This window comes from Streptomyces sp. MP131-18 (genome assembly GCF_001984575.1).
Classification (GTDB): Bacteria; Actinomycetota; Actinomycetes; order Streptomycetales; family Streptomycetaceae; genus Streptomyces; species Streptomyces johnsoniae.
Genome location: NZ_LZNS01000001.1, coordinates 5494632 through 5552302 on the forward strand (window position 1 = coordinate 5494632; position 57671 = coordinate 5552302).

Consider the following 57671-nt stretch of genomic DNA (forward strand, 5'->3'; position numbering starts at 1 on the left):
TCCTGGGACAGCACGCACGAGAACCAGACGATCTTTCCGTGCCGACGGTGCGTCACCTCGCACCCCAGCCGGTCGGCCATCTCCCGCAGCAGCCACAGTCCACGGCCGTCTTCGCCCTCCCGGTCCGGCTCGGTGATCACCGGCAGAGTCCGCGAACGGTCGTGGACCTGAACGACCGCTTCCGGGCCGATCCGGAGAAGGCGGAGGTAACACCGCCCGGTCCCGGCGTGCTTGGCCACATTCGTGAGCAGCTCGGAGACGCCGAGCCGGGCCACCTCGACGCAGTGGGGCGGAGCGTCCCAGCGCTCGAAGACCGTCACCACGGCCCGACGCCAGAACTCGATCTCACTTTCGCGGACCGTTAACGCCCACCCATACGCGGGCCTGCTGACGGGTCGTACCGGAACGGACATGGCACCTCCAAGGACGCACCTGAGCGCACCCGGGCACGAGGAGTCACCGCTGAGATGCGCAGGGTTATGGGCTTCATGATGGCCAGCCCGCCGACATGACGTCAATACTCTGCTTGGCAATCTGCCAAAACTCTGCGTCAGGCCACCCGCTAGAGTGATCCGGGGTCTGTGACAGGCGGCGCTGCGCTCGTCGGTCGCCGCAACCCCCGGAGGGAGATCAGCCGTGGCCGTGGTATCCAACGTCAGCCCGCTCACTGCCCGCAGGAAGCTGGGTGCGGAGCTGCGGAAGCTCCGCGATAGGACTGGGCTGACCACGGAAGACGTCGGCGCTCACCTCAACTGCCACAACTCGAAGGTCAGCAGGATCGAGTTGGGGAAGCGGGCTTGCACGCCGAAGGACTTCGAAGGCTTCATGGAGCTGTACGAAGTCAGCGATGCCCGGCGGAAGGACCTGACCACGCTGATGAAGCGGGGGAGGCAGCGGGTCCCACCGTGGTGGCATGCGTACAACGACGTGATCAGCGCGAACTACAGCGAGTTTCTGGCCTACGAGGCCGAGGCCGGCCGTGGCTGCGAATACCAGACGCTTCTGATTCCCGGGCTGCTGCAAACCGAGGAGTACGCGCACGCCGTTACCGCTGGTGGCTACGCGGCGCTCGGCCCCGACCAGGTCGAAAGCTTGGTCGAGGTACGCATGCGACGGCAGGAGCGGTTGCGGGAGAACGAGCCTTTGATCTTCGACGCGGTCGTCACCGAGGCCGCGCTTCGCTTGCAGGTCGGCGGCGCGCAGGTGATGCGTGCCCAGTTGCGCAAGCTGGGCGAGGCCGCGAGGCTTCCGCACGTGACCTTCAAAGTCATCCCGTTCGAGGCCGGGGAGAAGGGCGCAAGTACCGGAGCTTTCAGCTTGTTTGCCACGGAAAGGGACGGTGACCCCGACGTGGCGTTCACGGAGTCGGCCGAGGCGACGACGAGCCTGCGGGACGAGCCTCTGGCCATGAGGCGGCTCAGTCGTCTGTTCCGGAATCTGTCGGCCGCAGCTCTCGATGAGCACGCTACGCTTGAGCTGGTGCAACGTCTTGAGAGTGAGCTGGTCTGAGATGACGAAGTCGGCCGATTCCCACCCGGTCGCCCTTCACGATGCCGAGTGGCGCACGAGCAGCTACACGGCCAGTAACGGCAACTGCGTCGAGGTTGCCGCGAGCAGTGCGGCCCCCGTGGTCGCCGTGCGTGACACCAAGGACCGGTCCATCCCTGCTGCTCACGTTTCCGCGAAGGCCTGGTCGGCGTTCATCGGTGCCGCCAAGACGGGGATGCTGGATCAGTCCCTCGGCGGCTGATCGCGCGAACCACGAGCGGAAAAGGCCCGAGGCCTCCCCCCGGCGGCCCGTGTGGGCCGCCGGGGGACCGGCGGGTGGGGGCTCAGGCAGAGGCCGCGTCGGCGGCTTGGGCGGTCAGGGCTCGTTCGACGCCTGCGCGGGATTCGGTGACCAGGCGGCGCAGTGCGGCCGAGGGTTCGGCCGTCACCAGCCAGGCGTCCGTGACCTCCAGGGTCTCCCGCGCGACCTGGACGGACGGGTAGAGCCCGACCGCGATCTGCTGCGCCATCTCGTGGCTGCGGCTGTCCCACACGTCCTTCAGCGCCGCGAAGTACTTCTCCGTGTACGGCGCGAGCAGTTCGCGCTGGTCGATCTGCACGAAGCCGCCGATGACCGCCTCCTGGAGCGCGTTCGGCAGCTTGTCGCCCTCCACGACCGACGCCCACGCCTCGGCCTTCGCCTCGGGGGTGGGGCGCGCCGCGCGGGCCGCCGCGGCGTGCCGTTCACCGGCCGAGGTGGCGTCGCGGGCCAGCTCGGCGGCGATGGCGGCCTCGTCCGCGCGCCCGGTGGCCGCAAGCCGCTGCACCAGGGCCCAGCGCAGGTCGGTGTCGACGGCCAGGCCCTCGAACGATTCGGTGCCGTCCAGCAGCCCGGCGAGCACGCCGAGTTGCGCGTCGGTGCGCGCGGTGGCGGCGAAGGCCCGTGCCCAGGCGAGCTGGTGGTCGCTGCCGGGTGCGGCGCCGCGCAGCCGTTCCAGGGTCGCCTCGGACCAGGTGGCCAGGCCGGTCTCGCGCCAGTCGGGCGCCGCGTACAGGTCGAGGGCCAGCTTGACCTGCCGGTGCAGGGTCTGCACCATGCCGATGTCGGTCTCCTTGCCGATCCCGGCCAGCACCAGCGCCAGGTAGTCGCGGGCGGCCATCTCGCCGTCGCGCGTCATGTCCCAGGCGGACGCCCAGCACAGGGCGCGCGGCAGCGATTCGGTGAAGTCGCCCAGGTGCGCGGTGACCGTCGCCATCGAGTCGGGGTCGAGCCGCACCTTCGCGTACGACAGGTCGTCGTCGTTGAGCAGGAGAACGTCGGGGCGCGGGCGGCCCGTCAGTTCCGGTACCCGCGTCAGCTCGCCGTCGACGTCCAGCTCGATCCGGTCGGTCCGCACCAGGGCGCCGTCGCGCAGCTCGTACAGGCCGATGGCGATGCGGTGCGGGCGCAGCACGGCCTCGCCGGTGGCGCCCGCCGGCAGCGGCGGCGCCTCCTGGCGGACGGCGAACGCGGTGATGGTGCCCGCCGCGTCGACGGTGAGGTCGGGGCGCAGCACATTGATGCCCGCGGTCTCGAGCCAGGCTTGTGACCACGTCTTCAGGTCGCGTCCGCTGGTCTCCTCCAGCGCCGTCAGCAGGTCGGTCAGCCGGGTGTTGCCCCAGGCGTGGCGCTTGAAGTAGGTCTGGACGCCGCGGAAGAACGCGTCCTGGCCGACGTACGCGACGAGCTGCTTGAGGACGGAAGCGCCCTTGGCGTAGGTGATGCCGTCGAAGTTGACCAGGACGTCGTCAAGGTCGCGGATCTCGGCCATGATCGGGTGGGTGGAGGGAAGCTGGTCCTGCCGGTAGGCCCAGGTCTTCATCTGGTTGGCGAACGAGGTCCAGGCGTGCGGCCACCGGCTGCCGGGCGCGTGGGCCTGGCAGGCGATCGAGGTGTAGGTGGCGAACGACTCGTTCAGCCACAGGTCGTTCCACCACTCCATGGTGACCAGGTCGCCGAACCACATGTGGGCCAGCTCGTGCAGGATGGTCTCGGCCCGCATCTCGTAGGCCGCGTCCGTCACCTTGGAGCGGAAGACGTACTGATCGCGGATGGTGACCGCGCCGGCGTTCTCCATGGCGCCCGCGTTGAACTCGGGGACGAACAACTGGTCGTACTTGGCGAACGGGTACGGGTGGTCGAACTTCTCCTCGAACCAGTCGAAGCCCTGCCGCGTGACCTCGAACAGCGCCTCCGCGTCGAGGTGCTCGGCCAGCGAGGGCCGGCAGTAGATGCCCAGCGGAACGGTCCGCCCCTCGCCTTCCCAGCTGCTGTGCACCGAGTGGTAGGGGCCGGCGATCAGGGCCGTGATGTAGGTGGAGACGCGCGGGGTCGGCTCGAAGCGCCAGACGCCGTTCTCCGGCCTGGGGGTGGGCGAGTTGGAGATGACCGTCCAGCCCTCGGGGGCGGTGACGGTGAAGCGGAACGTGCCCTTGAGGTCCGGTTGTTCGAAGCAGGCGAAGACGCGGCGGGCGTCCGGCACCTCGAACTGGGTGTAGAGGTACACCTGCTGGTCGACCGGGTCGACGGAGCGGTGCAGTCCCTCGCCGGTGTTGGTGTAGGCGCAGTCGGCGACCACCCGCAGCTCGTTGTGCCCCGCCACGACGGCGGGCAGCGCGATGCGGGAGTCGGCGAACACCTCGGCCGGGTCGAGGACGGTGCCGTTGAGCACCACCTCGTGGACCGCGGGGGCGATCAGGTCGGCGAAGGTGGCTCCCGCGGACCGCGCCGTGAAGTGCACGGTCGTCTCGGAGCGGAAGGTACCCCCCTCCGGGGCGCCGGAGAGATCGAGGGTGATCTCGTAGCCGTCCACGCCGAGCAGCCGCGCCCGCTCCTGCGCCTCTTGCCGGGTCAGATTCGTGCCAGGCACCTGGTGGTCTCCTTCGTCGTGCGTCGTGCTTCGCATCCTTCCACGCCACGCCACGGCGCGCCGGGGGCAGGCGAACGCGGAGCGCGCACGCGGAGCGCGCACGCGGCGGGGGCGGGCGAACGGCGCACCCGCCGTCCGCCCGCCCCCGCGGGTGTGGAGCCGCCGTCGTTACGGCGTCACGTGGTGGATGGCGAGGTGGCCCGTCCCGGTGAGGGTGCCGGCCGCGTTGAGCAACCTGACCTCGCCGAAGATCTCACGGCCAGGACCCGCGTCGGCCGCCGCCGCGGTGGCGGTGATCTCGGCGGGAACGGACGTGGTCGCGCCGGTGTCGAGCTCGATCACGCGTTCCTCGTCCACCGTGACCGTGCCGAGCGCCGGGCTGAGGTAGGCGTCCCGGTGGGTGTAGGTGGTGGTGCCCTGCGGCACCGAGTAGCCGTGCACCTCGACGGTGTAGGTGCCGGCCGCCGGCTCGGGGAGGCTGATGGTCTCCTCGGAGCCGGAGCTGGTGGAACTGCCGACCAGCTCGCCGTCGCGGTACACGAACAGGTCGAGGTCGGCGCCCGGGTCGGCGGGCGCGCCGATCGTCGCGGTGAACGAGGAGACGTCCTCGCCGAGGTCGACGGTGGTCGTCACGTACTCGCCGTGTGCGATGGTCGGGGTGGCGTTCAGTGCCGAGCCCAGCTCGCCGGACTCCGCGGTGCCGGTCAGGGGCGCGAAGTCGTTGGTGACGCCCCAGGCCACCGAGGCGGGGACGCCCGCGTCGACGTGGCCGAGTTCGAGGGTCTCGGGGTTGAACGTGGTGCCCAGCGCCGTCGCGGTCAGCTCGTACGGGTTGTTCAGCAGCGGCGAGGTGCGCCGCGACTCGACCTCGATCTCCCACACGCCCGGCGTGGGGTTGGCGTAGGAGCGCAGGTCGGGGCGGCAGGTGTTGGCCGGGTTGTCGTAATTGGGGTAGCAGAAGGTGCTGGTGGAGTCGTCGGCGAGGGTGCCCCACGGGGTGATGGCGATCCACCGGGTCTGGCTGCCCTCGGCCAGGCCGTTCAGGGCGACCTCCAGGGTCCGCGTGCCCTCGGGCACGGTGACGAAGTAGGAGGTGGCGTCGTTGCGCTGGGCGGTGCCCGACTCGCTGAGCGAGAAGTCGGGCCCGGACAGTTCCTGCGGCACGATGACGGTGGCCAGGATCTGGTGGTCCGTGCCCTGCGTGCGCTGGTCGTCCACTTCGAGGATCGCGCTGTGCGCGCCGAGGGCACGCGGCCTGGCCTGCACGGTGACGGTCACCGGCTCGTCCAGCGGCAGCCACACCGTGGAGCGTCCGTCGATGCGGAACGTGCGGTCGTGGTTGTTGGCCAGGTCGAGGGTGTGCCGCACGGGGCGGTCGGGCCCGGTGGTGCGGGTGATGGTGACCTCGTAACGCTCCGACTCGCCGACGGCCGGGGCGGATTCGCGGTCGTAGATGCCGGTGCCGACGCCCGGGGTGGCCAGGAACTCGGCCATGTCGTGGTCCACCGGGGCCTCGACGGTGTAGCCGTGCGCGGTCGCGCCGCGGGTGATCAGCCGCCAGGCGCCCTCGGTGTCGACGAGTCCTGCGCCCTGCTCGTGCGCCTGGACGCCGCGGATGGGGTCGGCCGAGCTGGTCAGCGCGGTGCGCAGGTCGGCGGCCGACAGCTCGATGCCGCGCTGTCCCGCCGCGGAGAGCAGCAGCGCCGCGGCGCCGGCGACCTGCGGCGAGGACATCGACGTGCCCTGGAGCATGCCGTAGCCCGGCGGCAGGTCGTACCCGGCCTCGGCGACGGGGCTGCCGGGCTGCCAGGTGGGGATGGTGTTGATGGAGGCGCCAGGCCCGGTGACGGTGGGCTTGAAGCCGCCGTCGTCGCGCGGCCCCGCGGAGGAGAACGGCAGCATCGCGTAGGAGGTGCGCACGCCGGAGCCGTAGTTGGCGGCCCAGGTCTCGCGGGAGATGGACGCGCCGACGCTGACGACCTTCTCGGCGACGGACGGGTCGCTGATCGTGTTGGTGCCGGGGCCGTCGTTGCCCGCGGAGATGAACAGCTGGACGTCGTGGGTGTCGATCAGCTCGTTGTACAGGTGGGCGCGGGCGTTGTTGCCGTCGTTGAGCGCCGGCAGGCCGCCGATCGACACATTGACGAGGTCGACGTCGCGGTTGACGACGAGATCGATCATGCCCTCGAACAGCGCGGTGTAGGTGCAGCCGCCGCCGAAGACGCAGGCGCGCGCGGACACGATCTGCGCGCCGGGGGCGGCGCCGTTCATGTCGCCGCCGAACAGCCCGTTGGCCGCGGTGATGCCCGCGACGTGGGTGCCGTGGCGGCCGGAGACGATGCCTATGTTGACGAAGTCCCGGGTCTCGCCGATCCAGTCCCCGCCGTAGGGGTCCATGGGGACGTTCTCGCGGATCTCGACGACGAACGGCAGGGACTCGGCGATCTCGGTCTCCGGGTCGTCGGTGCCGAAGTGGCCGATGTCGTGGTTCTCGCGGTGAGGCGCCATCTCGGCGTCGTCGGTGAAGTCACCGTTGTCGTTCAGGTCCACCCGGACGGTGCCGGCGGCCGGGTCGTAGAGCACGCCCCAGGAGTCCCCGGTGTCGCCGTCCCGGTTCACGTCCCCGCCGATCTCGCCGACGGCGACGTTCTCGCGGAAGACGTTGATCAGGTAGTCACCCTCGGGCGCGGTGTACTCGCGGTCCTCGTAGGTGAACGAGGGCCCGGCGACCCCGGTGAGCATCGGGCGCCAGGAGGCGTCGTTGTCGATGATCGGGTCGGTCGCGGTCACCGAGTCCACGATCTTGCGCTCGCCGGTGGTGGTCTCCTGGAGCGCGGGGTGGCCGAGGTCGACGCCGGTGTCGAGCACGCCGATGGTCACGCCGCGGCCGTCGTACCTGCGGTGGTCGTCGACGAACTCGACCGCGCCGGTCTCGTGGGAGGGCTGGTACGGGTTCTCCGCGCGGGTGTCCTCGTCGGGCCCGTCGTAGGACCGTTCGGCCGAGAATGTTTCGGCGCCGCTGCCGGGCGCGGGCAGCGGGTCGGGCACCCGTATCTCGTCGTTCAGGTCGATGGCGCGCACCGCGTCCAGGCCGGTGGCCTCGTCGATCGCGGTGTCGGCGCGGCCGGTGGGCACGGTCGCGCGGACGTAGCCGATGCTGTCCTCGGTGAAGCCGACGGAGGCGCCGGGGACGGCGTCGAGCTGGTCGGCGACCTCTTCGGTCGCGCCGGGCTCGGTGGCGAGCAGCAGGGTGACGAACGGCTCGTCCGCGTTCTTGGCCTCGGCGAGCAGGGCGGCGTCCTGGGTGCCGAACTTCTCGCCGATCGGCTTGTCCGCCATCGGCTGCCCGGCCTCGTCCTCGGCCAGGGCGGGGGCGGCCCCGGCGAGGGAGAGGGCGGCAACGAGGCCGGCGGCGAGCACCGTGCGGTGCACACGCCGTCGGCCGGGACTCGTGGGATGGGAACCGGGTCTCAGTGACATGGGCATCCTTGTTCGGTTCTGGAAGGATGACCGGCCATCCTACGGAAATGATCACTTGCCGGGCGGAGTTGCCGAAAAGTTGTCGCATTCCTGTCATCGAGGTTTGGCACCGGGGGCCGCCGCGGGCCCCGGCGCGGCTCAGCGTGGCAGAACCACGACAGAGCCCGCCCGCGGCGCCCGCCCGGCGGCGCGCAGCGCGGCGCGCACCGCGTCGGCCTGCGCCCCTGGGGAGTCGGCGAGGCCGCGCGGGGTGAGGCGGATGACGGTGACGCCGAGCCCGGTCAGCGTCTGGTGGCGGCGCGAGGTCTCGGCCCGGTCGGGGGAGCCGCCGCGCTGCCGCGGCACCCGGGCGTCGATGTCCACCGCGACGGCCCGCTCCGGCCAGTAGGCGTCCACATTGCACAGGAACGGCCCGCCCGGCAGCCACAGGCCGACGTTCCAGCACGGCACGGGCAGCCCGCCCTCGTGCACCGCCGTCAGCAGCCGCTGCTCCGCGAGCGCGCGGCCCTCCGCGACCAGCGCGTCGACCGCCACCGTCAGGTGCGGTCGGCCCGGGAGCCTGGCCCTGGCCAACTCCCGCAGGATCTCGTGCGGTTCGCAGTGGCCGCCGCGGACGGCCTCGGCCAGCAACCGGTGCACGGTCGCCTCGTCCGGCAGCCGGCCCACCGCGTCCACCAGGGCCCGCGGCACCGGGGCGACCGGGAAGCCGTGCCGCGGCACCGGCTCCGGCAGGCGGTGGGTGCGCACGATCCGCACGCAGCCCACGGAACGCAGTCGCCGCACGCGCGGCACCAGCACGTCCACGCGGTCGAGCGCGGCCGGCGGCGGCGCGCCCGTGAAGCCGTGCAGGTCGAGGGCGGCCAGGCCGCTGATCACCGCCTGCCCCTGGGGGCCGCCGGTGTAGCGCAGCACGGCGTGCAGGGTTTCCGCCCCGGTCAGCGGCCCGTTGTGCAGCACGAAGACGCCGGGCAGCGGCATCTGCCAGGGCCCGCCGGGCCGGCACCGCTCGTGGGCGGCCGCCGGGGGCACCCCGTGCCGGCGCAGTTCGGCCGCGGTCATCACCGGGGGCGACCCGTCCGCGAGCCGGTGCAGGGGGCGCGGGGTGAGGGGCGTGTTGTCGGTCATGCTGCGGCGATTCCCGCCCGCGGGTGCGTTCCCCACCTCTGTTACAGAGCCGTCGGCAAACAGGGACAACTCCGCCCCAATGCACAGGTGTTCGGCATTCGGCCGGGTGCGCGGCAGGCGCGGCGGGCGCGGCACCCGGCCGGGGAGCCGTCGGCCGCTACCGCGGCGGGCCGTCCGCGGCCCGCGCGCGCAGCGCCCGCGCCAGGTCGTCGCGCTCCTCGAGGACCATGCGGCGCAGCGCGGGTGCCGCGTCCGGGTGGCCGGCCAGCCAGGCGTCCGTGGCGTCCAGCACGGACTGGTCGCCGTGGCCGGGGAACAGGCCGTGCACCAGGGCGATGGCGGTCTCGATGGACCGCTCCTCCCACACCCGCAGAAGCGCGGCGAAGTACCGCGGCACGTACGGCGCGAGCAGGTCGGGCCGCCCCGGGCGGGCGAAGCCCGCGATCGTCGCCTCGGTCAGCGCGTTGGACAGCCGGTCGGACTCCACGACGTCCCGCCAGGCCGCGGCCTTCACCTCGGCCGAGGGGCGCGCGGCCAGGCAGCGCACCTGGTGGCGCCGGCCGGACGCGGTGTCGTCCCGCGCCAGCTCCGCGGCGATGGTGTCCTCGCCCGCGTAGCCGCCGGCGGCCAGCGGTTCGAGGAACGCCCAGCGCAGCTCCTGGTCCACGTCGAGGCCGTCGATCCGCGCGGTGCCGTCCAGCAGCCCGGTCAGCAGCTGCGCGTCCGCGTCCGATGCGGCGCAGACGGCCAGGAAGCGGGCCCATGCCAGCTGGTGGTCGCTGCCGGGCGTGGCCCGCCGCAGCTCGCCGACGGCCGCCGCGGCCAGCTCGGCGCGGGCCGTCTCGCGCCGCTCGGGCGCCGTGTAGTGCAGCTGCGCGGTGCGCGCCCAGGCGTGCACCATCTGAAGTACGCCCACCTGCGTCTCGTACCCGCCGAACTGCTCGACCAGCACCAGGAATTCACTGGCGGGCAGCAGGCCGTCCCGGGTCAGGTTCCACAGGGCGGACCAGCACAGGGCGCGGGCCAGCGGGTCGGCGACGGCCCCGAGGCCCGCCCGCAGCCCGTCGAGCGACCGCTCGTCGAAGCGCGTCTTGCAGTACGTCAGGTCGTCGTCGTTGACGAGTACGAACGTGGGCGCCGGCTGCCCGGCCAGCTCGGGAACGGGCGTGCTCGGCCCGGACACGTCCACCTCGGCGCGGGCGTACCGCTCGATCGGGCCACCCGGCTCCGCCGCCCCGTAAAGCCCGACGGCGACGCGGTGCGGGCGCAGCGTCGGGTGTGCGGCGGGCGCCTCCTGGAGCACGGTGAGGCCGGTGAGGCGCCCGTCCGCGCCGTAGGCGGGCTGCGGGGTCAGCGCGTTGACGCCGGTGGTCTCCAGCCAGGCCCGCGACCAGGCGTGCATGTCGCGGCCCGAGGTCTCGGAGAGCACCGCCAGCAGGTCGTCGAGGCGCGTGTTGCCGTAGGCGTGCCGCCTGAAGTAGCGGCGCGCGCCTTCGAGGAACGCCTCCCGGCCCGCGTAGGCGACCAGCTGCTTGAGCACCGAGGCGCCCTTGGCGTAGGTGATGCCGTCGAAGTTGAGCTTGGCGTCCTCAAGGTCACGGATGTCGGCCGTGATCGGGTGGGTGGAGGGCAGCTGGTCGGCCCGGTAGGCCCACGCCTTGCGGCGGTTGGCGAAGGCGATCCAGCCCTCGTCGAAGCGGGTGGCCTCCACCAGCGAGAACGCGCCCATGAAGTCGGCGAACGACTCCTTCAGCCACAGATCGTCCCACCACTCCATGGTGACCAGGTCGCCGAACCACATGTGCGCCATCTCGTGCAGCAGCGTGTTGGCCCGGCCCTGGTAGGCGGCGCGCGTGGTCCTGCCGCGGAAGACGTACTCCTCGCGGAACGTGACGAGGCCCGGGTTCTCCATGGCGCCGATGTTGTACTCGGGCACGAACGCCTGGTCGTAGGTGCCGAACGGGTAGGGGAAGGCGAAGTGCTCGTGGAAGAAGTCAAGACCCTGCTTGGTGAGCGTGAAGATCTCCTCGGCGTCGAAGTGCCGGGCCAGGCCCTTGCGGCACAGCGCCCCGAGCGGAATCTCCAGCACCGTGCCGTCGGGCAGCTCGCGCGTGTAGTGGTCGCGCACGTAGTGGTAGGGGCCCGCGACGACCGCCGTGATGTACGTGGAGATGGGCCGGGTGGTGGCGAACGTCCAGGTCGCCGCGGCCCGGCCGGGCTGGGACAGCTGCTCGCGCCCGGCCTCCTCGCCGTTGCTGAGCACCGTCCAGTCCGCCGGGGCGGTGACGCGGAAGGTGAACGGCGCCTTCAGGTCCGGCTGTTCGAAGTTGGCGAACACCCGGCGGGCGTCGGCCGGCTCGTACTGGGTGTAGAGGTAGGTCTCGCCGTCCTCCGGGTCCGCGAAGTGGTGCAGGCCCTCGCCGGTGCGGCTGTAGGCGCAGGCCGCGTCCACCACCAGCTCGTTCTCCGCGGCGAGCCCCGCGAGCGCGATGCGGGTGCCGTCGAAGACCTGGTCCACGACCAGCGGCTCGCCGTTGAGCGTCACGGAGTGCACGTGCGGCGCCAGCAGATCGGCGAAGGAGGCGGCGCCCTCCTCGGCGCAGGAGAAGCGGATGGTGGTGGTCGAGCGGAACGTGCGCGGCCCGGCGGCCGGTGCGGGCTCGGTCGCGGACCTGACGTCGAGCGCCACCTCGTACCCGTGAACGGTGAGCAGCCGGGCCCGCTCGCGGGCCTCGTCACGGGTCAGGTTCTCTCCGGGCACGTGCGCCTCCCCATCTCCGGCTTCCCTATCCGGTTTACTCCCATTGCATGCGCGAGCCAGCATGTCACGGGCCCCCGGACGGCGCACGGCGGAATGTGTCGCGCGCCGCAGGCGTTAGGCGCGAGGATCGTCGCAGTTGCCGAACGCCGGACAGGAGAGCCCTATGCCCGAAAAGACCCCCGCAGACTTCTGGTTCGACCCGCTGTGCCCGTGGGCGTGGATGACGTCCCGGTGGATGCTGGAAGTCGAGAAGGTGCGCCCGGTCGAGGTCCGCTGGCACGTGATGAGCCTGTCCGTGCTCAACGAGCCGAAGATGGACGAACTGCCGGAGCGCTACCGCGAGATGCTGCACGCCGGCTGGGGGCCGGTGCGCGTGTGCATCGCCGCGGAGCAGGAGCACGGCAGCGAGGTGCTCGGCCGGCTCTACACCGAGCTGGGCAACCGCTTCCACCCGCAGGGCCGTGAGCAGAACCGCGAGACGATCGCCGAGGCGCTCGTGGCGGCCGGGCTGCCGGAGAAGCTGGCCGACGCGGCGGACTCCGACGCCTACGACGCCGAGTTGCGGGCCTCCCACAAGGCCGGGATCGACCTGGTCGGCCAGGACGTGGGCACGCCGGTGATCGCGGTGCCGGGCGCCGACGGCGAGCAGATCGCGTTCTTCGGCCCCGTCGTCACCCCGGCGCCGAAGGGCGAGGCGGCGGCCCGGCTCTGGGACGGCACGCTGCTGGTGGCCGCCACGCCCGGCTTCTACGAGATCAAGCGGACCCGCGACGCGGAGCCCCAGTTCGACTGATCCGCGCCGCACGACGACGGCCCCCGCGCGGGATGTACGCGCGGGGGCCGTTCCCTTGTCCGGCCGCCTGCCCGGTGAAGGGGGTGAGAAGACGATCAGGCGGCCGGGGGGCCTGTGCGGGACTCCGGATGCTTCAGGGGGCGAGCAGCAGCGTGTCGGCCCGCTGCTTGGCGGCGGTGTAACGGGCCGCGACGTCCTGCCAGTTCACCACGCGCCACATCGCCTCGACGAAGTCCACCTTCTGGTTGCGGTACTGGAGGTAGAAGGCGTGCTCCCAGGCGTCGAAGACGAGGATCGGCACCGAGCCCTGCCCGACGTTCCCCTGGTGGTCGTAGATCTGCTCGACGATCAGACGCCCGCTGACCGGCTCGTAGGCCAGCACGCCCCAGCCCGAGCCCTGGGTGGTGGCGGCGGCCTTGGACAGCTGCGCCTTGAAACGGGCGAAGGAGCCGAAGGACTCGGCCACGGCGTCGGCCAGCTCGCCCGTCCCGTCGCGCTCCAGCGGCTCGCCGCCGCCGTCGCCCGTCATGTTGTGCCAGTAGATGGAGTGCAGGATGTGGCCGGAGAGGTGGAACGCCAGGTTCTTCTCCAGGCCGTTGATCGTCCCCCACTGGTCCGTCTCCCGCGCCTGGGCGAGCTGCTCCAGCGTGTCGTTCGCACCCTTGACGTAGCCGGCGTGGTGCTTGTCGTGGTGCAGCTCGATGATCTCGCCGCTGATGACCGGCTCCAGGGCGGAGTAGTCGTACGGGAGGTCGGGGAGGGTGTACGTGGCCATGCCGTTGCCCATCTCCACTAATTGCCTGTCATCTCTTATTGCATCTAACTTGCAAGAGCACGCTACCAGCACCAGTCTTCCCGCGTCCGGGTGTCATCAAGCTCACGCCGTGCGGCGGCACCCGTTCGGCTAGCGTCGTGCGCGTCCCCTTGACCGCCGCGTCCCCGAAGGAGCCCGTCCATGAGCACCGCTGTTCTCGCCGACCTGCTGCCTGCCACCACCGCCCCCAGGGCCCGGCTGCGCGACGTGGCCCTCGTCGCGGGCGGCGCCGCCCTCACCGGCGCCGCCGCCCAGATCGCCGTGCCCGTGCCGGGATCGCCCGTTCCGGTCACCGGGCAGACGTTCGCCGCCCTGCTCATCGGCGCCTCCTTCGGCCCCGGCCGCGCCCTGGCCTCCCTGCTGCTCTACACGCTGGCCGGGATGGCGGGCATGCCCTGGTTCTCCGAGGGCACCTCCGGCTGGGGCATGCCGTCCTTCGGCTATGTCCTCGGCATGACGGCCGCCGCCGCCCTCGTCGGCGCCCTGGCCCGCCGCGGCGGCGACCGCACCCTGCCGCGGACCGCGGGCACCATGGCCGCGGGCACGGCCCTCACCTACGCCGTCGGCGTTCCCTACCTCGCTCTGGCCACCGGGATGTCCGCGGCCGAGGCCGTCGACGCCGGCCTCGTCCCGTTCCTGCTGGGCGACGCCCTCAAGGCCGCGCTCGCCATGGGCGCGCTCCCCGCCGCCTGGTACGTCCTCGGGCGCGGGGGCCGGGACTGACCGACGGCCGGCGGGCGGCCCGTGCCAGACTCCTCCTCATGCGTGTCTACCTCGGCTCCGACCACGCCGGCTATGAACTCAAGGCCCACCTCACCGACTGGCTGAAGGGCCACGGTCACGACCCGGTGGACTGCGGCCCCCACCAGTTCGACGCCCAGGACGACTACCCGCCGTTCTGCCTGCGCGCCGCCGAGCGCGCCGCCGCCGACCCGGGCGCCCTGGGCATCGTCATCGGCGGCTCGGGCAACGGCGAGGCCATCGCCGCCAACAAGGTGGCCGGGGTGCGCTGCGCCCTCGCCTGGAGCGAGGAGACCGCACGCCTCGGCCGCCAGCACAACGACGCCAACGTGCTGAGCATCGGCTCCCGCATGCACAGCACGGACGAGGCCACGTCGTTCGTCGCCGTCTTCCTCGCCACCCCCTACTCCGGCGAGGAACGGCACAGCCGCCGCATCGGCATGCTCACCGCCTACGAGGCGGACGGCACCCTGCCGCCCCTGCCGGGCCGGGACTGAGCCCGCGGTGCCGGAAGGGCACACCGTTCACCGGCTGGCCGCCGAGTACGGCCGCAGGTTCCGCGGCAGCCGTCCCGTGCACGCCGCCAGCCCGCAGGGGAAGTTCGCCGACGCCGCCGCGCTGCTCGACGGGCAGCCGATGACCGCGGCGGAGGCGCACGGCAAGCACCTGTTCCTCGGGTTCGCGGGCCTCGGCTGGGTCCACATCCACCTCGGCCTGTACGGCAAGGTCGCCTTCGGCGACGGGCCCGCGCCCGCGCCGGCCGGCCAGATCCGGCTGCGGCTCACCGGTCCTGGCGGCTGGGCCGACCTGCGCGGCCCCAACACCTGCACGCTGATCGGCGATCCGGAGAAGCAGGCCGTCACCGACCGCCTCGGCCCCGACCCGCTGCGGCCCGACGCCGACCCCGAACGGGCCTGGCGCCGCGTCTCAGCGGCCCGCAGCGCCATCGCGGGGCTGCTGATGGACCAGAGCGTCGTCGCGGGACCCGGCAACATCTACCGCGCCGAGGTGCTGTTCCGACGCGGCATCGGCCCCTACCGGCCGGGCCGCGACCTCGATCGCGAGGAGTGGGACGGCATCTGGGCCGACCTCGTCGCCCTCATGCGCGAGGGCCTGCGCACCGGGCGCATCGACACCGTCCGCCCCGAGCACATGCCCGAGGCCATGGGCCGCCCGCCGCGCCGGGACGACCACGGCGGCGAGGTCTACGTGTACCGCCGCGCCGGCGCGGACTGCCACGTCTGCGGCGGCGAGGTCCGCAGCGCGGAGCTGGCCGCCCGCAACCTCTTCTGGTGCCAGGGCTGCCAGCCCCATCTGCCCGGCGCCCGCTGAAGGGCTCCCGGCCGCCGCCCCCGCGCCGTATCCTCGGCCTCCACGGCATCGGGCGGGAGGGCGCATGGGGTCAGAAGCCGTGGGGGAGCCACGGGGCGACGGCGCTGCCGAAGGCGGTCGCGGCGGACCCGAGCGCGCCAGGGCGCAGCTCCTCGACGCGGCCCGCCGCGGCGAGCGAGACCAGCGAGGTCCCGCCCAGATACGCCGCCCCGAGCGCCGCCACCGGCAGCGCCAGGTCCGCGGCGTCCGCCGTCCGTTCGCACACCGCGCCCCCCGGCCCGCCGGACAGCCGCCAACGCCCCTCGTTCCATGGGCAGAAGCCGTCGGACACCTCCAGCACCACATCCACGTCCGTGGCATAGGTGCGCCCCGCCAGCGCCGCGCCCAGGTCCACCGGGCGCAGATACAGCCGGTCCGCGACGCGAAGTCGTGCGCGCCGCACATCGGACACCATGTGGAGGAACGGGTCGTCCACCGGCCGGTTGTCCAGCGTGAGCGTGCTCATCAGGTCGATCCCGTGCAGATAGCGCAGCAGCGCGCCGTAGGCCGCCGGCTCGGCCGCGTCCAGGTCCCGCACCAGGACCGTGCCCCTGGGCCCCGCCGGCTCCCACTCCGGCTTCAGCGCGTACCGCGCGTACCCGAGCAGCTCCCCGTCCCGCTCGGCCAGCACGCACCGCCGCGCCGAGGCGCCCGCGCGGTCCTGGGGCGGGTCGAGCAGCGGCAGCCGCTCCCAGCCGGGGCCGCGCGCGAGCATCCCCGGCCTGGTGGGAACGATCCGCGCGTACAGCGCCTCGCAGCGTTCCGCCTCGTCGGCCGGGTCCACCACGCGCAGCGCGATGTTGTCGGCGCCCGGCGGCAGACCGAGCGACACGCGGTGGATATCGATGTCCGCGGACAGCCGCTGGCTGGCGGCGCCGTAGCCGAAGCGGCCGTAGATCGCCGGCTCGGAGGCCGTCAGCGCCGCCAGCGGCTCGCCCGACTCCCGGTAGGTCTCCAGGGCGCGGCGCATCATCGTGCGCAGGATGCCCTGCCGCCGGTGCGTGGCGGCGACGCTCACCATCGTGACGCCCGCGACGGGCAGCACGGCGCCGCCCGGCACCGAGACGGCCATGGTCAGCGTGCCGAGCGTGCCCACCGGCTGCCCGGCGTCCCACACGCCGTACGAGCGGCCGAAGTCGGTGAGGTCGCGCCACAGCTTCTGCTCTTCCCGCGACTCGGGGAGTCCGCCGAAGGCCCAGTCCAGGGCGGTCCACCAGGCGGTCCATTCGGAGTCGGCAAGCACCCGCAGCTCGTTCGTCATATGGCCATCTCTATCAACGTGCCCGACACCGGGCGACACATTTACTTCACCGACGGTGGCGCGAAGGGCCCGCGACCCGTGGCAAGGGTTCGACGCACCGCCGAACGGGTGGATAAGGTCCGAGGTCATGGCGCGCGGCACTGACAAGGCACCCTGGGCGGTCAGGCGGGTCCGGGCCCACAAGGCGGCCCACCGCCTGCGCACCGGCCTGCGCCGGGCGGCGGTCGACTACTTCCGCGGCGACGGCTCCGACTGGATCGCGTTCGCCGCACTGCTGCTCACCGTTCCGCTGCTCGGCGGCTCATCCGTGGTCTGGCCCGAGTGGTGCCCGCCCGAGGCGCTGGTGCTGCCGCTGGTCGCCGGCGGCCTGCTGCTCCGCCCGGCCAGCCTGATCGGTCTGTACGCCGTCGCGGCCACCGCGCTGGTGCTGGAGACCGTCTTCATCGACGCCCGCCGCTCCGAGCCCGACCCGGTCACCCCCGGCAGCATCCTCGTCGTCGCCTCGGTTGCGCTGTTCGGGCTGCTCATCGCCCAGTTCCGCAGCCGCGTCGGCGTGCCCTGGCGGCGCGGCGGCACCATGCTGTTCGACCTGCGGGAGCGCATCCGCGCCCAGAGCGCCCTGCCCGCGCTGCCCCGCGGCTGGCACCGCGAGATGTCGCTCCGCCCGGCCGGCGGCCAGTCGTTCTCCGGCGACTTCGTCGTGGCGGCCCGCACCGGGCCCGAGGGGCGCACCCTGGAGGTCGTGCTCACCGACGTCTCGGGCAAGGGCATGGACGCCGCGTCCCGTTCGCTGCTGCTCTCCGGCGCGTTCGGCGGGCTGCTCGGCTCGCTGCCGCCGCACTCCTTCCTGCCCGCCGCCAACGGCTACCTGCTCCGGCAGAGCTGGGACGAGGGCTTCGCGACCTCCGTGCACCTCGTGCTCGACCTCGACACCGGCGACTACGAGCTGCTGTCCGCCGGACACCTGCCCGGCGTCCAGCTGAACGCGGGGACCGGTCACTGGCAGCAGATAGCGGGCGAGGGCCCGCTGCTCGGCGTCTACGACGGCGCCGAGTTCTTCCCCGCCAAGGGAACGCTGCGCCGCGGCGACGTACTCATGCTGTTCACCGACGGCCTGGTGGAACGTTCCGACCGGGACCTGTCGGAGGGCATCGACCGCCTCACCGGGGAGGCCGACCGCTACGTCACCACCGGCTTCCGCGGCGCCGCCTGGCACCTGATCGAGTCGGTCGCCAAGGACGTCAACGACGACCGTGCGCTGCTCCTGATCAGCAGGGAGTGACCCCTGGGGGTGATCACCCGGCGGGGCGGAATGCTCCCGGCCGCGACCGGCGTCGCGGCTGACCGGCGTGAGCTGGGCCGATGCGGCGGCGCACGACCCGTCACATGTCCGCCGATCGGCGGTGCGCGCGGGCGGCGGGCGGATGCGCGGGCGCCCACCGTGTTTTTGGCTCGGTGTCATGAACCACACGCGAAGCACCGCCACCGGAAAACCCGCGCCGGGCAGGCGCGCCGCCGCGCGCCGCAGGACAACTTCCGCCCGGCTGACCCGCCGTGCCGTCGGCTGCACGCTGCTGGGCTCGCTGGTGATAACGGGACCGTGGACGGTGCCCGCCGTCGGTCACGAGGGGGCGTCCGCCGGAACGCAGGACGCGGCACCGTACTTCTGGCCGGCCGCGGGCGGCGTGCCGGGACCCTGGGCGGGCGGCCTGTACGACATCCCCTTCGGCCCGCTCCCCGAGGCCGCCGACTTCTTCCCCGCCCGCCCCGAGGCCGCCGAGGTCGGCCCCGCCCGCCCCGCGGTGGCGGCCGAGAGCTGGACGGCGCCGGTGACGGGCCACCCGGTGTCGGCCTCCTACGGCATCCCTGGCGGCTGGGCGGCCGGGTACCACACGGGCATCGACTGGGCGACGCCGGTCGGCACCCCCGTCCGTTCCGTCGGCCCCGGCACGGTGGTCCTCGCCGAGTACGCGGGGGACTACGGCAACGCCGTGGTCGTCGAGATGACGGACGGCTACTTCACGCTGTACGCGCACCTGTCGGAGATCTCGGTGCGCCCCGGCCAGGACGTGAGCGGCGGCACCGCCGTCGGGGACAGCGGCAACACCGGGCGCAGCACCGGCCCGCACCTGCACTTCGAGGTACGGGCCGACCGCACGTACGGCACGGACGTCGACCCCGTGGCCTACCTGGCCCGGCACGGCGTCCGGGTGTAGCGGCCGAGGCTCAACTCCCGGTTCTGGCCGGGCGGTGGCCGCCGGTGCCGGTGTCCTTGCTGCGGGTGTCCTTGGGGCCGGTGTCCTTGCGGAACGCCCAGTCCATGGACGGCTCCACCAGGACGCGGAACGCCCGCCGCACCGGCGCCGTGCACAGCACGGTGACCACGGCGGCGCCGATCACCGTCACCACCACCCGGCCGCCGGGGGAGTTGACCCAGTCCGCCGCGTACCAGTCCCACCAGCGCGACGCCTTGGCGACGAAGCCGTGCAGCAGGTAGCCGTAGATGGTGCCGGCGCCGAGCGCCGTGAACCACATGCGGCGTTCCGGCACGAACGCCAGGAAGCAGGCGGTGAGCAGCAGGCCGCAGCCGAAGAGGGCGGGCGTCATCACCACGCCTGCCCACCACTCCGCGCCCATGTCCTGGGCGCTGTTGGTTCGGTAGAACCAGCTGTGCTCCATCCGCGGCACCGCCCACCAGGCGACGACGAGGGCGGTCAGCATCGCGGGCACGGCGAGCAGTTGCACCCAGCGCTCGCGCACCCAGTGGAAGTGCTCGCGGCGCAGGTGGAGCCCGATGACGAAGAACGGCAGGAGCTGGAGCACCCGCTGGAGGTTCAGGTCGTTGCCGATGTGGGGGGACACGGACGCGAGGACCGCGATGGCGAGCGAGACCGGCACCGGCCAGCGGACGATCCGCCAGATCGGCGCGGTCAGCCGCCAGATGAACAGGGCGATCAGGAACCAGGTGACGTAGTAGGGGTCGAGCAGGCTGAACGGTGCGGAGGGGTTGTCGGTGCCCCAGCGCTTGAAGAGGACGTACCCGGCCTCGAAGATCAGGTACGGCACCCCGACACCGGTGATCAGGCGCTTCAGCTGGTCGGGCCTGCCGGTGTAGTTGCGGGAGAAGTAGCCGGCGATGAGGATGAACGCCGGCATGTGGAAGGTGTAGACGAAGAGGTAGAGGGCCGAGGCGGTCTGTGAGTCGTCCCGCAGCGGCGTCCAGGCGTGGCCCACGGCCACCAGGAGGATCGCCAGGTACTTGGCGTTGTCGAAGTAGGGGTCGCGCGGCTTCACCCGTGCCGAGCCGTCCGTGACTGTCGGTGGGGGGTCAGCCGCCTCGGCCCGTGCCGTGGGCAAAGGGGCTCGTTGATTACGGACGTGCAACATTGTCCGCACGATAGCGGGCCCGCGGGGGGTCCGTAAATTGTGTGGACGCCATGGCCGGTGGATTATGCGGTGGCACGTCGTGAATCGGGTGACTGAGCGGGCATGGATCGATCCGACGTCCGAAATGGCATGAATTGGCCGTCTTAAATGCGGCGTATCACCGCGCACGAGCCTCCCGGTCGCGCGCCGGTCCGCGCGCCGTCCGGGACGGAACGGCCGCGCGGCGACCCAATCCCGCGCCGCCCGTGAGGGCCGGGGAATTACCCGCGGAAATGATCGCCGAAGCTAACGGGACGATAACGGGACACCTTGGTACGCAGGGTATGGGGGAGGTGTACAGGTCGACCGGACGGTGCGTCACCGCTCTCCACGGCACCTCTCGTTGATGGCACGATGGTGCCTGCGGGGGTGCGGCGGCCGTGGTCAAGCCCCTGACGGAGCAGAGGCGAACCTTCCGAAGGTGTGATCAGTTGTGGTTATTTCGTTCTCTCTGGCCCTGCTGTTCGGCGTGATCATGTTCTTCATGATCCGCGGCGGGGTGATCAAGTGGGGACCGGCCATCGTGGCGATCCTCTTCGGCTTCTCCCTCGCGTCCACCGGCGCGGCCGACCCCATAGAGGACTTCCTGAACGGGGTCACCGACGCGGTCGACAATGTGGACGACTCCATCAACGACTCGGGCGGCGAGTGACCCGACACACAAGGCCCGGCACCCCGAGGGGGGCCGGGCCCTGCAACACGGAGCGGGCGACGGGAATCGAACCCGCGTAGCTGGTTTGGAAGACCAGGGCTCTACCATTGAGCTACGCCCGCGACGGTGTGCATCGTAGCAGTGCCCCCGTGTCGCGCGGGCGGGCCGGGGTGCCGCCGGTCCCGGGGAAACCTCACCGCGTGCGGCCCTGTACGCTACGTGTCGCGTCGTGAGCCTCTGCGGGGTGTGGCGCAGCTTGGCAGCGCGTCCGCTTTGGGAGCGGAAGGCCGTCGGTTCGAATCCGGCCACCCCGACCACGTACTATGAATGACCCGCGCGCCTGTCGTGTGTCCGCGTAAGGGGCTCCTTCAGAAAATCGCGCCAGCCCTCTTGATGCCAGCCCCAAGGAGACCGACCGTGAAGAGCGCCGTGGAGACCCTGAACCCCACCCGGGTTCGGCTCACTGTCGAGGTGCCCTTCGAGGAGCTCAAGCCCAGCCTCGACGCGGCGTACCGGAAGATCAACCAGCAGGTGCAGGTGCCGGGCTTCCGCAAGGGCAAGATCCCGGCCCGCATCATCGACCAGCGTTTCGGCCGCGGTGCGGTGCTGGAAGAGGCGGTGAACGAAGCGCTTCCGAAGTTCTACAGCGAAGCGCTCACCGAAGGCGAGATCAGCCCGCTCGGCCAGCCCGAGGTGGACATCACCGAGCTCAAGGACAACGAGCTGCTGACGTTCACCGCCGAGGTGGACATCCGTCCCGAGATCGAGATCCCGGACTACTCCGGTATCGAGGTCACCGTCGACGCCGTCGAGGTCAGCGACGAGGACATCGACTCCGCCGTCGAGCGGCTGCGCGAGCGCTTCGCCTCCTCCACCGTCGTGGAGCGGGCCGCCGCCGAGGGCGACGAGGTCAAGATCGACCTGGAGGCCCGCGTCGACGGCGAGGTCCTGGAGGACGGCGTCGCCTCCGGTGTGAGCTACACCATCGGCTCGGGCCAGATGCTGGACGGCCTGGACGAGGCCGTCACCGGCCTGGAGGCCGGCGGTACCGCCACGTTCACCAGCGAGCTGAAGGGCGGCTCCCGCGCCGGCAGCGAAGCCGAGGTCTCGGTGGTGGTCGAGTCCGTTTCCAGTCGCGAACTGCCCGAGCTGGACGACGAGTTCGCCCAGCTCGCCAGCGAGTTCGACACGCTGGCGGAGCTGCGCGAGGACAGCCGCACGCGGCTGGCCGACGAGAAGAAGTACCAGCAGGCCACCGAGGCCCAGGAGAAGGTGCTGGACGCGCTGCTCGAGCTGGTCGAGGTCCCGATCCCGCAGAAGCTGCTCGCGGACGAGGTCGAGACCCGCAAGCACAATCTGGAGCACCACCAGCTCGGCCAGCTGGGGATGGACCTGGACGCCTACCTGGCGCTCCAGGAGAAGTCCCTTGAGGAGTTCGAGGCCGAGCTGAAGGAGCAGGCCGAGAAGGGCATCCGCACCCAGTTCGTGCTGGACGAGGTCGCCAAGCAGGAGAAGCTCAGCGTCAGCCAGGAGGAGCTGACCGAGCACCTGATGCGCCGCGCGCAGTCCTCGGGCATGGGCCCCGACCAGTTCGCCAAGGCCGTCGTCGAGGGCGGCCAGGTGCAGATGCTGGTCGGCGAGGTCCGCCGGGGCAAGGCGCTGGCCGCCGTCGTCGAGTCCGTCACCGTGAACGACAGCAACGGCGAGCCGGTCCACCTCGACGAGGACGAGGACGAGGCGGGGCAGGACGCGGCGGCCGAGGCCGGGCAGGACGCGCCGGCCGAGACCGGGGACGCCGCCGCCGAGGGCACCGCGAAGGCCGACGACTGACCTGCGCTCACAGCGAACAGTTCCCAGGTCGGGATGGGTCGGTCGGGACAGCGCGTTAGGGTCCGTAGGTACAACGCAGATGTCAAGCGACGGCCGGGCGTACGCGTGGCCGTCCGAGAATGAGCAGGTGGATACGTGACGCTCTTGATGCCTTCCGCCATGGCGGAGCCGAAGAATGGCAGCCTCGGCGATCAGGTTTACAACCGGCTGCTCGACGAGCGGATCATCTTCCTGGGACAGCCGGTCGACGATGACATCGCCAACCGGATCACCGCGCAGCTGCTGCTCCTGGCCGCCGATCCGGACAAGGACATCTTCCTCTACATCAACAGCCCCGGCGGCTCCATCCAGGCCGGCATGGCGATCTACGACACCATGCAGTACATCAAGAACGACGTGGTCACCATCGCCATGGGCCTGGCCGCCTCGATGGGCCAGTTCCTGCTGACGGCCGGCGCCCCGGGCAAGCGCTACGCGCTGCCCAACGCCGACATTCTGATCCACCAGCCCTCCGCCGGCCTGGCCGGCTCCGCGTCGGACATCAAGATCCACGCGGAGCAGCTGCTGCGCACCAAGGCCAAGATGGCCAAGCTCTCCGCCGAGCACTCGGGCGTGAGCATCGAGCAGTGGGAGCGGGACGCCGACCGGGACCGCTGGTTCACCGTCGAGGAGGCCCGTGACTACGGCCTGATCGACCGGGTCATCACCAGCGCGGCCGACATCGCGGGCGGCGGCGGCACGGGCGCCTGAGCCCGCCCTGCCCGCCCCGCAGCCCCGATCGAAAGCCAACGACCAAGGCGGTACACAACCGATGAACTCCTTTCCCGGCTCCGGCCTCTACGAGCGTCTCCCGGCCGAGTCCCGCTACATCATTCCGCGCTTCGTCGAGCGGACCTCGCAGGGTGTGCGGGAGTACGACCCGTACGCCAAGCTGTTCGAGGAGCGCGTGATCTTCCTCGGCGTCCAGATCGACGACGCCTCGGCCAACGACGTGATGGCGCAGCTGCTGTGCCTGGAGTCGATGGACCCGGACCGCGACATCCAGATCTACATCAACAGCCCCGGCGGCTCGTTCACCGCGCTGACCGCGATCTACGACACGATGGAGTTCGTGAAGCCGGAGATCCAGACGGTGTGCATGGGCCAGGCGGCCTCCGCCGCGGCCGTGCTGCTCGCGGCCGGCACGCACGGCAAGCGCATGGCCCTGCCGAACGCTCGGGTGCTCATCCACCAGCCCTACTCCGAGACCGGGCGCGGGCAGGTCTCCGACCTGGAGATCGCGGCGCGCGAGGTGCAGCGGATGCGCGTGCAGCTGGAGGAGATGCTGGCCAAGCACTCCACCCAGCCGATCGAGCAGATCCGCGACGACATCGAGCGCGACAAGATCCTCACCGCTGAGGAATCGGTGGCGTACGGCCTGATCGACCAGATCGTGACCACGCGCACCACGACGGCCGTCTGAGCCGTCACCGGCACCACTTGACAGGACAACGCAAGAGGACGACTGGCCACCCCCTATTGACGGGAAGGCCCCGCGGAGGGGGATTCCCGTCAAGGGGGGCCATTCCACCGCGGCGACAAGGTACCGTCGTCTTCAGAAAGCATGAGTGCACCGTCTCCCCGGCGGTGCGCAGGCGAAGGGGAAGCACCTCGTGGCACGCATCGGTGATGGCGGCGATCTGCTCAAGTGCTCGTTCTGCGGCAAGAGCCAGAAACAGGTGAAGAAGCTCATCGCGGGTCCGGGGGTCTACATCTGCGACGAGTGCATCGATCTCTGCAACGAGATCATCGAGGAGGAGCTGGCCGAGTCGCCCGACTCGGACCTCAGCGAGCTCCCGAAGCCGCGCGAGATCTTCGATTTCCTGGAAAGTTATGTGGTCGGCCAGGAAGACGCCAAGAAGGCGCTTTCGGTTGCCGTGTACAACCACTACAAGCGTGTGCGGGCGAGCGAGGCAGACGCCGGCTCGCGCGACGAGGAGATCGAGCTGGCCAAGTCCAACATCCTGCTCCTGGGCCCGACCGGCTCGGGGAAGACCCTGTTGGCGCAGACACTGGCCCGCATGCTCAACGTTCCGTTCGCCATCACGGACGCCACCGCGCTGACGGAGGCGGGCTACGTCGGCGAGGACGTGGAAAACATCCTGCTCAAGCTCATCCAGGCCGCGGACTACGACATCAAGAAGGCCGAGCAGGGCATCATCTACATCGACGAGATCGACAAGGTCGCCCGCAAGAGCGAAAACCCGTCGATCACCCGGGACGTCTCCGGGGAGGGCGTCCAGCAGGCCCTGCTGAAGATCCTTGAGGGCACCACGGCGGCGGTGCCGCCGCAGGGCGGGCGTAAGCACCCGCACCAGGAGTTCCTTCAGATCGACACCTCCAACGTGCTGTTCATCGTGGGCGGGGCCTTCGCGGGCCTGGACGAGATCATCCGGGCCCGGTCGGGTGCCCGGGGCATCGGCTTCGGCGCCGACATCCGGTCGAAGCGCGACCGGAACACCGCTCAGCTGCTGACGGACGCGCTGCCCGAGGACATGGTGAAGTACGGCATGATCCCGGAGTTCATCGGCCGTCTCCCCGTGATCACCTCGGTGCACAATCTCGACCGTGAGGCACTGCTGCGCATCCTCGTCGAGCCGCGCAACGCGCTGGTCAAGCAGTATCAGCGGCTGTTCGAGCTGGACGGGGTGGAGCTGGAGTTCGATCTTCCCGCGCTGGAGGCGATCGCCGACCAGGCCATTCTGCGGGGCACCGGCGCCCGTGGCCTGCGCGCGATCATGGAGGAAGTCCTCGAATCCGTGATGTACGAGGTGCCCTCCCGGCAGGACGTGGGCCAGGTCCTGGTCACCGAAGAGGTGGTGCGGTCCAATGTCAACCCGACGCTGGTCCCGCGCTCCCGGCTGAGCAAGCAGCAGCGCGGCGGCGCCGTTCCGCCGCAGGAGAAGACGGCCTAGGGCTTTCGGCCCGCAGGAACGGGGCCGGACCGCGCGCTCGCGGTCCGGCCCCGTTCCGGTGTCTGCGCCGGGCGGCTCACGCCTCCTGGAGCGAGTTCGTGCGGAACTCCTTGGTGATGTCCGCGCTCTCCTCAAGGCCGATCGGCTCGGGCGCGCTCAGCTCCGGCATCTCGGTCGCGTTCGGGTCGAAGTCCGCCGGGAGGTCGGGCGTCGGGGTGAGGATCACGATGCCCATGGTGCTGTAGTCCGCCCAGACGCACACCGACGCCTCGGCCCGGTAGCCGAGGTCGGGGTCGTTCTCCAGGCCGCGCGCCGCCTGGCACTTGACGTACGCCTGGTCGTCGCTGAAGTTGCTGGGGCTGTCGACCAGCTCCATCTCGGTGTCGCCCGACGCCTCCTCGGCGGCCAGGGCGAACAGCGCGTCGACGCCGGCCTCGGGGTCGGGCACCTCGCCCCACATGCCGCCGACGATGGAGACCACGCTGCCGGGCGGGGGGATGTCCTCGGGCTGGAAGGTGGCGTACGTACCGCTGTCGCCCTCCATCCCGGACAGGCCCAGCTCGGCCTGCTCCTGCTCGTCCGGCATCTGCATGCCGCCCTGGTCGGGGGCCCGCTGGAAGTCGCCGCTGGTCTCGGGAAGGCTCAGCGTGTAGGCGGTGCCGTCGTCGGAGGGGGCGCCGGTCGCGCCGCCCTCGTCGTCACCGCCGAGCAGGAAGAACGCGCCGCCGCCGATCACCGCGAGCGCGGCGACCACGGCGATGACGACGAGCGTCGTCTTGTTCTTCCCGCCACCCGGCGCCCCGCCACCCGGCGGGGGACCTTGCCCGTACGGCGGCGGGCCCTGCGGGGGCTGCTGGCCGTAAGGGCCGGGCGGCTGCGGCTGCCCGTACCCGCCGGGCGCCCCGGGGGGCGGGCCCGGCTGACCCGGCACGCCCGGCGCCCCGTGGGGCGGGGCGGGCTGACCTGGCTGCTGGGGGAAGCCGTAGCCACCGCCGGGCGGCGGTCCGCCCGGGGCGCCGCCCTGTCCGTACGGCCCGCCGCCCGGCGGCGGGCCCTGCGGCGGCTGCGCCCCGTACGGTCCTGGCTGTCCTGGCGGCGGACCCTGCGGGGGTTGCTGGCCGTACGGGCCCGGCTGGTTATGACTCATGGCGCTTCCCCTTTAGGAGCTGTTTGCTGCGCAGTTGTACGTACGCGATACCTCCGACCATCCTGTCTGACGAGATGCCTCCCTGTACATTCGCGGCCCCCGGGCTTCTCGGAAGCCGCCGCCGGGGGCGGGGGCCCCGGCGTCAAAGGGCCGCCGAGCGCAACCGATTCGAATTCGGGACATGGCTCCTCATAGACTTGACTCGTGACCGAGAACACCCAGCCGCCCGCCGACGGGCCCCGCAGCGCCCCTGCCGATCTGCCGACGCAGTACACGCCGGCCGACGTAGAGGAGAGGCTGTACGAACGCTGGGTGGAGCGCGGGTACTTCGCGGCGGACGCCGCCAGCGGCAAGGACGCGTACACCATCGTCATCCCCCCGCCGAACGTGTACGGAAGTCTGCACATCGGGCACGCCTTCGAGCACACGCTGATCGACGCCCTCACACGCCGGAAGCGGATGCAGGGCTTCGAGACGCTGTGGCAGCCGGGCATGGACCACGCGGGCATCGCCACGCAGAATGCGGTCGAGCGGCAGCTCGCCGCGGAGGGCACCTCCCGGCACGACCTCGGGCGCGACGCCTTCGTGGAGCGCGTCTGGCGGTGGAAGGCGGAGTCCGGCGGCCAGATCCAGGGCCAGATGCGGCGGCTCGGCGACGGCGTCGACTGGTCGCGCGACCGGTTCACCATGGACGAGGGGCTGTCCCGCGCCGTTCAGACGATCTTCAAGCGGCTGTACGACGACGGGCTGATCTACCGGGCCGAGCGCATCATCAACTGGTGTCCGCGCTGCCTGACCGCCATCTCCGACATCGAGGTGGCCTACCAGGAGGACGACGGCGAGCTGGTCTCCATCCGCTACGGCGAGGGCGAGGACTCGGTCGTGGTCGCGACCACCCGCGCCGAGACGATGCTCGGCGACACCGCCGTGGCCGTGCACCCGGACGACGAGCGGTACGCGCACCTGGTCGGCAGGACGGTCGAACTGCCGCTGACCGGCCGTTCGATCCCGGTGGTCGCCGACGAGCACGTCGACCCCGAGTTCGGGACCGGTGCGGTCAAGGTCACCCCGGCCCACGATCCGAACGACTTCGAGATCGGCCGCCGGCACGGCCTGCCGCAGCTGACGGTCATGGACGAGCGTGCCGTGATCACCGCGCCGGGGCCGTTCCAGGGCCTCGACCGGCTGGAGGCCAGGTCCGCGGTCGTCGGCGCGTTGCGCGCCGAGGGGCGCATCGTTGCCGAGAAGCGCCCGTACCAGCACTCCGTCGGGCACTGCTCGCGCTGCCAGACCACCATCGAGCCGCGGCTGTCCATGCAGTGGTGGGTGAAGGTCGGCCCGCTGGCCAAGGAGGCGGGGGACGCCGTCCGCGACGGGCGGGTCACCATCCACCCCAAGGAGATGTCCTCCCGGTACTTCGAGTGGGTGGACAATCTGCACGACTGGTGCATTTCCCGCCAGTTGTGGTGGGGGCACCGCATCCCCGTCTGGTACGGCCCCGGTGGCGAGGTCCGCTGTGTCGGCCCGGAAGAGGAGCCGCCGTCCGGCCCCGGCTGGCATCAGGACACCGACGTGCTGGACACCTGGTTCTCCTCAGGACTGTGGCCGTTCTCCACCCTCGGCTGGCCGGAGCGCACCGCGAGCCTGGAGAAGTTCTATCCGAACTCGGTGCTGGTCACCGGCTACGACATCCTCTTCTTCTGGGTCGCCAGGATGATGATGTTCGGCCTCTACGCGATGGACGGCGCACCGCCGTTCCGCACGATCGCCCTCCACGGCATGGTCCGCGACCAGTTCGGCAAGAAGATGTCGCGGTCGTTCGGCAATGTGATCAATCCGCTGGAGTGGATGGACGCCTACGGGTCCGACGCCGTCCGCTTCACGCTGGCCCGCGGGGCCAACCCCGGCGTCGACGTGCCCGTCGGTGAGGACTGGGTGCAGGCTTCGCGCAATTTCGCCAACAAAGTGTGGAACGCGACGCGCTTCGCCCTGCTCAACGGCGCCACCGTCGAAGGGCCGCTGCCCGGCGCCGAGGAGCTGTCCGCGACCGACCGGTGGGTCCTCTCGCGGCTCAACGCGACGATCGCCGAGGTCGACGCCTACTACGACGACTACCAGTTCGCCAAGCTGAGCGACGCCCTCTTCCACTTCGCCTGGGACGAGGTCTTCGACTGGTACGTCGAGCTGAGCAAGACGACGTTCGCCGCCGGCGGGCGCCCCGCCGAGGTCTCCCGGCGCGTGCTCGGCGAGGTCCTCGACGTCACGCTGCGGCTGCTGCACCCGGTGATGCCGTTCGTCACCGAGGAGTTGTGGACCACGCTCACCGGCGGTGAGTCGGTCGTCGTCGCCGACTGGCCCGCCGACTCCGGCTTCCGTGACCTGGCCGCGGAGGAGGAGATCGACGCCGTGCGGCAGTTGGTCACCGAGGTCCGCAGGTTCCGCGCAGACCAGGGCCTCCAGCCAGGCCAGCGCGTTCCGGCCGCGCTCGACCTCGCGGGCACCCGGCTCGGCGCGCACGAGGAGGCGGTGCGCGCCCTGCTGCGCCTCCAGCCGGCCGGCGAGGGCTTCCACGCGACCGCCACGCTGCCGGTGGCGGGCGCCACCGTCGCGCTCGACCTGTCCGGGGCCATCGACTTCGAGGCCGAGCGCAAGCGCCTGGCCAAGGACCTCGCCGCCGCGGAGAAGGAGCTGGCGCAGACCACGGCGAAGCTCGGCAACGAGAGCTTCCTGGCCAAGGCGCCCGCGCCCGTGGTCGACAAGATCCGCGTGCGCCAGGACACCGCACGCGCCGACATCGAGCGCATCCGCACCCAGCTGGCGGGCCTCCCGTGACCGCGGGGCTGTCGGCGGACGTCCGTAGACTGGCCGTGTGAGCGACACACCCGCGCCGGACACGCCCGACTCCGGCGGTCCCCTGGAAGAGTTCGAAGACATCGTGGCCGCCGAGGGGGCCCGCGACCCCGACCTCGCGGTGATCGAGGCGGGCAGCCGCACCCTGCGCACCCAGGCCGGTGCTTCGCGGGAGGCGGACCTGCCGGGCCGCCCCGCCGACCCGGAGACCGACCGGGCGCTGCGCGAGGTCGAGACCGAGCTGTCCAAGCGCTGGCCGGAGACCAAGCTGGACCCCTCGGTGGTCCGTATCCGCGCGCTGATGGACGTGCTCGGCGAGCCGCAGCGTTCGTACCCGGCCATCCACGTCACGGGGACGAACGGCAAGACGAGTACCGCTCGCATGATCGAGACGCTGCTCACCGCGTTCGAGCTGCGCACCGGCCGCTTCAGCAGCCCGCACGTCCAGTCCATCACCGAGCGCATCAGCCTGGACGGGGCGCCGGTGCCGGCCGAGCGCTTCGTCGCCGCCTACGAGGACGTGAAGCCCTACGTCGAGCTGGTCGACGCCCGGGAGGACTACCGGCTGTCGTTCTTCGAGGTGCTCACGGGCATGGCGTACGCGACGTTCGCCGACGCGCCGGTGGACGTGGCGATCGTCGAGGTCGGCATGGGCGGCACCTGGGACGCGACCAACGTCATCGACGGCCAGGTCGCGGTGATCACCCCGATCGGACTCGACCACACCGAGCGGCTGGGCGACACGCCCGAGAAGATCGCGGTCGAGAAGGCCGGGATCATCAAGGCCGACGCCCGCGTGGTGCTCGCCCAGCAGCCGATCGACGCCGCCTCCGTGATCCTGCGACGCGCCGTCGAGGAGAACGCGACGGTGGCCAGGGAGGGCCTCGAATTCGGAGTCCTCGCACGGGAGATGGCCGTCGGCGGGCAGCTGCTGACGCTTCGCGGGCTCGGCGGCGAGTACCCGGAGCTCTTCCTCCCGCTGTACGGGGAGCACATGGCGCACAATGCGGCCGTCGCCCTCGCGGCGGTCGAGGCGTTCTTCGGCGTCGGCGCCGCCGTGGGCGCCGGGGGAGAGGCCAGGACCCTGGACGTGGACGTGGTGCGCGAGGCGTTCGCGGCCGTGACCTCGCCCGGGCGGCTCGAAGTGGTGCGCAGCAGCCCCACCGTTCTGCTCGACGCGGCGCACAATCCGCCAGGGGCGCAGGCCGCCGCGGCGGCGGTCACCGAGGCGTTCGGCTTCAGCCGCCTCATCGGCGTCGTCGGCGCGAGCGAGGGCAAGGACGTGCGCGGCCTGCTGGAGGCGTTCGAGCCGATCCTGACCGAGGTCGTGATCACGCAGAACGGGAGCCACCGCGCGCTGGACGCCGACCGGCTGGCCGGGGTGGCGGTCGAGGTCTTCGGCGAGGAGCGCGTCGTCGTCGAGCCGCGCCTCGACGAGGCGCTGGACGCGGCGATCGCGCTGGCCGAGGAGGAGCACGAGTACGCGGGCGCGGGCGTGCTCGTCACGGGCTCGGTGATCACGGTCGGGGAAGCCAGGCTGCTGCTCGGGGGGTCCCGCTGATGCGCACGCTCTGCGCCGGCACGCTCGTCGGGGAGTTCATCGTGATCGGCCTCGCGGGTCTTGTGGCCATGCGGCTTTCCGACGTGCCCACGGGCACCCTCTGGGCGGTCAGCGGCACGGCCATGGTGCTGTGCCTGCTGCTGTGCGGCATGCTCGGCCGCCCGGTCGGCGTGCACCTGGGCTGGGCGCTCCAGGCGGGTCTGATCGCCTCCGGTTTCGTGCTGCCCGCGATGTTCCTGCTGGGCGGGGCGTTCGCCGGTCTGTGGTGGGCGTCGGTCCACTTCGGCCGCGAGGTGGACCGGCTGAAGGCGGCCCGCGCGGCGGCCTGAGGCCGCCCCTGGCCGCCGCAGGCGGGACCGGCGTCGGGCCGCGGGCGCGGGCCCGGTACTCTCATGCTGGCCTCGCTCGCCCCTCTTCCCCAGGAGCCGCCCGATATGAGCCAGCGCACTCTTGTCCTCCTGAAGCCTGACGCGGTCGCCAGGGGCCTGATCGGTGAGATCATCGGCCGGATCGAGCGCAAGGCGGGCTGGACGATTACCGCGATCGAGCTGCGCACGCTGGACCGGGACACGCTTCAGACGCATTATGCGGAGCACGTCGGCCGGCCCTTCTACGCGCCGCTGCTCGATTTCATGTCCGCCGCCCCCAGCGTCGTGCTGGTCGTCGAGGGCGAACGGGTCATCGAGGGCCTGCGGACGCTGGCCGGCCCGACGGACCCGATCGCCGCCGCGCCCGGGTCGATCCGCGGCGACTTCGGCACGATCGTGCGCGAGAACCTGATTCACGCCTCGGACTCGGAGGAGTCCGCCGAACGCGAGCTGAAGATCTTTTTCCCCGGCCTCGCCTGAACGCGCTCCGCGGCCGGTGGCGGCAGCGCACCGCGCGACCTGCGAAGTTCGCCTGAATGCAGTCTTCCATTCCGCTGGGTACAGTCGAACGAGGGAACCCGCCCCCCGAACACGCCGTCACCATGATGGAGGGTGGGCCACGTTCCGCCGACAATGGCGAAACCGGCGCTCCGGCGCTCCGTGTTCGACCGGCCGTGGATACGATGGCATCGCCGCCGCTTTCCCCGCGCAAGCGGGGAGGCCCGCAGGCGCACCGCTCATCGCACTCCACGCCGACCTCCTTGCACAAATCGCTCCAGCTGGAAGGCCAGATGTATCCCTATGGCGAACAATATGTCGTTCATCGGACGTGACATGGCAGTCGACCTCGGGACCGCCAACACGCTGGTGTACGTCAGAGGTCGCGGGATTGTCCTCAACGAGCCGTCGGTCGTCGCCATCAACACCAACACCGGTGGCATTCTCGCGGTGGGCGCCGAGGCGAAGAAGATGATCGGCCGGACTCCCGGCAACATCGTGGCGGTCCGTCCGCTGAAGGACGGCGTCATCGCCGACTTCGAGATCACCGAGCGGATGCTCCGCTACTTCATTCTGAAAATCCACAAGCGCCGCTATCTGGCCCGCCCGCGGGTCGTCGTCTGCGTGCCCTCGGGTATCACCGGCGTGGAGCGGCGTGCCGTCATCGAGGCGTCCACGCAGGCCGGCGCGCGGCAGGTGCACATCATCGAGGAGCCGATGGCCGCGGCGATCGGCTCGGGCCTGCCGGTCCATGAGGCGACCGGCAACATGGTGGTGGACATCGGCGGCGGCACCACCGAGGTCGCGGTGATCTCGCTGGGCGGCATCGTGACGGCGCAGTCGATCCGCACCGCGGGCGATGAGCTGGACAATGCGATCATCCAGCACATCAAGAAGGAATACAGCCTCCTGCTCGGCGAGCGATCGGCGGAGAGCATCAAGATCACCATTGGCTCGGCGCACGACATGGACCAGGACGAGCACACGGAGATCCGCGGGCGCGACCTGGTGAGCGGTCTGCCGAAGACGGTGGTCATCTCCTCCGCGGAGGTGCGCAAGGCCATGGAGGAGCCGGTCAACGCAATCGTGGACGCGGTCAAGACGACGCTGGACAAGTGCCCGCCCGAGCTGTCCGGCGACATCATGGACCGCGGCATCGTCCTCACCGGCGGCGGCGCCCTGCTGCGTGGCCTGGACGAACGGTTGCGCAAGGAAACGGGCATGCCGATCCACATCGCCGAGGACCCGCTGGACTCGGTGGCGCTCGGCTCGGGCAAGTGCGTCGAGGAGTTCGAGGCGCTTCAGCAGGTCCTGGACGCGCAGCCCCGGCGGTGACCGCCGGGCGCGCCACGCCCGCTTCGGTCCGCCGCGTGGAGGGACACCAATCCGCGTGGCGGATCGTTGGCCCAGTGACCGACGATTCCCCTGACCGACCAGAAAGGCACGGCCGCCGCACGTGAGGGACACCCGAGAGAGCCGGCTGCTACTCGTTCTGCTGGTCTCCGTCGCCTTCGCCCTGATCACCATGGACATCCGCAGCGGTGACAACTCCCCGCTGGACGGCGCCAGAGAGGCCGCCGCCTCCGTGTTCGGGCCGGTCGAGGAAGGTGTCGCCGGCGCGGTTGACCCGGTCGCCAACGCCATCTCGGCCGTCCGGGAGTCCGGCGACCGCCGGACGCGCATCAGCGAGCTGGAGCGCGAGAACGCCGAGCTGCGGCAGCAGTTGGGCAGCGAGGAGCACCGCGATTCGCGGATAGAGCAGCTGGACGAGATGCTGCGCACCGCGGGCGCCGGGCAGTACGGCATCGTCGGGGCCCAGGTCATCGCGATCGGCGCCGCGCAGGGCTTCTCCTGGACCGTGACGATCGACGCGGGCAGCGAGGACGGCCTCACCCGCGACATGACCGTGCTGAACGGGGACGGGCTCGTCGGCCGCGTCACCACCGTCGGCCCCGGCACCGCCACGGTGCTGCTGGCCAACGACCCCGGTTTCACCGTCGGCACGCGCCTGGAGGGCAGCGAGGAGCTGGGCCTCGCGACGGGCCGCGGCGACAACACGCTGGACGTGCAGCTGATCAATCAGCAGGCCCGCGTCCAGGAGGGCGACCGCATGGTGACCTTCGGGTCCGAGGAGAACCGGCCGTTCGTGCCGGGCGTTCCGGTCGGCGAGGTCGTCAACGTCGAGCGTTCGACGGGCGATCTGACCAGGACGGTCCAGGTCCAGCCGTACGTGGCTTTCACACAGCTCGACCTCGTGGGCGTCGTCGTCGAGCCGCCCCGCGACAATCCGCGCGACTCGGTGCTGCCGCCGCGTCCGGAGGACGAGGCGCGCAACGAGGAGCAGGAGCGGGACGGCGACGCGGGCGCCGATGCGGACGCCGACGCCGACGCAGGAGCCGCCGACGGCGGCGGGGAAGACGACGACCCGGCGACCAGGAGCTGACCGATGCGAGTCTCCCGCGCGCTGCTCGCGCTCATCCTCGTGATCGTGGCCCTGATGCTCCAGGTCAGCGTCCTGGCCCGGCTCCAACTGCCCGGTGCGGTCCCCGACCTGCTGCTGCTCACGGTGCTCGGCCTCGCCCTGGTGTACGGGCACGTCGGCGGTTGCCTCACCGGCTTCGCCGCCGGGCTGCTCGCCGACCTCGTGCCGCCCGCCGACCACGCGGTCGGCCGTTACGCCCTGGTGCTGTGCGTCATCGGGTACGCGGCCGGGCTCACCAAGCCGGAGACGGGCCAGCACCGTTCCGCCACCGTGCCGATGCTGGTGGTCGCGGCGGGCGCCGTGACGTCGACCCTGCTGTACGCGGGCGTCGGCGCGCTCGTCGGGGACACCGCGGCGCGCGGCGTCGGGCTCACCGACCTGCTGGTCACCGCCACCATCTACGATCTGCTGCTCGCGCCGTTCGCGGTGCCGCTGGTGATGAGCCTGGCGCGCCGCCTGGAGAGCGACCCGCTCGCCGGGGACGGCGGTTCCGGCGCCTCCGGCGGCGGCGACACGGCCGTCAGATGGCTGGGCGGCGGCGGTGGCGGGCCGCGCGGCCGCACGCCGCGCCGCACCCGCTACGGCAAGGCCGCCCGGCTCGGGGCGCGGCGCCCCATGCTGCTCGGCCGGTCGGCCCGCAACCGGGCCGGGCGCATCAAGGGAGTGAAGCGCCTGTGAGGCGGCAGGAATCGACCGGGTCCGCCCGCGGGGAGGTGCTGTGACCAACATCCCGGAGACCGGGCGCACATCGCGCGTCACGATCAGGCTGGTCGTCATCCAGATACTGGTGTTCTCGCTGCTGCTCACGCTCGGCGGCCGCCTGTGGTATCTCCAGATCCGGCAGGGCGACGAGTTCGCGGCCGAGGCGGCGGGCAACCACGTGCAGCAGGTGGTGCAGCCCGCGGTGCGCGGCGCCATCCTCGACGCGCGGGGCGTGCCCATCGCCGACAACGAGACGCGGCTCGTCGTCTCCGTCGACCGCTCCAAGCTCAGCCGGCTGCCGGACGACGGCGAGGCGGTGCTCGCCCGCCTCGCCGAGCTGCTCGACATGCCGATGGAGGACATCACCAACCAGGTGCGGCTGTGCGACGCCGAGACGCCGCAGCCCTGCTGGAACGGGTCGCCCTACCAGCCCATCCCCATCACCGACGAGGCCACCACGCAGCAGGCCCTCCAGATCCGCGAGCGCGCCGAGGACTTCCCCGGCGTGAGCGCCGAGCCGAGCGCCGTGCGTCGCTACCCCGCGCCCGAGGGCGCGAACACCGCGCAGGTCCTCGGCTACCTCTCGCCGGTCACCGACGACGAGGTCCAGGAGACGGAGGACACCGACGCGCCGCTGCTGCGGTCCGACCAGATCGGGCGTTCCGGCCTCGAACGGACGTATGACAGCTACTTGCGCGGCGACGCGGGCGTGACCCGTTACGAGGTGGACAAGTTCGGCCGCGTGCTCGGCGAGGCCGAGAGCCGGCACGCCGAGGCCGGCGCCAACGTGGTCACCACGATCGACTCCCGGGTGCAGGCCGTGGTCGAGCGCGAGCTGGTCGGCGCCATGGAGGCCGCGCGGCAGGAGCACGACGACGTCTCGGGGCGCAACTACGAGGCGGACGCCGGCTCGGCCGTCGTCATCGAGAACGACACGGGCCGCGTGGTCGCGATGGCCTCGGCCCCCGACTACGACCCCAACGTGTGGGTCGGCGGCATCTCCAGCAGCGACTACGCCGCCCTGACCGACGAGGACGCCAACGACCCGCTGCTGAACCGGGCCATCCAGGGCCAGGGCCCGCCCGGGTCGACGTTCAAGGTGGTGACGACCGCCGCGGCCGTCCAGGCCGGGTACGACTTCGACGGCCGGTACAACTGCTCCGCCTCGTACGACGTCGGCGGGCAGACGTTCCGCAACTTCGAGTCCTCCTCCTACGGGCCGATCAGCCTCGGCCGCGCCATCGAGGTCTCCTGCAACACGGTGTTCTACGGCATCGCCCACCGCGAGTGGCAGAACGACGGCGGTATCGACCCCGTCGACGATCCCGACGACTGGCTGTTCCGCACCGCGCACGACTTCGGCCTCGGCACCCCCACCGGCATCGACCTGCCGAACGAGGCGCCCGGCCGTATCCCGGACCGGGACTGGAAGCAGGAGTACTGGGAGCTGAACGAGGAATCGTGGTGCGAGATCGCCGATTCCGACCGTGACGACTACGCCGCGCAGATCGCCCGCGAGAACTGCACCGAGGGCATGAAGATGCGCGCCGGTGACATGCTCAACTTCAGCATCGGCCAGGGCGACGTGCTGGTCACCCCGATCCAGCTGGCCTCCATCTACGCGGCCCTGGGCAACGGGGGCACCCTCTACACCCCGCAGGTGGGCCGCGCGGTGATCGCCGCGGACGGCGAGGTCGTCGAGGAGTTCGAGCCGCAGGCGGCGGGCGACCTGCCCGTGGACGAGGCGACGATGGAAAACCTGCGGGACGCCACCGCGGGCGTCGTCACCGGCGACGGCAGCGCCGCCTGGCGCTTCGGCGGGTGGCCGCAGAACGAGATTCCGCTGCGGGCCAAGACCGGCACCGCGGAGGCGTCGGGGGACAGGCAGACCACGTCGTGGCTGGCCACCTACTCGGACGACTACACGGTGGTCATGACCATCGCCCAGGCCGGCACCGGCTCGGGCGCCTCGGGCCCGGCCGTGCGGAACATCTGGGAGGCGATCTACGGCGTCTCCGGCGGTTCCGTCAACGAGGACGCGGCCCTCCTCCCCGAGCCGCACCGCGACCTGCCGCCGATCGACGAGACCGGCGCCATCGTTCCCGAGCAGGACGAGAACGAAGGCGAGGAGGTGGCAGGCGGCGAAGGGGCCGACGGCGGCGAAGGGGCCGACGGCGGCGAAGGGGCCGACCAGGCCGGCGATCCCGCCGCGGAGCCGGGCCAGGACGTGCGGCAGGGCGGCGTGCAGGGCTCGCCGCCGCCGGGACAGCCGCAGGACGCCGTCGACGGCCCCGTGGGGACGGTGACGGAGGACCTGCCGCCCGAAGTGCCGGGCAGCCCGGCGGGGGAGGCACCGCCGGGCCTGCCGCCCGACCGGCGGCAGAACGAGTGACGGGCCGCACCACGGCAGGACGAACGGATACCCGGTGAGTGTTCACACCCTGACCCTCGGCGGGTCGGCCGCGCGCAAGAGCACGTGGCGCCGGCTCGCCGCCCGCGACTCGGTGGCCCGCCGCGTCGACTGGATACTGCTGCTCGCCGCGCTGGCGCTGTCCGTGCTCGGCGCGGTGCTCGTGTGGTCGGCGACGCGCAACCGCACCGAGATAAACGGCGGCGACCCCCAGTTCTTCCTGGTCAGGCAGGGCATAAACCTGGCCGTCGGAGTCGCGCTCGCCATCGGCGTCATGTGGCTGGGGCACCAGCGGCTGCGCAGCGCCGTGCCGTTGTTCTACACCTTCTCGCTGGGCGCGATGCTGCTGGTGTTCAGCCCGCTGGGCACGGAGATCAACGGGCAGCGCGCCTGGCTCTCGCTCGGCGGGTACACCCTCCAACCCGGCGAGTTCGCCAAGGTCGCCGTCGTGCTCGGCATGGCGCTGATACTCGCGGCCCAGGTGGACGCGGGGGACCGCGACTACCCGGGCAGCCGTGCCGTGTTCCAGGCGCTCGCGCTGGCCGGGGCGCCGCTGGCCATCGTCGTCATCGACGACATGGGCATGGCCATGGTCCTCGGCATGATCGTCCTCGGCGTACTCCTGGCCTCCGGCGCGCCGCTGCGGTGGTCGATCGGCCTCGTCCTGGCCGGGATAGCCGCGGCGGTGCTGGTCTGGGCGCTGGGCGTGCTCGACCAGTACCAGCTCGACCGATTCGCCGCGTTCGCCGACCCGTCCCGGGACCCGGCGGGCGTGGGCTACAACACCAACCAGGCGAGAATCGCCATCGGGTCGGGCGGCCTCGACGGCAAGGGGCTCTTCCAGGGCACCCAGACCACCGGTCAGTTCGTGCCCGAACAGCACACCGACTTCATCTTCACCGTCGCCGCCGAGGAGCTGGGCTTCATCGGGGCGGGCGGGATCATCGTGCTGATAGGCATAGTCCTGTGGCGGGCGCTGCGCATCGCCCGCGGCGCCACCGACCTGTACAGCACCATCATCGCGGCCGGCATCGTCGCCTGGCTCGCGTTCCAGTGCTTCGAGAACATCGGCATGGCCCTGGGCATCATGCCCGTCGCGGGCCTGCCGCTGCCGTTCCTCTCCTACGGCGGCACGTCGATGTTCGCCGTGTGGGTCGCCATCGGGCTGCTCCAGTCGGTCCGCATGAAACGCCCGCTCTCCGCCGCCTGAAACGTCCGTTTGCGCCGGGCTCCTCCTGCCTACTCGTAGGGGCGGGACAGCAGGCGACGGACGAGGACGGGCATGACGACAAAACAGGAAATCAGCAGCACGAAGGAAACCGAGCGCAAGTATGAAGGGCCCGTGCCGCTGCCCGAACTGGCGGGCACCGGGCCGGTGCACACCACACGCGACCCCGGCGGCCTGCTCCTGGACGCCGTGTACTACGACACCGCCGACCGGCGCCTCGCCGCCGGCGGCGTCACGCTGCGCCGCCGCACCGGCGGCGCCGACGACGGCTGGCACCTGAAACTGCCGCTCGGCGGCTCCTCGCGCGAGGAGATCAGGGCCCCGCTCACCGACCAGCTGCCCGACTCGCTGCTCGCGCTGTTGCGCGCCCGCATCCGCCGGGAGCCGATCGGCCCAATCGTCAGCCTGCACACCGACCGCCGCCGGCGGCTCCTCCTCGACGTGGAGGGCACCGCCCTCGGCGAGGTGGCCGTCGACATGGTCACCGCCCGGCGCGACGGGCGCACCGCGGAGTGGACCGAGATCGAGGTCGAACTGGCCGACGGTGCCGACCCGGCCGTCCTGGACGCGGTGGAGGAACGGCTGGCCGCCGCCGGTCTCCGGCCCTCAGGCGGCGCCTCCAAACTGGCCCGCGCCCTCGCCGAGACCGCCGAGGCCACCGCCTGGGCGGCGCCCGACGCCGCGGGCGGCACCGCGGGCGGCGACGTCCTGGCCTACGCCCGCCGCCAGTGGGAGATCCTCGTCGGCCTCGACCCCGCGGTGCGCCGCGAACGGCCCGGCTCCGTGCACCGCATGCGGGTCGCCACCCGGCGGCTGCGCAGCTGCCTGCGCAGCCACGGCAAGACCCTGGACCGCGCGGCGACGAAGCCGCTCGCGGAGGAACTGCGCTGGCTCGCGGGCGAACTCGGCGTCGACCGCGACCGCGAGGTGCTCGCGGAGCGCCTCGGGACGCGGCTGGCCGAGCTGCCGCCGGAGCTGGTGCGCGGCCCGGTGCCACTGCGCCTGGCCCGCCGCGACGGCATCGCGCGGCAGGCGTCCGGGGCCGGCGTCACCGCCGCCCTGGACAGCCCGCGGTACCTGTCGCTGCTCGACACCCTCGACCTGCTGCTCGGCACCTCGCCGCCCCTGACCGACGCGGCGGGGCGGCCGGCCGCCAAGGCCATGACGAAGACGCTGCGCCGCGAGGGCGACCGCCTGGCGCGGCGGCTCGACGCGGCCCTGGCCGCCGAGCCGGGGCCCGGCCGCGACGCCGCCCTGCACCGGGCCCGCAAGGCCGCCAAACGCGCCAGGTACGCGGCGGAGGCGGCCCGGCCCGCGCTGGGCAAGAAGGCCCGCCGGACGGGCAAGCGGTTCAAGCGCGTGCAGCAGGTGCTCGGCGACCACCACGACAGCGTGGTCGCCAGGGCCGCACTGCGTCAGGTCGCGGCGGAGGCCGAGGCGGCGGGCGAGCCCTCGTTCACCTACGGGGCCCTGCACGGCCGGGAGACCGGGCTGGCCGCGGCCGGGGAACGGGCGGCGGGCCGCTTGCGGGTACGCTGAATGATCCAGCCCACAACCGCCACCGCCCTCCCAGAAGGACGCGAGCCCATGCCTGTCGAGTCGGTCTTCCCGCGCCTGGAGGCCCTCCTCCCGCACGTTCAGAAGCCGATCCAGTACGTCGGTGGTGAGCTGAACTCCACCGTCAAGGACTGGGACGCCTGCGACGTCCGCTGGTCGCTGATGTACCCCGACGCGTACGAGGTGGGGCTGCCCAACCAGGGCGTCATGATCCTCTACGAGGTGCTGAACGAGCAGGAGGGCGTCCTCGCGGAGCGCACCTACAGCGTCTGGCCCGACCTTGAGGAGCTGATGCGCGAGCACGGCGTCCCGCAGTTCACGGTGGACGCGCACCGGCCGGTCTCCGCGTTCGACCTGCTGGGCGTGTCCTTCTCGACGGAGCTGGGCTACACCAACCTGCTGGCCGCCCTCGACCTGGCCGGGATTCCGCTGTCGGCGCGGGAGCGCACCACCGACCACCCGGTGGTGGTGGCCGGCGGGCACGCCGCGTTCAACCCGGAGCCCATCGCCGAGTTCATCGACTGCGCGGTCGTCGGCGACGGCGAGCAGGCCGTCCTGGACATCACCCGCATCGTGCGCGCCTGGAAGGCCGAAGGCCGCCCGGGCGGGCGCGCGGAGCTGCTGCTGCGCCTCGCGCGCAGCGGCGGGGTGTACGTGCCGGGCTTCTACGACGTGGAGTACCTGCCGGACGGCCGGATCTCCCGCGTGGTGCCCAACCGGCCGGGTGTGCCCTGGCGTGTCGCCAAGCACACCGTGATGGACCTCGACGAGTGGCCGTACCCCAAGCAGCCGCTGGTGCCGCTGGCGGAGACCGTGCACGAGCGGATGTCGGTGGAGATCTTCCGCGGCTGCACGCGAGGCTGCCGGTTCTGCCAGGCGGGCATGATCACGCGGCCGGTGCGCGAGCGTTCGATCACCGGCATCGGCGACATGGTGGACAAGGGCCTTGAGGCCACCGGTTTCGAGGAGGTCGGCCTGCTGTCGCTGTCCTCGGCCGACCACAGTGAGATCGCCGACGTCGCCAAGGGCCTCGCCGACCGGTACGAAGAGGACAAGATCGGCCTCTCGCTGCCGTCCACCCGCGTCGACGCGTTCAACATCGACCTCGCCAACGAGCTGACGCGCAACGGGCGCCGCTCCGGCCTCACGTTCGCCCCCGAGGGCGGCAGCGAGCGGATTCGCAAGGTGATCAACAAAATGGTCTCCGAGGAGGACCTGATCCGCACCGTCGCCACCGCCTACGGCAACGGCTGGCGGCAGGTGAAGCTGTACTTCATGTGCGGGCTGCCCACCGAGACCGACGAGGACGTGCTCCAGATCGCCGAGATGGCGACCAGGGTCATCGCGAAGGGCCGCGAGGTCTCCGGGTCCAACGACATCCGCTGCACCGTCTCCATCGGCGGCTTCGTGCCCAAGCCGCACACCCCGTTCCAGTGGGCCCCGCAGCTCTCGGCGCCGGAGACCGACGCCCGGCTGGCCAAGCTCCGCGACGCGATCCGCGCCGACAAGCGGTACGGCCGTTCCATCGGCTTCCGCTACCACGACGGCAAGCCCGGCACCGTCGAGGGACTGCTCTCGCGCGGCGACCGGCGCGTCGGCGCGGTGATCCGCGCGGTGTACGAGGCGGGCGGCCGGTTCGACGGCTGGCGGGAGTTCTTCTCCTACGACCAGTGGATGGCCTGCGCCGAGGGGGCCCTGACCCCGCAGGGCGTCGACGTCGCCTGGTACACGACGCGCGAGCGCGGCTACGAGGAGGTCCTGCCGTGGGACCACCTCGACTCCGGCCTGGACAAGGACTGGCTGTGGGAGGACTGGCAGGACGCACTGGACGAGACCGAGGTCGAGGACTGCCGCTGGACCCCCTGCTTCGACTGCGGCGTGTGCCCGCAGCTGGACACCAAGATCCAGATCGGCCCCACGGGCAAGAAGCTGCTGCCGCTTCAGGTCGTGAAGTCAGGCGCTGAGCCGCGTTGACGCGGGGAGGGCGAACCGGGGTTCGCCCTCGCCGCCGTTCGGCGTCGACGTGAGTTCACGATCGTTCTGGCGACGTCTCCGTTCCGGAGAACGTGCCGTTGCACTCGCGCTGGAGTGCGATGTCGTTCCACATCGGATGGTGTGGAGCGGCGTTGGAGCACACGATCGTGCCCCATGCCCCGGCCCGCGCGCTGAGGCGGACGGCCTCCCGGCAGACCTCCGCACCGACGGGCCCTTCCTCGAAGTTGCCGCTCAGCGGGGTGCAGCCGATCCAGCCTTCGCCGAAGACCAGGGGAATCCCGCGTCCGGCGCACTGATCGGCAGCCGCGGAGATCCAGGTGTCCAGGGTGCGCAGCATGGACCTGCGGTGTTCGCCGTAGCGTTCGTACAGGAATCGGTCCCATGCCTCGGCGTCGCACCAGTCGTGCACGTAGATCTCGGGCTTGCCGACGATCGTGGCCTTCAGCCGCCATTCCTCGCCGGCGGGCGGACGCCACTGGCCGAACGTCGGGGCGCCGGGGCGCCGGGGCGCATGAGGTCGGCACGGGCGCGTTCCTCGTCGAATCCGCCGTCGGTCGAGCGCAGGCCGTAGCCGACCACGAGTTCGTCGAGAACTCCGTAGACATAGGGGTGGAAGACGCCGACGTCGATGTTCTCGGGTATGCCGCGGAACGCGTCCAACGGTACGCGGGCGTAGTTGACCGTGACGGGGACGTCGGGTTGGCGTTCGTGGAAGCGGGCCAGGCCGCGTTCGAGGCGCTCCCGCAGCTCCACGACGGCCGGTTCGCGTCCTGGCAGTCCTTCCGTGAGGTATCCGCCCTGGACCTCGTTGTGCAGTTCGACGAACGCGATCACCTCGGCGAGCCCTTCGGCTTCCGCGAGTTCGTAAGCGTCGGCGAGGGCGTCGGCCAGCCGGGTGGGGCGGTCCTCAGGTTCGACGGCCATGAGCGCGTCGAACCATCGTCGATCACCGGCGAAGGAACTGCTCTGCTGGTACTCCCAGCTGCGATCTCCGAGAGGTCCAGGAACAGGGACTCGGCGAGCTCTCCCTTCATCACCCGGGGGAACTCGGAGCTGATGATGCCCAGCAGGTCGGGCGGGGAGCCGTCGGCCATGAACTGTGTGATGGTGCGCGTCAGCAGGTCGGAGCCGGAGGCGGCGGTCACCTCAAGGGAGGGTGTGTACGCCGACCCGCGCATGATGCTCCGGTCGCTCAGGGCGGCCTGGAAAGTTGCGGTGTAACTCGGGTCGTGGAACCACAGCTTGAGACCGACCGGGCCGTCCGTCACCGGTCGGGCCGGGGACGCGGTCGCACACCCGGTGGCCAGCGCCCCCATCCCGCCCAGCACGGCGAGGAAGCGACGTCGGCTCAGCCCGCTCACGGCGCACCGATCCCGACAGCGGCACGGTAGACGGGGACCAGCCGGGCTTCCCGCAGCCGCAGGGTGACCTCGTCCGGGCGTTGGTGGTCGGGCACGTGGATCTTCGCGGCGGGATCGAACGGGAGCAGCCGCAGGACCAACTCCGCACCGTCCTCCAGGGCCGCTCGGTGCCGGGTGAGGTCGATCTCCCAGGGGGCACCGTTCCAGTACTGGTCGGCTACCGGAGTGCCGCCGATCTCGGCGCGGGCGACGTCCCCGACCCAGTCGAGCCGCAGCAGCAGTCGGTGGGCCGCGGTGAAGGCTTCATGGTCGAACTCGACGCGATGGGCGGCGGCGAGGGCGTAGTCGGCGTCGGTGGGAGCGGCGGCGCGCTTCAGCGGACCGCCGATACGCTGCGGCGCCGGGCCTTTGGCCGCGGCGAGTTCGACCAGCGCGGCCTCGGGCACGGCCGTGGGTGCGTCCACCTCGAACCGTGCGAAGATCCCGCTTTCCCCGGTGGCGCGCAGCCTGAGCCGCGAGGTCGCCAGGTCTCGCGGGGCGACGGTGCCGGTCGGTGCGGGAAGGACGAGCAGGGTGCCGCCGGCGGGCCCGCTCTCGATGTGCAGGTGTCGTCCGTCGGGCACGACGTGGATGCCGTCTCCGACGAGCAGCCGACGAGTTCCCCACAGCTCTCCGACCGTGGTGTGGCGGGCGGTGTGCTCATCGAGGACCAGCAGCCGCAGCCCGTCCAGCCGGATGAGCGCGTCCGTGCCGGGGTGCGGCACCCGGATTCGGGTGCGGTCGGCGCCGAGGTCGTCCACGATGACGCCCGGGCCCTCGACCGAGGCCGGGTCGACACCGGTGAGGACCAGTTCGACCGGGATGCCGGCGGTGCGGGTCAGCACGACCATGTCGTCCAGGACGGCGACGAGTTGGGCCGTGGCCGACTCCAGGGTCGCCGCGCCGGGCAGCGGCCAGCGGAACGGCCACGCGAAGTAGGCGCCTGAGGGGATGTCGGCGGGCTCCGTGGGCAGTTCGAGCGGTCCGTCCGCGGTGTCGAGACGGAACCGGACGGCGCGGTGCGCGGCCAGTGTCTCCCCGCCGGGCTGGTGCGTGTTGACGAACAGCATGCCGGAGGTGCCGTCGCTGCGCGCGGCCCAGCGCAGTGTCTCGCGGTCGTCGAGGTCCCGGGGGCTCCGGTCGGGCGCGGCGAACGGCATCGGGGCCAGGCGTTCGCCCGCCGCGGCCAGGAGGTGGTGCTGGAGGCGGAGCAGTCCGTAGGCGGGGCGGACCTGTCCGTACTCGCCGAGGGGGGCTTGGAAGTCGTAGCTGATGACCGGCAGATCGTTGGGGTAGCCGGTGTCGGTCGACTCCTGCATGGTGGTCGCGGCGTCGGTGACGTGGGTGCCGCCCTGGTACATGTAGTAGCCCTGCCAGGACGATCCGCTGCCGATCTTGGTGAGGGCCAGCGCGGCCACGTCCTCCGGCGGGACGAGGGGGCGGCGGTGGTAGGTCGCCTGGACGCCGCCGCCGAGTTCGCAGGTCGCGTACGGGTAGCGGCCGGGGTCGGGGCCCTGCCCGGCGGTGGGCCGGCGGCGGAGGTCGGCGCCCACGGTGTGGTCGTCGCGCAGCGCGGTGAAGAAGAAGTGCCGCCTGTTGTGCCGGGCCCATCCCGGATGGGCGTCGTCCCACGGCGCCTCGGGGTAGCCCGCGTACACAGGGAGGAATTCGTCGGCGGGGAGCTGCGCCTCCCCCCAGGCCGTCGCGGTCCACAGCGGCGGGGTGATCCCGGCGTCCTGCGCCATCCGCTTGAGGGTGCGGAGGTGTTCGGGCTGGTCGTACAGCTCGTTCTCGATCTGGACGGCGACGATCGGCCCGCCCTGGGTGTGGTGGAGGCCGTCGAGTTCCGCGCCGATCCGCGTGTAGTAGGGCCGGACCAGGTCGAGGTAGGCGGGGTCGTCGGTGCGGGTCCGGGTGCCGGAGTGCTGGACCCAGTCCGGGAAGCCGCCGTAGCGGGCTTCGCCGTGTGCCCAGGGGCCGATCCGCACCACGGCGTCCATGCCGTACGCGCCGGTCTGCTCGACGAACGCGCGGATGTCGCGGTTGCCCTCGAACCGGAACTCGCCCTGTTGTTCCTCGTGGTGGTGCCAGAACAGGTAGGTCGCGACGACGCCGATGCCCCCGGCCCGCATGTTGAGGAGCCGCTCCCGCCACGCCTCGCGGGGGCAGCGGGAGAAGTGCATCTCGCCCATGACCGGGAACCAGGGACGGCCGCCGCGCACCAGGTGGGTGCTCGTGGCGGCGATCCGGTCCGGTTGCCCCTCGGGTTCGCCCATCCTGAGATGGCCGCCGAACGACTCCGCGGACGGGCGCAGGGTCACCTTGTACACCATCGATCTCCTTGCCTCGGCGCCGGACCCGGGTCGGCCCGTCCGGCAGGCCGGCATCGCCAATGGACGCAACTTAAATCATAATTTCTGAATAGTGAACCTCCTGGGGTGCCGAGCTTGGCATGGCCGCACCGAAGGAGGCGCGGCGCAGGGCGGCGGTGCAGAGGGGAACGCCACGCGCACGCCCGCGCGTGCGCGCGTGCGCGCGGGCGGTCGGGGCGACGACGGGGCGGTTGCCACGGACGGCGTTGCCGGTCGGAAGCCGCCCTGGCGCGCGGAGGCGGACGGCGTGGAGCGTTCCGGCGCGCCGGAAAATCGGTCCGCAGCCGGTCAGTTGACGAGCAGGGCCGCGTCCCAGCGCGGTGGCGTCGGCCCGCGCCGGTGGAGAACGAGGGCCACGCCCGCGGAACCTTCGAGGAAGGTGGGGGCGTCCCAGATGGCCGGTGGCAGCCGTCGGCGTCCGCGCGTCGGGTAGCCGAACGCGGACGCGGGCTCGAAGCGGGCGCGGAGGCGGTCGGTCAGACTCGCCGCGTGCTCCGCCAGTATCGGGTCCTGGGCGTCATGGGCGATCACGCGGGTGAGGTGGGCCTGCCCGGCGAGGCCATGGCACAGGCCCGGGTCGTCGAGCCCGGCCCGGCCTTCCGGACGGCGAAGGACCGCGTGCATGGCGTCCACCGCGACCCGCGGCCACTCGGTCTCGCCCAGTGCCAGGCCCGCCAGTTGCAGGGCGCGCGCGATCCCCGGGGGGCCGTAGCACCAGCTCGGGCGGTGTGGCTCGTGGCGCGGGCGCCGGCCCGCGGCCTCGTCCGCCGCCGAGACCATCATGGGCCAGTACGGGCCCGCCTCGTCGTCCTGGCGCCAGCTCAGCAGCCACTTGGCGGCGCGCCGGATGGCGGCGTCCTGGCCGGGCACCCGGATGCCCCGCGACCAGCACAGGGAGAGCAGGACCAGCGGGCCCGCGATCCCGTGGGCCAGGCCCACGTCGATCGTGTCGCCGTCCGCTTCCTGGCCCGGCCATGGCGGGCCCGCCCAGCCGGGCAGCGTGCGGCCCTCGTGCACTCTCGGTTCGGTGAGGGCGGTCAGGTAGCGCAGGGCGTCGCGGACGGCCTGCGGCCCGGCCGGGTCGGCCGTCCCGGCCGTCTCCGTCGACCGGGACGGAACGGCCGGGCCGTCCAGGAAATAGCGGGCGATTCCGGTGACGCCGGTCACCGCGTCGAAGCGTTCCCTCGGGACCAGTTCCTTGCCCTCGCTCATCCTGGCCTCCTCCAGGGCGAGGAGGCGGCCCAGCCGTTCGCGGAGGAACGTGTCCAGCCGCTCGCGGATGGTGGCGTAGTCGCCGGGCTTCCGGACGGCCGCCCTGATCGCGAAGGCCAGCCCCGCCGCTCCTTGGTAGAGCCCGGGGCCGAGGCGGCCGGCCACGGGGAGCAGGGTTTTCGCGGCGTCGGTCAGCCGGGCGTGGGCGGCCCGGCGGAGCTCCGGATCGTGCCTGCTGAGTTCGGCGAGCAGCAGGGCCGTGCCGATGGTGCCGTCGGCGAGGCCGAGCGGCTGGCGGGCGGGCGGAGTCCACGCGTTCGCCCGTGCCGCGATCTCCGCCACCACGGCTTCGTCGCTCCAGGCGCTCACCGCAGGTGCTCCCGGCGCGCCTGCTCGGTTTGCGCCATGCCGCGGGCGACCGCGAAGGAACGCTCCTCCGAGGTGCGGTTGGCGCCGATCAGCCGGTTGTGGTGCATGTGCAGCACTCCGGCCAGCACCGAACGCCGGGAGGCCGCGGGGAAGTCCCGCAGCGCCGCGGCCCGTTCGGCCAGGCCGGCCGGGTCGGCCTGGCCGGACGCGCTGGTGCCGGGCGGCGGGGCGGTGCCGAGCAGGCCGAGTGCCGCGTCGCGGTGTTCGCGGAAGTACCGGTGGTGCTCCTCCTCACGCGGCATGGCGAGGAACCAGGCGGGCCAGTCAGGACCGTGGACCTGCCGGGCGATGTCGACGTAGTGTCCCGCCGCGAGTACCGGCGGCGGCGTGGTCACGGTGCCCGCTGACAGGGCCGCCAGTTGCCCGACGACGGTCCGGCTGTCGTGGTGGAAGAACCGTTCCGCGGCGGCGATGGCCCCGGGCCCGCCGTAACGGACGGTCTCGGGCTCGTACCGGTCGACGGCCAGCCGGCCGGCCAGCCGCCGGCGGTACAGGTCGTCGGCCCAGTCCTGCACCGCGGGTGCGACATCGGAGAGCAGCGCTCGCGGATCTCCCGGGAACCGCAGCCGCAGATGGGGTTCGGGGTCGATGTAGCGGATGAAGAACCAGTGCCCGCCGCCGTCCGGCAGGTTCGCCAGCAGCCGGGGCAGATGCGAGGCCAGCACCTCGTTCTGCCCGGCCGTGGCGAGGTACAGCTTGGCGTAGTACCACTGGCGGTGACGGTTCCCCTGCCGGGGGGCCGGGCCGCGGCGCGCCATGCCGGCGGGCGCCCTGGCCGTCCCGGCGTCCCGGCTGTCCCGGCCGTCCCGGCCTCGGGGCAGGACGGGGATGAGCACCTCGCTGCGGTACGCGCCGCCCTCGTCGTCCCGCAGCCAGTGCTCGGCGTACCCCGCGTCCTCCAGCGTCTCGTACGCCACCGTCCCCGGGTCCCGGGCCAGTTGGCGGCGCAACAGCGTCCGGTGCAGCGGGGCCGACAGGTCGAGTACCACCCGCAGATCGACCGTTCCCACGTTGACGCGCCGGGGCACGGCCCAGCGGGCCCGCCACGCGTCCAGGGCGCGGCCCCACTCCTCGTCGGACGCCGAGGAGTCGGTCAGCGCCGGGTCGGTCATCTTCCAGCGCGCGGGAGTCAGAACCGTGCGGCCGTGGCGGACCCGGGGCAGACGGGTGGCGGAGCCGATGGCCCCCCAGTCCCACACGGACCAGGTCGGACGGCCCATCGACGAGATCTCGCGCAGCAGGCGGACGGCGTCGGAGGTGAAGCCCATGGACAGCACGGTGGCGGTATGCGCGACGAGTTCCCGCCCGGTGGCCGCGTCCACGGCGAACAGCCGCTCCTCGTCGGCGGCCAGGGCGACGTCCCGCGCGCCTCGCACACGGCCCCCGGACGACGGGTGGTGGGGGAACGAGCCGACCGTCAGCCGGTCCGGCCAGCAGGCAAGCGCGCGCGTGACGTTCGCGGCGCCGGGCAGCACCTGGAAGTCCAGGCTGACCGGCGTGGCCCCTTCCCGGAGCGTCGTCGCCATGGCGTCCCGCGCCAGTGCCGCCACCGGCTCCTGGTCGTCGAAGAGATAGGCGAAGCGGCCGAACAGGGCGCCCGGGGTCGGCGAGCCGGTGGTCTGGGAGAGGATCAGCCGGAACTCTCCCCGGGCCAGGGCCTCCTGGGACACGGCGGTCACCTGGGCGCACAGCTCCGCCGGGGTCGGCGCGGTGTCGGGCGCGGCGTCGGCCAGCCGGTTCAGCACGGCGTCTCCCAGGACGATCTCCCCGCTCCCCGCGGCGGCGGACAGCACCAGATCGGTCAGCACCGCGTCGCGCGCCGGGCCACGGTCCGCGGCGGCGGGCGCCACGCGCCGTTCGCCGCCCGGATTCTCGTAGCCGGCCGGCGGGCCGAGCCCGGAGTGCGGGTCGAGAACCTCCAGCAGCGGTACGGCGTGGCCGACGCCGTACCGTTCCACGAACGCCCTGTGATAGTCCGCCAGATGGGGCTTTCGCTCGTCCTTGGCGGATGCCCGCCACAGCGCCGTCGCGGCCGACTCGGCCTCCCGCGCCACCGCTTCGGGCAGGATCACCTCGGCGTCGATCCGCAGGTCGGTCTGGAGGAGGGTCCCGTCGTGCCGGTGCAGGTCCCGCAATGCCCGCTCCGCGGTGTCCCAGCGGCCCGTTCCCGCGCCGAGCGGCGCGCCCGCGCAGTCCGCCAGCACCTTCGCGATGCGGGCGACCGCGTCCTCCTTCTCCCGGTCCGCCACCGAGGCCAGGACCTCACGCACGTACAGCAGCGGGTCGGCCCGGGCGAGGGGCGGGCGCAGTTCGGTCAGCAGGAAGCCGCGCCGGACGAGGTCCGCCAGCAGCCCGTCCACCTTGCCGGCCGCCACCGCGGGGAACGCGCTGGTCAGCCGCTCGGCGATCTCCCCGCCCGTGCACGGCTGTTCGGCCGCCTCCAGGGCCAGCCGTACCGCGGCGGTGTGGCGCACGGAGACCTCTTTGGTACGGGCCGCCGCCGCGCGGCCCTCGTCCGTCACGGGGGTGAACGGCAGAACCCACCGGTCGCCGCGGGCGAAGCCCAGGTCGTTGGTGACCACCCGCAGTCTGCGCAGCAGCGCCGGGTCGCGTTCCCAGGCGGAGAGCAGCCCCACCAGCCAGTCGCCGTCCGGCCGCACCGCGACGCGGTGCCGCTCGCCGACGCGTGCCCGGCACGCGTCCCCGAAGGCGACGGGCGCCACCCCGGCCAGCAGGCCGAACGGGGTGGGGCGGCCGGCGGCCCGCAGCACGTACCGGGTCGTTCCCAGCGTGAGCTTGCGCAGCGCCGCCGGCTTCATCGGCTCACCCGCCTGAAGTGTGCGGATGGCGCGGTGCAGCGACGGGCTGGAGAGCAGCAGCGCCTCCAGGACCCGTTCGTCGGCGATCAGCGTGGCAACGTAGCGTTCGACCTGTGCGCGGTCACGCGGGTCGAGCCCCTCGGCCGCTGCGACGGTCCGCTCGACCCAGGAGTACGGCAGCAGCGGGATGCGCAGCATGCCGGGACCGGCAAAGCGAAAAGAAACGTCGTCCCCTGACAATGGACCGGATTCTCCCTGCCTGTTTTTCCGCGTCTGCTTCTGCTTTTCCGCGCCTCGTGCCCGCCCGGCGGAAGTGTGGTGCGCCACATGGTGAAAGGCACGGGCGCGGAGCCGGTGAACGGCCCGCGCCCCTGCCGTCATGGCTCAATCACGAACAGAAGATTGCCGTAGTCGCGGGAATACAGACCGAGCAGTCACTCGTGTAAGGGCCGTTGGGGAAAGAGACCGTCTTCGCCTGCGCGAAGCCGTCACCGTCCTCCAGGTCGCTCAGCTCTATGCGGATGTCGAGGTCGAAGTCGGAATCGGTGAGTTCGGTGGTCGGTTCCGCGACAGAGGTTGACATGCGATTCCTTTCACGGTGAGCCGGGGGTCCGGCCTGGGAATGTGCCGGCCCTCAGCGATGACCGTGACACTGTATGAGGCATGTGACGGGCTTTCAAGAGCGTACTAAGGGCCGGTACTTGCTCCGCTGCGGTGCCCTATGCGGCGTTTTCCTGGGTCATGCCCTTAATCTGCCGGTTGGGGCTTTCCTTGCTCGTTGCGGCGCGTCTCTCGTGACAGGTGAACGCGGCCGGTGAATTCGGGAGGCGCCGCGTCACGGCGCGGGGTGAATGGGCGCGGTCTCGTTCACCTGTCGTGTTTCCCGAGGATTTTCGAAGGGAATTGGATGTGCCGGGGTGCCCGTTTTCGGCGCGCTGCCGCCCGGCTGCCGTGCAGAGCGGGCGGAATGCGTCGGCGTCCCCGGGCCCGCCGAGATGCGGGCGCGTCCGTTCATCTTCCGGAAGTACCTGTCCGCGCCCGGTTTCGGGCACGGCCCCCCGCACATCGTCCCTCATGCCGGAGCGGCCCCCGCCACCCCGGCGGGCGGTCCGTCGCACCCGCGCCGGGGTGCCCCTTGGCGGGGTGCCGTTGGCGAGCGGTGAAGCGGCCCACAAGTAATCTGCCGGCAGCTTCCTGAGCGAGGGAGGGGTGCCGTAGCGCACGTCAGGACAGTGCCGCGGCGCGCTGGTCGAGCTCGGCTGCGGCGGGTATTCCGTCAAGCCGGGCGAGGCGGGCGCACATGTCGGTGACGGCCTCGGTCACCTTGACCGAGTGGACGCCGGCGGCGCTGTTCAGGAAGTGGATCACCGACCGCTGCGGGGCGGACGTCCTGGACTTCATCCAGCAGCTCCACGCCGAGCACGAGGTGCTGGCCGGCCCCACCGCGGCGAACACCGACCGCCACCTCGCGGCCCTGACGACGGTGCCGTGGCTGCTGCACGCCGCCGTCGCCGCCAAGATCGTCGCCCTGGACCACCTCACCGGCCGCGCGGCCGAATCCCCCGACCGCGGCGCATTCTGGCAGGCCCGGCCCGCCTTCGTGCGGCTGCTGCCCTACTTCCGTCGGGTACACCAGGTGGGCATGAGCACGGCCCACGGCGAACCGCTGGCCCGCTGCCCCACCTCCGCCGGGGAGCCGTAGCCCCGGCCGCGCAGGGGCGTGCGGGAGGCAGTCGCGGGACTCCGGGCGGGGTGACGGACCCGGCCCGGCCCTCGGGCGTCGGACCTATCGGTGCGCGCCCGAACCGCGCCGCGCCGGCCCGCGAGCGTCCGGCAGGCGGCCGTTCCGCCTCGCGGTCACGCCCGCTCGTCACCCGCACCACGCAGGGACGCGCGTGGCACACCCGCCAGTTCGGCGGTTTCGACCGCGGCCCGGTTGCGAGCCGCGTCCAGGCCTTCACGTGCCGAGGCGTCGACGTGAACGCGCGACGCCGGGTCCAAGGGCAGGACGCGGATCTCCACACCGTGCCGAGCGGCCGCGTCCGCGAAGCGGCGGAGTCCGATCTCCCACTCGGGGCGGTACCAGAAATGATCGGCGACGAGCCGGCCGCCGATGTGGGCCCGGGCGGCGTCGCCCGTGTAACGCGGCCTCAGCCGTACCTCCCCGTCGCCTGCCAGAGCCGATGCCGGAACGGTGACGCGGTACACGGCGGCCTTGCCGAAGCGTCACAAAGCGGCGCACGCCGAGGTCACCGTCGAAGCGGAACGTGCCGCGCTCGTTCTCGTGCTGGTTCCGGAACAGGTAGGTCGCCACGAGAGACGACCGTCCCGGAGCGGGCTCCGGCTGTCGACGGTCAGTGTGTGCGACGCGGTGGTTGAACTGCCCATGGGCAGGTGCCCCATCAGGGGCGCGGCTGCTTCGTGAACATGCAGAGACAACATGACAGGCGGCTACTGCGGGGCGGCGGCTCGGTGGAGCGCGTTCATCGTGGAGGGAGCCACGGGCAGCGTCAAGATGTATTCATAATTAATGCCTACTGCTAGGGTGGGTGGGCCAGGCCTCCACATCTGGGGCCCGCGCAGACCCCGAGGAGAGACCCGCCATGGCGTCGTACACCGGAAGAGGCGTTCACGGGCAGGTCGTCCGCGTCCTCGGCCTGCGTATCGTCGGCGGTGACTTGCCCGAGGGAGCCACTCTCGACATGCGTGGCCTCGGGGAAGAACTCGACGTCAGCCTCACCGTGATGCGCGAGTCCATGAAGGTGCTCGCCGGCAAGGGCCTGATAGACGCTCGCCAGAAGCGTGGAACTTTCGTCAGGGAGCGCAGCAATTGGAACCTGCTCGACGCGGACATCATCCGCTGGCAGGTCGAGAGCGGCGCCGGACAGCGCCTCATGCGTGACCTCGCCGAGGTGCGCGCGATCGTGGAGCCGGCCGCCGCTCACCGTGCGGCCCTCAACCGGACAGAAGGCGATCTGCGAGCGCTGGAGACCGCGCTCGACGCGATGACCCATGCCCGCGCTCACTTCTCCGCGGACGCCGCCGAGGCCGACGCCGCATTCCACCGCGCCCTGCTCTGTGCCACCGGCAACGAGATGCTCGCGCGCATGGACCTCCTCCTTGAGCCCGGGCTACGCGAACGCGACCGGGTCGTCCACTCCCACGATCAGGCCAACGACCCCGTCCCCAGCCACCGGGCCGTCCTCGACGCGATCCGCGACCAGGACCCCGCCCGCGCGGAGCTTGCCATGCTCGACCTCCTCGCCAAGGCCACCCACGACCTCGACCGGATCACCGGCAGCGTCTCCGCGGCGCACCAGCCCTGACACCTCTTCCGCCCTCACCGACGGGCCTGCGGTGCGGCGCGAGGCCCGGCTCACCGGCCCTGCCGTCGGGGCCCCTTCGCGTTCTCCTCCTGGCTCCCGCTCCCGCGCGTTCTGCCCGCTGAGCCTGTGCCCGGTCTGTCCGGGCACACGTGAGCACCGTTACCTACCGGTCTACCGGGTCCAGGTCCATGCCAAGGGCCGCGAGCACGAGGTGAAAGCTCTGTCCCCATAAGCGGTGGTGGCGAAGCGTGACTGGCGTCATTGGCGCCGCGTGCGGGGTGCCGGGTGGAACGCGTCATCGGGCTCCACGGCGTTCGGCAGGACATCGCCGTGCCGCGGACCCACCGGCCGGTGGGCATCAGCCAGGAGCTGGCGATCGCGCGGTACGAGGACAGCTGTCGGCTCTGCTGCGTCCGCGGCCCTGGACTGGCCGAGCAGCTCGGCCGAAGGCCGCGAGGGGACCGGGAGCCGCGGGGCGCGGGGGCCCGTGTAGGGTCGCCTGATCCACGGCGGGGCGGCCGCCGTCCCCGCTCCGGGCACGGTTGGGGGCAGGACGGTCGTGATGGTTTCCGGGTCTTGGAAGAAGCCGCCGGCCGCCGGCCGTGGCCGGGTTGCCGCGGCGGGCGGTGCGGCGGACGATGAGGCCGTGCCCCAGCTCGTCCAGCCCACCACCGCGGTCCACGCCTCGTTTCTCGAAGCGGTGGAAGAGTTCGAGGCGGAGGGGCGCGGCACCCTGGAGGACAACTCCATGCTGGGCCGCGACATCTCCGTCTTCGGCCGCCGCTGGCAGGACCCCGAAACGTTCGCCCAGTACGTCGCGGAGAACATAGCCGCGGCCCGCGACGACACCCTGCCGCCGCCCGGCTTCGTGCGTGCCACGATCCTGTGGTGGGTCGAAGGGGACACCTTCCTCGGCCGCCTGTCCATACGCCACCGGCTCACCCGGCGGCTGCTCGACTGGGGCGGGCTCATCGGCTACGACGTGCGGCCCTCCGCGCGCCGCCGCGGCCACGCCACCGGCATGCTGCGCGCGTCCCTCCCGCTCGCCCGCCGGCTCGGGCACGACCCGGTGCTGGTGACCTGTGACCACGACAACGTGGCGTCACGGAAGGTCATCGAGGCGTGCGGCGGGGTCTTCGAGGACCGGCGGGGGGAGAAGCTGCGGTACTGGATAGCCACCGGTGGGACGTAACCTGGAAGTAAGCAACGGCCCGTGACCGGGCCGGAGAGTTTCGTACGAGGGACTGAAGACCACTGGGCAAGCGACAGCCCGTAGGCCCGCCGCCCGCTCCCGCGGTGCAGCGCATCCGGATGCGGTATACGAAGCGGGGCCGCCTGCGGTTCACCAGCCACCGCGATTTCCAGCGCGCCTTCGAGCGCGCCCTGCGCCGGGCCGGGGTACCCATGGCGTACTCCGCGGGGTTCACCCCGCACCCCAAGGTCTCCTACGCGAACGCCGCGCCGACCGGCACGGCGAGCGAGGCGGAGTACCTGGAGATCGCCCTGACCGAGCGGCGGGACGTCGAGGAGCTGAGAGCCCGCCTCGACGCCTCGCTGCCGGACGGCCTCGACATCGTGGACATGGTGGAGGCCCGCACCACCGACTTCGCCGAGCAGTTGCAGGCGTCCCAGTGGGAGCTGCGGCTGGACGGCGTACAGCCCCTGGACGCGGACCGCGCGGTCGCCGCTTTTCTGGCCGCCGAGGCCGTCGAGGTGCAGCGGCGGACGAAGAAGGGCCTGCGCGCCTTCGACGCCCGCGCCGCCGTCGTATCGCTCGCCACGGTGCCGTCCGGAACGGCAGCAGGTGGGTCCCATGGGCCTGACACCCAGCCTTGTGCGATACTGCGCCTGGTAGTACGGCACCTTACCCCTGCCGTACGACCCGACGACGTCCTGTCCGGTCTCCGCGCTAAGGCCGACCTGGCGCCGCCGGTCCCCGCAGCGGTGACCAGGCTGGCGCAGGGGCCACTCGATGAGGAGAACGGCACGGTGACCGACCCGTTCGCGCCTGACCGCGACGCTGCCGAAGCCGCCCTGACCAGGGCCGCCGGACAGCAGGCCGCGGCGGCGCCGGGGGTCACCGGATAGCGATGCCGTTGCTGTGCCGCAGAACGGCCGGGGGCCTGGGAGCCACTCGGGCCGGGCTGTTCCGGGCGGCGCACCGACCAGCAGACTTTCGCCGTAGCCGGACCCAGTGGTCCGGAACCGGCGAGTAAAACGACAGCTCTCGAGCGGCGCCCGCTAGGCGGTGAGGCGCCCGGGAGCGTGACGGGAGAACCGCCCGCATGCACGAGGCCAACGAATCCGTGGGGCCGAACGGTGCCGAGCGCACCGGGGACACCCCCGCGGCCACTACGACAACGGACAAGAACACCACACCGAGTGACACCCTCCCGCCCCGGCGCCGCCGGGCGGCGACCCGCCCGGCCGGCCCTCCGGCCGCGGTGGCGGAGGAGGAGAGCAGGACGGACGAGGCCGAGCAGGCCGCGCCGCGGAAGCGGCGCCGTGTGACGCGCGTCGCGTCCGAGCCGGAAACGGAAGCGCAGCAGGAGCCGCAGCAGGAGCCGGTGGCCGCGGAGGCGGAGGCGGAGGGTGCTGCGCCGCGGAAGCGGCGTCGTGCGACGCGTGCTGTGTCGGCGCCTGAGCCGGTGGCTGAGGAAGCGGTGGCCGAGGAGCCGCCTGCGGAGGAGGCCGCGCCCGCGCGGAAGCGGCGTCGTGCGGCGGCCGATGAGCCGGTGGCCGCGGAGGCGGAGGCGGAGGGTGCTGCGCCGCGGAAGCGGCGTCGTGCGACGCGTGCTGTGTCGGCGCCTGAGCCGGTGGCTGAGGAAGCGGTGGCCGAGGAGCCGTCCGCGGAGGAGGCCGCGCCCGCGCGGAAGCGGCGTCGTGCGGCGGCCGATGAGCCGGCGGCCGCGGAGACCGCGCCCGCGCGGCGGCGGCGCCGCACCGCGTCCGTGCCCGAGGCGGTGGAGGAGCCCGCGGCCGCGGAACCGGCCGCCGAGCCCGAGCCCGAGCCCGAGCCCGCCGCGCCCCGGCGCAGGCGCCGGGCGGCGCGTGCGGCGGGCGAGGCGGCGGAGACGCCCGCCGAGGAGCCGCAGATCACCGCGCAGGAGCCGGAGCAGGCCGTGGAGGCGCCCACGTCGCGCAGGCGGCGGCGGTCCGCGCGCGAGGCGGCGGAGCCGGAGGCCGTCGCCGAGGTGCCGGACGAGGCCGACGCGGCTGCCGTGCCGGACGAGAGCGACACGCCCCTGCCCCCGGCGGTGCCGGTGGCGACCGCCGTGTTCCAGGCGCCGGTGTTCCAGGCGCCCATGTTCCAGACTCCGCAGCGGGCCGCCGAGGAGGCGGTGCGCAGCGCCGCTCCGGCGACCGGGCCCGAGGAGGCGGAGGGGCCGGAGGAGCCCGAGGACGAGGACGAGCAGGACGTCGAGGACGTCGAGGACGTCGCCGAGGAGGAGGACGAGTCGCAGGCCGACCGTCCGGCCCGCAGGCGGCGCCGCGGCGGTCGGCGGCGGCGCCGCGGGGAGACCGCGGAGCGTGCCGCGGCGGCAGTCGCGGGGACCGACGCCGGGGACGGCGACGAGGAGACCGCGCCCGAGGCGGAGGCCGAGCCGGAGTCCGGCGCGGCGGAGCCCGCGAAGGACGCGGACGTGGACGAGGACGCCGACGCCGAGGCGGAGGCCGAGGAGCAGGCGGAGGGCGGCGGTTCCTCGCGG

General features: G+C 72.2%; 45 protein-coding genes and 2 tRNA genes (1 of these 47 only partly in view). 30 read left to right on the top strand and 17 right to left on the bottom strand.

Going from position 1 to position 57671, the window contains the following annotated elements; translation table 11 throughout:
• Nucleotides 1-323, bottom strand: a 323-nt coding sequence (locus STBA_RS24825) for an ATP-binding protein (protein WP_253194975.1), incomplete at its 3' end; no start/stop codon positions are given.
• A 313-nt stretch (nt 324-636) separates the two neighbouring features.
• Between STBA_RS24825 and STBA_RS24830 the strand changes: the two genes are divergently transcribed.
• Together STBA_RS24830 and STBA_RS24835 are read left to right on the top strand one after the other, a co-directional pair.
• Nucleotides 637-1509: a helix-turn-helix transcriptional regulator gene (locus STBA_RS24830; protein WP_077061359.1), complete on the top strand. Its 873-nt coding sequence runs from the start codon at nt 637-639 to the stop codon at nt 1507-1509.
• Complete coding sequence (locus tag STBA_RS24835) at nt 1496-1750, top strand: DUF397 domain-containing protein (protein ID WP_253194977.1); 255 nt, start codon at nt 1496-1498, stop codon at nt 1748-1750. The genes STBA_RS24830 and STBA_RS24835 overlap by 14 nt, the downstream gene beginning before the upstream one ends.
• Before the next feature lie 82 nt (nt 1751-1832).
• Here STBA_RS24835 and pepN (STBA_RS24840) read toward each other — a convergent pair whose 3' ends face one another.
• The 4 genes from pepN (STBA_RS24840) to pepN (STBA_RS24855) form a co-directional block, all read right to left on the bottom strand.
• A complete protein-coding gene (pepN, locus tag STBA_RS24840) occupies nt 1833-4397 on the bottom strand; it encodes an aminopeptidase N (protein ID WP_077061361.1) in 2565 nt (854 codons plus the stop codon).
• Nucleotides 4398-4565: 168 nt separating this feature from the next.
• The gene (locus tag STBA_RS24845; protein ID WP_107485107.1) at nt 4566-7877 is read right to left on the bottom strand and encodes a S8 family serine peptidase; all 3312 of its coding nucleotides are present in this window, start codon (nt 7875-7877) and stop codon (nt 4566-4568) included.
• 138 nt (nt 7878-8015) lie between these two features.
• The gene (locus STBA_RS24850; protein ID WP_077061363.1) at nt 8016-9002 is read right to left on the bottom strand and encodes a hypothetical protein; all 987 of its coding nucleotides are present in this window, start codon (nt 9000-9002) and stop codon (nt 8016-8018) included.
• A 157-nt stretch (nt 9003-9159) separates the two neighbouring features.
• Nucleotides 9160-11763: an aminopeptidase N gene (gene pepN, locus STBA_RS24855; RefSeq protein ID WP_077061364.1), complete on the bottom strand. Its 2604-nt coding sequence runs from the start codon at nt 11761-11763 to the stop codon at nt 9160-9162.
• A gap of 163 nt (nt 11764-11926) precedes the next feature.
• Here pepN (STBA_RS24855) and STBA_RS24860 point away from each other — a divergent pair, with 163 nt between their 5' ends.
• The gene (locus tag STBA_RS24860; RefSeq protein WP_077061365.1) at nt 11927-12556 is read left to right on the top strand and encodes a disulfide bond formation protein DsbA; all 630 of its coding nucleotides are present in this window, start codon (nt 11927-11929) and stop codon (nt 12554-12556) included.
• Nucleotides 12557-12689: 133 nt separating this feature from the next.
• Here the strand turns inward: STBA_RS24860 and STBA_RS24865 are convergent, their stop codons facing one another.
• Entirely contained in the window at nt 12690-13331 is a 642-nt protein-coding gene (locus STBA_RS24865) for a superoxide dismutase (RefSeq protein ID WP_077063568.1), read from the bottom strand.
• Nucleotides 13332-13511: 180 nt separating this feature from the next.
• Here STBA_RS24865 and STBA_RS24870 point away from each other — a divergent pair, with 180 nt between their 5' ends.
• Genes STBA_RS24870 through STBA_RS24880 form a run of 3 tightly spaced genes read left to right on the top strand, consistent with a single transcriptional unit; the run spans nt 13512 to nt 15443 of the window.
• Nucleotides 13512-14093, top strand: a complete 582-nt coding sequence (locus STBA_RS24870; RefSeq protein ID WP_077061366.1) for a biotin transporter BioY — start codon at nt 13512-13514, stop codon at nt 14091-14093.
• 38 nt (nt 14094-14131) lie between these two features.
• Nucleotides 14132-14608, top strand: a complete 477-nt coding sequence (locus STBA_RS24875; protein WP_077061367.1) for a ribose-5-phosphate isomerase — start codon at nt 14132-14134, stop codon at nt 14606-14608.
• A 7-nt stretch (nt 14609-14615) separates the two neighbouring features.
• Nucleotides 14616-15443, top strand: a complete 828-nt coding sequence (locus tag STBA_RS24880; RefSeq protein ID WP_077061368.1) for a DNA-formamidopyrimidine glycosylase family protein — start codon at nt 14616-14618, stop codon at nt 15441-15443.
• Between the two features lie 70 nt (nt 15444-15513).
• On the opposite strand, the gene STBA_RS24885 is transcribed toward STBA_RS24880, so the two are convergent.
• A complete protein-coding gene (locus STBA_RS24885) occupies nt 15514-16743 on the bottom strand; it encodes a GNAT family N-acetyltransferase (protein WP_077061369.1) in 1230 nt (409 codons plus the stop codon).
• 127 nt (nt 16744-16870) lie between these two features.
• On the opposite strand from STBA_RS24885, the gene STBA_RS24890 reads away from it, so the two are divergent.
• Both STBA_RS24890 and STBA_RS24895 read left to right on the top strand, forming a co-directional pair.
• Nucleotides 16871-18025, top strand: a complete 1155-nt coding sequence (locus STBA_RS24890) for a PP2C family protein-serine/threonine phosphatase (RefSeq protein WP_077061370.1) — start codon at nt 16871-16873, stop codon at nt 18023-18025.
• A gap of 178 nt (nt 18026-18203) precedes the next feature.
• Nucleotides 18204-18959 (top strand): M23 family metallopeptidase, encoded by a 756-nt coding sequence (locus tag STBA_RS24895; RefSeq protein WP_077061371.1) that lies wholly within the window; start codon nt 18204-18206, stop codon nt 18957-18959.
• Nucleotides 18960-18969: 10 nt separating this feature from the next.
• Here STBA_RS24895 and STBA_RS24900 read toward each other — a convergent pair whose 3' ends face one another.
• Nucleotides 18970-20037 (bottom strand): acyltransferase family protein, encoded by a 1068-nt coding sequence (locus tag STBA_RS24900; protein ID WP_366510875.1) that lies wholly within the window; start codon nt 20035-20037, stop codon nt 18970-18972.
• 565 nt (nt 20038-20602) lie between these two features.
• Here STBA_RS24900 and STBA_RS24905 point away from each other — a divergent pair.
• Nucleotides 20603-20821 carry a hypothetical protein gene (locus STBA_RS24905; RefSeq protein WP_077061373.1) on the top strand — a complete coding sequence of 73 codons (219 nt, stop codon included), beginning with the start codon at nt 20603-20605 and terminating at the stop codon, nt 20819-20821.
• 51 nt (nt 20822-20872) lie between these two features.
• Here the strand turns inward: STBA_RS24905 and STBA_RS24910 are convergent.
• Nucleotides 20873-20943 (bottom strand) — tRNA-Gly (locus tag STBA_RS24910).
• A 118-nt stretch (nt 20944-21061) separates the two neighbouring features.
• On the opposite strand from STBA_RS24910, the gene STBA_RS24915 reads away from it, so the two are divergent.
• From STBA_RS24915 to clpX, 5 genes are all read left to right on the top strand, one after another.
• Nucleotides 21062-21138: transfer RNA gene (locus STBA_RS24915), tRNA-Pro, on the top strand.
• A 100-nt stretch (nt 21139-21238) separates the two neighbouring features.
• Complete coding sequence (gene tig, locus STBA_RS24920; protein ID WP_077061374.1) at nt 21239-22651, top strand: trigger factor; 1413 nt, start codon at nt 21239-21241, stop codon at nt 22649-22651.
• Between the two features lie 135 nt (nt 22652-22786).
• A complete protein-coding gene (locus tag STBA_RS24925; RefSeq protein ID WP_077061375.1) occupies nt 22787-23401 on the top strand; it encodes an ATP-dependent Clp protease proteolytic subunit in 615 nt (204 codons plus the stop codon).
• 61 nt (nt 23402-23462) lie between these two features.
• Nucleotides 23463-24113 carry an ATP-dependent Clp protease proteolytic subunit gene (locus tag STBA_RS24930; protein WP_077061376.1) on the top strand — a complete coding sequence of 217 codons (651 nt, stop codon included), beginning with the start codon at nt 23463-23465 and terminating at the stop codon, nt 24111-24113.
• A 190-nt stretch (nt 24114-24303) separates the two neighbouring features.
• Nucleotides 24304-25605 (top strand): ATP-dependent Clp protease ATP-binding subunit ClpX, encoded by a 1302-nt coding sequence (gene clpX / locus STBA_RS24935; protein ID WP_077061377.1) that lies wholly within the window; start codon nt 24304-24306, stop codon nt 25603-25605.
• 76 nt (nt 25606-25681) lie between these two features.
• Here the strand turns inward: clpX and STBA_RS37990 are convergent, their stop codons facing one another.
• A complete protein-coding gene (locus STBA_RS37990; RefSeq protein ID WP_171987781.1) occupies nt 25682-26752 on the bottom strand; it encodes a hypothetical protein in 1071 nt (356 codons plus the stop codon).
• A gap of 204 nt (nt 26753-26956) precedes the next feature.
• On the opposite strand from STBA_RS37990, the gene STBA_RS24945 reads away from it, so the two are divergent.
• The 11 genes from STBA_RS24945 to STBA_RS24995 all read left to right on the top strand — a co-directional run bounded on the left by STBA_RS24945 (nt 26957) and on the right by STBA_RS24995 (nt 42382).
• Nucleotides 26957-29584, top strand: coding sequence for a valine--tRNA ligase (locus STBA_RS24945; RefSeq protein ID WP_077061379.1), 2628 nt, complete (start codon nt 26957-26959; stop codon nt 29582-29584).
• A gap of 37 nt (nt 29585-29621) precedes the next feature.
• Nucleotides 29622-31163: a folylpolyglutamate synthase/dihydrofolate synthase family protein gene (locus tag STBA_RS24950; protein ID WP_077061380.1), complete on the top strand. Its 1542-nt coding sequence runs from the start codon at nt 29622-29624 to the stop codon at nt 31161-31163.
• Nucleotides 31163-31492 (top strand): DUF4233 domain-containing protein, encoded by a 330-nt coding sequence (locus STBA_RS24955; protein ID WP_077061381.1) that lies wholly within the window; start codon nt 31163-31165, stop codon nt 31490-31492. Before STBA_RS24950 ends, STBA_RS24955 begins: the two co-directional genes overlap by 1 nt.
• Nucleotides 31493-31597: 105 nt before the next feature.
• Nucleotides 31598-32011 (top strand): nucleoside-diphosphate kinase, encoded by a 414-nt coding sequence (gene ndk, locus STBA_RS24960; RefSeq protein WP_077061382.1) that lies wholly within the window; start codon nt 31598-31600, stop codon nt 32009-32011.
• Nucleotides 32012-32344: 333 nt separating this feature from the next.
• A complete protein-coding gene (locus tag STBA_RS24965) occupies nt 32345-33364 on the top strand; it encodes a rod shape-determining protein (protein WP_077063569.1) in 1020 nt (339 codons plus the stop codon).
• A gap of 121 nt (nt 33365-33485) precedes the next feature.
• On the top strand, nt 33486-34472 hold the full coding sequence (gene mreC, locus STBA_RS24970) for a rod shape-determining protein MreC (protein ID WP_077061383.1): 987 nt from the start codon (nt 33486-33488) through the stop codon (nt 34470-34472).
• A gap of 3 nt (nt 34473-34475) precedes the next feature.
• Nucleotides 34476-35189: a rod shape-determining protein MreD gene (gene mreD / locus STBA_RS24975; RefSeq protein WP_077061384.1), complete on the top strand. Its 714-nt coding sequence runs from the start codon at nt 34476-34478 to the stop codon at nt 35187-35189.
• A gap of 40 nt (nt 35190-35229) precedes the next feature.
• On the top strand, nt 35230-37605 hold the full coding sequence (gene mrdA / locus STBA_RS24980; protein WP_077061385.1) for a penicillin-binding protein 2: 2376 nt from the start codon (nt 35230-35232) through the stop codon (nt 37603-37605).
• A gap of 34 nt (nt 37606-37639) precedes the next feature.
• Nucleotides 37640-38833 carry an FtsW/RodA/SpoVE family cell cycle protein gene (locus STBA_RS24985; RefSeq protein ID WP_077061386.1) on the top strand — a complete coding sequence of 398 codons (1194 nt, stop codon included), beginning with the start codon at nt 37640-37642 and terminating at the stop codon, nt 38831-38833.
• A 72-nt stretch (nt 38834-38905) separates the two neighbouring features.
• Nucleotides 38906-40390 (top strand): CYTH and CHAD domain-containing protein, encoded by a 1485-nt coding sequence (locus STBA_RS24990; protein ID WP_077061387.1) that lies wholly within the window; start codon nt 38906-38908, stop codon nt 40388-40390.
• 48 nt (nt 40391-40438) lie between these two features.
• Complete coding sequence (locus STBA_RS24995) at nt 40439-42382, top strand: TIGR03960 family B12-binding radical SAM protein (protein WP_077061388.1); 1944 nt, start codon at nt 40439-40441, stop codon at nt 42380-42382.
• Nucleotides 42383-42437: 55 nt separating this feature from the next.
• Here STBA_RS24995 and STBA_RS38395 read toward each other — a convergent pair whose 3' ends face one another.
• The 6 genes from STBA_RS38395 to STBA_RS25030 form a co-directional block, all read right to left on the bottom strand.
• The gene (locus tag STBA_RS38395; RefSeq protein WP_077061389.1) at nt 42438-42812 is read right to left on the bottom strand and encodes a hypothetical protein; all 375 of its coding nucleotides are present in this window, start codon (nt 42810-42812) and stop codon (nt 42438-42440) included.
• 32 nt (nt 42813-42844) lie between these two features.
• Nucleotides 42845-43327, bottom strand: coding sequence for a hypothetical protein (locus STBA_RS38400; RefSeq protein WP_216355965.1), 483 nt, complete (start codon nt 43325-43327; stop codon nt 42845-42847).
• 433 nt (nt 43328-43760) lie between these two features.
• On the bottom strand, nt 43761-46136 hold the full coding sequence (locus STBA_RS25015; RefSeq protein WP_077061392.1) for a beta-galactosidase: 2376 nt from the start codon (nt 46134-46136) through the stop codon (nt 43761-43763).
• A gap of 327 nt (nt 46137-46463) precedes the next feature.
• Nucleotides 46464-47756, bottom strand: a complete 1293-nt coding sequence (locus tag STBA_RS25020) for a lanthionine synthetase C family protein (RefSeq protein ID WP_077061393.1) — start codon at nt 47754-47756, stop codon at nt 46464-46466.
• Nucleotides 47753-50833 (bottom strand): lantibiotic dehydratase, encoded by a 3081-nt coding sequence (locus tag STBA_RS25025; RefSeq protein WP_253194980.1) that lies wholly within the window; start codon nt 50831-50833, stop codon nt 47753-47755. The genes STBA_RS25020 and STBA_RS25025 overlap by 4 nt, the downstream gene beginning before the upstream one ends.
• A 190-nt stretch (nt 50834-51023) precedes the next feature.
• Nucleotides 51024-51218 carry a hypothetical protein gene (locus STBA_RS25030; protein WP_077061394.1) on the bottom strand — a complete coding sequence of 65 codons (195 nt, stop codon included), beginning with the start codon at nt 51216-51218 and terminating at the stop codon, nt 51024-51026.
• Between the two features lie 717 nt (nt 51219-51935).
• Here STBA_RS25030 and STBA_RS25035 point away from each other — a divergent pair.
• Complete coding sequence (locus tag STBA_RS25035; protein ID WP_077061395.1) at nt 51936-52337, top strand: hypothetical protein; 402 nt, start codon at nt 51936-51938, stop codon at nt 52335-52337.
• 155 nt (nt 52338-52492) lie between these two features.
• On the opposite strand, the gene STBA_RS25040 is transcribed toward STBA_RS25035, so the two are convergent.
• Nucleotides 52493-52843 carry a hypothetical protein gene (locus tag STBA_RS25040; RefSeq protein WP_077061396.1) on the bottom strand — a complete coding sequence of 117 codons (351 nt, stop codon included), beginning with the start codon at nt 52841-52843 and terminating at the stop codon, nt 52493-52495.
• A 395-nt stretch (nt 52844-53238) separates the two neighbouring features.
• Between STBA_RS25040 and STBA_RS25045 the strand changes: the two genes are divergently transcribed.
• From STBA_RS25045 to STBA_RS25060, 4 genes are all read left to right on the top strand, one after another.
• Nucleotides 53239-53961 carry an FCD domain-containing protein gene (locus STBA_RS25045; protein ID WP_077061397.1) on the top strand — a complete coding sequence of 241 codons (723 nt, stop codon included), beginning with the start codon at nt 53239-53241 and terminating at the stop codon, nt 53959-53961.
• Nucleotides 53962-54607: 646 nt separating this feature from the next.
• A complete protein-coding gene (locus tag STBA_RS25050) occupies nt 54608-55153 on the top strand; it encodes a GNAT family N-acetyltransferase (protein WP_171987782.1) in 546 nt (181 codons plus the stop codon).
• A gap of 104 nt (nt 55154-55257) precedes the next feature.
• Nucleotides 55258-56049 (top strand): TIGR03936 family radical SAM-associated protein, encoded by a 792-nt coding sequence (locus STBA_RS25055; protein WP_077061398.1) that lies wholly within the window; start codon nt 55258-55260, stop codon nt 56047-56049.
• Between the two features lie 197 nt (nt 56050-56246).
• On the top strand, nt 56247-57671 hold the beginning of the coding sequence (locus tag STBA_RS25060) for an Rne/Rng family ribonuclease (RefSeq protein WP_079252149.1). 2373 nt of this gene lie beyond the right edge of the window; only the first 1425 of its 3798 coding nucleotides appear in the window; the start codon lies at nt 56247-56249; its stop codon lies off the right edge, out of view.

Coding starts and splice junctions, on each gene's coding strand:
- STBA_RS25045 (WP_077061397.1), top strand. CDS start 53,239: ATGGCGTCGTACACCGGAAGAGGCGTTCACGGGCAGGTCGTCCGCGTC.
- STBA_RS24865 (WP_077063568.1), bottom strand. CDS start 13,331: ATGGCCACGTACACCCTCCCCGACCTCCCGTACGACTACTCCGCCCTG.
- STBA_RS24860 (WP_077061365.1), top strand. CDS start 11,927: ATGCCCGAAAAGACCCCCGCAGACTTCTGGTTCGACCCGCTGTGCCCG.
- STBA_RS24875 (WP_077061367.1), top strand. CDS start 14,132: ATGCGTGTCTACCTCGGCTCCGACCACGCCGGCTATGAACTCAAGGCC.
- mreD (WP_077061384.1), top strand. CDS start 34,476: ATGCGAGTCTCCCGCGCGCTGCTCGCGCTCATCCTCGTGATCGTGGCC.
- STBA_RS24955 (WP_077061381.1), top strand. CDS start 31,163: ATGCGCACGCTCTGCGCCGGCACGCTCGTCGGGGAGTTCATCGTGATC.
- STBA_RS25030 (WP_077061394.1), bottom strand. CDS start 51,218: ATGTCAACCTCTGTCGCGGAACCGACCACCGAACTCACCGATTCCGAC.
- STBA_RS24885 (WP_077061369.1), bottom strand. CDS start 16,743: ATGACGAACGAGCTGCGGGTGCTTGCCGACTCCGAATGGACCGCCTGG.
- STBA_RS24930 (WP_077061376.1), top strand. CDS start 23,463: ATGAACTCCTTTCCCGGCTCCGGCCTCTACGAGCGTCTCCCGGCCGAG.
- STBA_RS24890 (WP_077061370.1), top strand. CDS start 16,871: ATGGCGCGCGGCACTGACAAGGCACCCTGGGCGGTCAGGCGGGTCCGG.
- STBA_RS25015 (WP_077061392.1), bottom strand. CDS start 46,136: ATGGTGTACAAGGTGACCCTGCGCCCGTCCGCGGAGTCGTTCGGCGGC.
- STBA_RS24845 (WP_107485107.1), bottom strand. CDS start 7,877: ATGTCACTGAGACCCGGTTCCCATCCCACGAGTCCCGGCCGACGGCGT.
- STBA_RS25025 (WP_253194980.1), bottom strand. CDS start 50,833: ATGCTGCGCATCCCGCTGCTGCCGTACTCCTGGGTCGAGCGGACCGTC.
- STBA_RS24870 (WP_077061366.1), top strand. CDS start 13,512: ATGAGCACCGCTGTTCTCGCCGACCTGCTGCCTGCCACCACCGCCCCC.
- STBA_RS25035 (WP_077061395.1), top strand. CDS start 51,936: ATGTCGGTGACGGCCTCGGTCACCTTGACCGAGTGGACGCCGGCGGCG.
- STBA_RS24995 (WP_077061388.1), top strand. CDS start 40,439: ATGCCTGTCGAGTCGGTCTTCCCGCGCCTGGAGGCCCTCCTCCCGCAC.
- STBA_RS24895 (WP_077061371.1), top strand. CDS start 18,204: ATGAACCACACGCGAAGCACCGCCACCGGAAAACCCGCGCCGGGCAGG.
- STBA_RS38400 (WP_216355965.1), bottom strand. CDS start 43,327: ATGGCCGTCGAACCTGAGGACCGCCCCACCCGGCTGGCCGACGCCCTC.
- ndk (WP_077061382.1), top strand. CDS start 31,598: ATGAGCCAGCGCACTCTTGTCCTCCTGAAGCCTGACGCGGTCGCCAGG.
- STBA_RS37990 (WP_171987781.1), bottom strand. CDS start 26,752: ATGAGTCATAACCAGCCGGGCCCGTACGGCCAGCAACCCCCGCAGGGT.
- STBA_RS24965 (WP_077063569.1), top strand. CDS start 32,345: ATGTCGTTCATCGGACGTGACATGGCAGTCGACCTCGGGACCGCCAAC.
- STBA_RS24990 (WP_077061387.1), top strand. CDS start 38,906: ATGACGACAAAACAGGAAATCAGCAGCACGAAGGAAACCGAGCGCAAG.
- STBA_RS24850 (WP_077061363.1), bottom strand. CDS start 9,002: ATGACCGACAACACGCCCCTCACCCCGCGCCCCCTGCACCGGCTCGCG.